Origin of the sequence: Paenibacillus dendritiformis (assembly GCF_945605565.1) — a bacterium.
GTDB classification, from domain to species: Bacteria; Bacillota; Bacilli; order Paenibacillales; family Paenibacillaceae; genus Paenibacillus_B; species Paenibacillus_B dendritiformis_A.
On record NZ_OX216966.1, the window covers coordinates 3,558,038 to 3,615,708 of the forward strand.

60 protein-coding genes and 1 pseudogene are annotated in these 57,671 nt (G+C 47.0%); 52 read left to right on the forward strand and 9 right to left on the reverse strand.

Translation table 11 applies throughout. The annotated features are described in order from the left end of the window. The first annotated feature begins 83 nt into the window (after positions 1-83). From NNL35_RS15655 to NNL35_RS15670, 4 genes are all read left to right on the forward strand, one after another. Positions 84-602: a GNAT family N-acetyltransferase gene (locus NNL35_RS15655; protein ID WP_238535241.1), complete on the forward strand. Its 519-nt coding sequence runs from the start codon at positions 84-86 to the stop codon at positions 600-602. A gap of 226 nt (positions 603-828) precedes the next feature. Further along, on the forward strand, positions 829-1,695 hold the full coding sequence (locus tag NNL35_RS15660) for an alpha/beta hydrolase (RefSeq protein WP_006674650.1): 867 nt from the start codon (positions 829-831) through the stop codon (positions 1,693-1,695). 163 nt (positions 1,696-1,858) lie between these two features. Continuing rightward, complete coding sequence (locus NNL35_RS15665; protein WP_006674649.1) at positions 1,859-2,260, forward strand: hypothetical protein; 402 nt, start codon at positions 1,859-1,861, stop codon at positions 2,258-2,260. 269 nt (positions 2,261-2,529) lie between these two features. Next, positions 2,530-2,847, forward strand: a complete 318-nt coding sequence (locus NNL35_RS15670) for a MazG nucleotide pyrophosphohydrolase domain-containing protein (RefSeq protein WP_006674648.1) — start codon at positions 2,530-2,532, stop codon at positions 2,845-2,847. A gap of 169 nt (positions 2,848-3,016) precedes the next feature. Here NNL35_RS15670 and NNL35_RS15675 read toward each other — a convergent pair. The 3 genes and pseudogenes from NNL35_RS15675 to NNL35_RS15685 form a co-directional block, all read right to left on the reverse strand. Then, a pseudogene (locus tag NNL35_RS15675) lies at positions 3,017-3,178 on the reverse strand (SAM-dependent methyltransferase); the annotation flags it as partial. A 230-nt stretch (positions 3,179-3,408) separates the two neighbouring features. Continuing rightward, the gene (locus NNL35_RS15680) at positions 3,409-4,251 is read right to left on the reverse strand and encodes an aldo/keto reductase (protein WP_006674646.1); all 843 of its coding nucleotides are present in this window, start codon (positions 4,249-4,251) and stop codon (positions 3,409-3,411) included. Positions 4,252-4,279: 28 nt separating this feature from the next. After that, complete coding sequence (locus NNL35_RS15685; protein WP_006674645.1) at positions 4,280-5,530, reverse strand: MFS transporter; 1,251 nt, start codon at positions 5,528-5,530, stop codon at positions 4,280-4,282. 167 nt (positions 5,531-5,697) lie between these two features. On the opposite strand from NNL35_RS15685, the gene NNL35_RS15690 reads away from it, so the two are divergent. The 19 genes from NNL35_RS15690 (at position 5,698) to NNL35_RS15775 (ending at position 19,882) form a co-directional block, all read left to right on the forward strand. Continuing rightward, positions 5,698-6,144 carry a winged helix-turn-helix transcriptional regulator gene (locus NNL35_RS15690; RefSeq protein WP_006674644.1) on the forward strand — a complete coding sequence of 149 codons (447 nt, stop codon included), beginning with the start codon at positions 5,698-5,700 and terminating at the stop codon, positions 6,142-6,144. A 248-nt stretch (positions 6,145-6,392) separates the two neighbouring features. Beyond that, complete coding sequence (locus NNL35_RS15695; protein WP_006674643.1) at positions 6,393-7,124, forward strand: DUF695 domain-containing protein; 732 nt, start codon at positions 6,393-6,395, stop codon at positions 7,122-7,124. Positions 7,125-7,219: 95 nt separating this feature from the next. Beyond that, the gene (locus tag NNL35_RS30660; RefSeq protein WP_420798515.1) at positions 7,220-7,360 is read left to right on the forward strand and encodes a DUF6933 domain-containing protein; all 141 of its coding nucleotides are present in this window, start codon (positions 7,220-7,222) and stop codon (positions 7,358-7,360) included. Between the two features lie 2 nt (positions 7,361-7,362). Next, complete coding sequence (locus NNL35_RS15700; protein ID WP_085982240.1) at positions 7,363-7,680, forward strand: hypothetical protein; 318 nt, start codon at positions 7,363-7,365, stop codon at positions 7,678-7,680. 62 nt (positions 7,681-7,742) lie between these two features. After that, complete coding sequence (locus NNL35_RS15705) at positions 7,743-10,151, forward strand: penicillin acylase family protein (protein ID WP_006674642.1); 2,409 nt, start codon at positions 7,743-7,745, stop codon at positions 10,149-10,151. Positions 10,152-11,080: 929 nt separating this feature from the next. After that, positions 11,081-11,422, forward strand: coding sequence for a helix-turn-helix domain-containing protein (locus NNL35_RS15710; protein WP_006674641.1), 342 nt, complete (start codon positions 11,081-11,083; stop codon positions 11,420-11,422). 266 nt (positions 11,423-11,688) lie between these two features. Beyond that, complete coding sequence (locus tag NNL35_RS15715) at positions 11,689-12,255, forward strand: hypothetical protein (protein ID WP_006674639.1); 567 nt, start codon at positions 11,689-11,691, stop codon at positions 12,253-12,255. A 133-nt stretch (positions 12,256-12,388) separates the two neighbouring features. Then, positions 12,389-12,538: a hypothetical protein gene (locus NNL35_RS15720; RefSeq protein WP_158000414.1), complete on the forward strand. Its 150-nt coding sequence runs from the start codon at positions 12,389-12,391 to the stop codon at positions 12,536-12,538. Positions 12,539-12,656: 118 nt separating this feature from the next. Next, positions 12,657-13,301, forward strand: coding sequence for an HAD family hydrolase (locus NNL35_RS15725; protein ID WP_006674638.1), 645 nt, complete (start codon positions 12,657-12,659; stop codon positions 13,299-13,301). 171 nt (positions 13,302-13,472) lie between these two features. Next, a complete protein-coding gene (locus tag NNL35_RS15730) occupies positions 13,473-14,345 on the forward strand; it encodes an AraC family transcriptional regulator (protein ID WP_006674637.1) in 873 nt (290 codons plus the stop codon). A gap of 344 nt (positions 14,346-14,689) precedes the next feature. Next, entirely contained in the window at positions 14,690-15,043 is a 354-nt protein-coding gene (locus NNL35_RS15735) for a hypothetical protein (RefSeq protein WP_254553587.1), read from the forward strand. 249 nt (positions 15,044-15,292) lie between these two features. Next, the gene (locus tag NNL35_RS15740; RefSeq protein WP_083835461.1) at positions 15,293-15,844 is read left to right on the forward strand and encodes a DL-endopeptidase inhibitor IseA family protein; all 552 of its coding nucleotides are present in this window, start codon (positions 15,293-15,295) and stop codon (positions 15,842-15,844) included. Positions 15,845-16,002: 158 nt separating this feature from the next. Further along, a complete protein-coding gene (locus NNL35_RS15745) occupies positions 16,003-16,410 on the forward strand; it encodes an NUDIX hydrolase (protein WP_006674634.1) in 408 nt (135 codons plus the stop codon). Between the two features lie 270 nt (positions 16,411-16,680). Beyond that, positions 16,681-17,136, forward strand: a complete 456-nt coding sequence (locus tag NNL35_RS15750) for a pyridoxamine 5'-phosphate oxidase family protein (protein ID WP_167539888.1) — start codon at positions 16,681-16,683, stop codon at positions 17,134-17,136. Between the two features lie 137 nt (positions 17,137-17,273). Then, positions 17,274-17,831, forward strand: a complete 558-nt coding sequence (locus tag NNL35_RS15755) for a DUF4240 domain-containing protein (protein WP_006674632.1) — start codon at positions 17,274-17,276, stop codon at positions 17,829-17,831. Between the two features lie 21 nt (positions 17,832-17,852). Continuing rightward, a complete protein-coding gene (locus NNL35_RS15760; protein ID WP_006674631.1) occupies positions 17,853-18,359 on the forward strand; it encodes a DinB family protein in 507 nt (168 codons plus the stop codon). A gap of 40 nt (positions 18,360-18,399) precedes the next feature. Beyond that, positions 18,400-18,882 carry a hypothetical protein gene (locus NNL35_RS15765; protein WP_006674630.1) on the forward strand — a complete coding sequence of 161 codons (483 nt, stop codon included), beginning with the start codon at positions 18,400-18,402 and terminating at the stop codon, positions 18,880-18,882. Positions 18,883-19,030: 148 nt separating this feature from the next. Then, positions 19,031-19,336, forward strand: coding sequence for a phage terminase large subunit family protein (locus NNL35_RS15770; RefSeq protein WP_254553588.1), 306 nt, complete (start codon positions 19,031-19,033; stop codon positions 19,334-19,336). 57 nt (positions 19,337-19,393) lie between these two features. Further along, positions 19,394-19,882, forward strand: a complete 489-nt coding sequence (locus NNL35_RS15775) for a GNAT family N-acetyltransferase (RefSeq protein WP_006674628.1) — start codon at positions 19,394-19,396, stop codon at positions 19,880-19,882. Positions 19,883-19,965: 83 nt separating this feature from the next. Here NNL35_RS15775 and NNL35_RS15780 read toward each other — a convergent pair whose 3' ends face one another. Then, positions 19,966-20,376 carry a winged helix-turn-helix transcriptional regulator gene (locus tag NNL35_RS15780; protein WP_006674627.1) on the reverse strand — a complete coding sequence of 137 codons (411 nt, stop codon included), beginning with the start codon at positions 20,374-20,376 and terminating at the stop codon, positions 19,966-19,968. A gap of 153 nt (positions 20,377-20,529) precedes the next feature. On the opposite strand from NNL35_RS15780, the gene NNL35_RS15785 reads away from it, so the two are divergent. The 9 genes from NNL35_RS15785 (at position 20,530) to NNL35_RS15825 (ending at position 31,038) form a co-directional block, all read left to right on the forward strand. After that, a complete protein-coding gene (locus tag NNL35_RS15785) occupies positions 20,530-21,090 on the forward strand; it encodes a DJ-1/PfpI family protein (protein ID WP_006674626.1) in 561 nt (186 codons plus the stop codon). A gap of 801 nt (positions 21,091-21,891) precedes the next feature. After that, on the forward strand, positions 21,892-22,494 hold the full coding sequence (locus NNL35_RS15790) for a hypothetical protein (RefSeq protein ID WP_006674625.1): 603 nt from the start codon (positions 21,892-21,894) through the stop codon (positions 22,492-22,494). Between the two features lie 1,011 nt (positions 22,495-23,505). Next, complete coding sequence (locus NNL35_RS15795) at positions 23,506-24,189, forward strand: response regulator transcription factor (RefSeq protein ID WP_006674623.1); 684 nt, start codon at positions 23,506-23,508, stop codon at positions 24,187-24,189. Further along, positions 24,190-25,191 carry a sensor histidine kinase gene (locus NNL35_RS15800; protein WP_006674622.1) on the forward strand — a complete coding sequence of 334 codons (1,002 nt, stop codon included), beginning with the start codon at positions 24,190-24,192 and terminating at the stop codon, positions 25,189-25,191. Positions 25,192-25,285: 94 nt separating this feature from the next. Beyond that, entirely contained in the window at positions 25,286-25,969 is a 684-nt protein-coding gene (locus NNL35_RS15805; RefSeq protein WP_006674621.1) for an ABC transporter ATP-binding protein, read from the forward strand. Beyond that, entirely contained in the window at positions 25,966-28,563 is a 2,598-nt protein-coding gene (locus tag NNL35_RS15810; protein WP_254553589.1) for an ABC transporter permease, read from the forward strand. The genes NNL35_RS15805 and NNL35_RS15810 overlap by 4 nt, the downstream gene beginning before the upstream one ends. Before the next feature lie 114 nt (positions 28,564-28,677). Next, positions 28,678-29,130, forward strand: a complete 453-nt coding sequence (locus NNL35_RS15815; RefSeq protein ID WP_006674619.1) for a LytTR family DNA-binding domain-containing protein — start codon at positions 28,678-28,680, stop codon at positions 29,128-29,130. A gap of 12 nt (positions 29,131-29,142) precedes the next feature. Beyond that, the gene (locus tag NNL35_RS15820) at positions 29,143-29,598 is read left to right on the forward strand and encodes a DUF3021 family protein (protein WP_006674618.1); all 456 of its coding nucleotides are present in this window, start codon (positions 29,143-29,145) and stop codon (positions 29,596-29,598) included. 234 nt (positions 29,599-29,832) lie between these two features. Then, on the forward strand, positions 29,833-31,038 hold the full coding sequence (locus NNL35_RS15825) for an alpha/beta hydrolase family protein (protein ID WP_254553590.1): 1,206 nt from the start codon (positions 29,833-29,835) through the stop codon (positions 31,036-31,038). A gap of 73 nt (positions 31,039-31,111) precedes the next feature. Here the strand turns inward: NNL35_RS15825 and NNL35_RS15830 are convergent, their stop codons facing one another. Beyond that, on the reverse strand, positions 31,112-31,381 hold the full coding sequence (locus NNL35_RS15830) for a hypothetical protein (protein WP_006674616.1): 270 nt from the start codon (positions 31,379-31,381) through the stop codon (positions 31,112-31,114). 367 nt (positions 31,382-31,748) lie between these two features. Between NNL35_RS15830 and NNL35_RS15835 the strand changes: the two genes are divergently transcribed. From NNL35_RS15835 to NNL35_RS15850, 4 genes are all read left to right on the forward strand, one after another. Continuing rightward, positions 31,749-32,672: a DUF7638 domain-containing protein gene (locus NNL35_RS15835; RefSeq protein ID WP_006674615.1), complete on the forward strand. Its 924-nt coding sequence runs from the start codon at positions 31,749-31,751 to the stop codon at positions 32,670-32,672. Positions 32,673-33,497: 825 nt separating this feature from the next. After that, on the forward strand, positions 33,498-34,391 hold the full coding sequence (prpB, locus tag NNL35_RS15840; RefSeq protein ID WP_006674614.1) for a methylisocitrate lyase: 894 nt from the start codon (positions 33,498-33,500) through the stop codon (positions 34,389-34,391). Beyond that, positions 34,392-35,516 (forward strand): bifunctional 2-methylcitrate synthase/citrate synthase, encoded by a 1,125-nt coding sequence (gene prpC, locus NNL35_RS15845; RefSeq protein ID WP_006674613.1) that lies wholly within the window; start codon positions 34,392-34,394, stop codon positions 35,514-35,516. 23 nt (positions 35,517-35,539) lie between these two features. Next, the gene (locus NNL35_RS15850) at positions 35,540-36,979 is read left to right on the forward strand and encodes a bifunctional 2-methylcitrate dehydratase/aconitate hydratase (RefSeq protein ID WP_254553591.1); all 1,440 of its coding nucleotides are present in this window, start codon (positions 35,540-35,542) and stop codon (positions 36,977-36,979) included. Positions 36,980-37,175: 196 nt separating this feature from the next. Here the strand turns inward: NNL35_RS15850 and NNL35_RS15855 are convergent, their stop codons facing one another. Continuing rightward, a complete protein-coding gene (locus NNL35_RS15855; protein WP_006674611.1) occupies positions 37,176-38,063 on the reverse strand; it encodes a LysR family transcriptional regulator in 888 nt (295 codons plus the stop codon). Positions 38,064-38,185: 122 nt separating this feature from the next. Here NNL35_RS15855 and NNL35_RS15860 point away from each other — a divergent pair, with 122 nt between their 5' ends. The 4 genes from NNL35_RS15860 (at position 38,186) to NNL35_RS15875 (ending at position 40,568) form a co-directional block, all read left to right on the forward strand. After that, positions 38,186-39,349, forward strand: coding sequence for an MFS transporter (locus NNL35_RS15860; RefSeq protein ID WP_006674610.1), 1,164 nt, complete (start codon positions 38,186-38,188; stop codon positions 39,347-39,349). 137 nt (positions 39,350-39,486) lie between these two features. Further along, positions 39,487-39,975: an NUDIX domain-containing protein gene (locus NNL35_RS15865; RefSeq protein WP_006674609.1), complete on the forward strand. Its 489-nt coding sequence runs from the start codon at positions 39,487-39,489 to the stop codon at positions 39,973-39,975. Continuing rightward, positions 39,965-40,408 carry an NUDIX domain-containing protein gene (locus tag NNL35_RS15870; protein WP_238535240.1) on the forward strand — a complete coding sequence of 148 codons (444 nt, stop codon included), beginning with the start codon at positions 39,965-39,967 and terminating at the stop codon, positions 40,406-40,408. Before NNL35_RS15865 ends, NNL35_RS15870 begins: the two co-directional genes overlap by 11 nt. Before the next feature lie 91 nt (positions 40,409-40,499). Continuing rightward, positions 40,500-40,568, forward strand: a complete 69-nt coding sequence (locus NNL35_RS15875) for a putative holin-like toxin (RefSeq protein WP_238535245.1) — start codon at positions 40,500-40,502, stop codon at positions 40,566-40,568. Positions 40,569-40,786: 218 nt separating this feature from the next. On the opposite strand, the gene NNL35_RS15880 is transcribed toward NNL35_RS15875, so the two are convergent. Both NNL35_RS15880 and NNL35_RS15885 read right to left on the reverse strand, forming a co-directional pair. Beyond that, positions 40,787-42,484, reverse strand: a complete 1,698-nt coding sequence (locus tag NNL35_RS15880; RefSeq protein ID WP_006674607.1) for a sensor histidine kinase — start codon at positions 42,482-42,484, stop codon at positions 40,787-40,789. Beyond that, entirely contained in the window at positions 42,481-44,016 is a 1,536-nt protein-coding gene (locus tag NNL35_RS15885) for a response regulator (protein WP_006674606.1), read from the reverse strand. The genes NNL35_RS15880 and NNL35_RS15885 overlap by 4 nt, the downstream gene beginning before the upstream one ends. 238 nt (positions 44,017-44,254) lie before the next feature. Between NNL35_RS15885 and NNL35_RS15890 the strand changes: the two genes are divergently transcribed. The 12 genes from NNL35_RS15890 to NNL35_RS15945 all read left to right on the forward strand — a co-directional run bounded on the left by NNL35_RS15890 (position 44,255) and on the right by NNL35_RS15945 (position 56,234). After that, the gene (locus NNL35_RS15890) at positions 44,255-45,964 is read left to right on the forward strand and encodes an extracellular solute-binding protein (RefSeq protein WP_006674605.1); all 1,710 of its coding nucleotides are present in this window, start codon (positions 44,255-44,257) and stop codon (positions 45,962-45,964) included. A gap of 20 nt (positions 45,965-45,984) precedes the next feature. Further along, entirely contained in the window at positions 45,985-46,875 is an 891-nt protein-coding gene (locus NNL35_RS15895) for an ABC transporter permease (protein WP_006674604.1), read from the forward strand. Between the two features lie 13 nt (positions 46,876-46,888). Next, positions 46,889-47,767 carry a carbohydrate ABC transporter permease gene (locus NNL35_RS15900; RefSeq protein WP_006674603.1) on the forward strand — a complete coding sequence of 293 codons (879 nt, stop codon included), beginning with the start codon at positions 46,889-46,891 and terminating at the stop codon, positions 47,765-47,767. Positions 47,768-47,948: 181 nt separating this feature from the next. After that, positions 47,949-50,138, forward strand: a complete 2,190-nt coding sequence (locus tag NNL35_RS15905) for an amylo-alpha-1,6-glucosidase (protein WP_254553592.1) — start codon at positions 47,949-47,951, stop codon at positions 50,136-50,138. A gap of 102 nt (positions 50,139-50,240) precedes the next feature. After that, positions 50,241-50,597 (forward strand): cupin domain-containing protein, encoded by a 357-nt coding sequence (locus NNL35_RS15910; RefSeq protein WP_006674601.1) that lies wholly within the window; start codon positions 50,241-50,243, stop codon positions 50,595-50,597. 37 nt (positions 50,598-50,634) lie between these two features. After that, positions 50,635-51,015, forward strand: coding sequence for a VOC family protein (locus NNL35_RS15915; RefSeq protein ID WP_006674600.1), 381 nt, complete (start codon positions 50,635-50,637; stop codon positions 51,013-51,015). Beyond that, positions 51,012-51,167: a hypothetical protein gene (locus tag NNL35_RS15920; RefSeq protein ID WP_254553593.1), complete on the forward strand. Its 156-nt coding sequence runs from the start codon at positions 51,012-51,014 to the stop codon at positions 51,165-51,167. Before NNL35_RS15915 ends, NNL35_RS15920 begins: the two co-directional genes overlap by 4 nt. Before the next feature lie 680 nt (positions 51,168-51,847). Further along, the gene (locus NNL35_RS15925; RefSeq protein ID WP_006674599.1) at positions 51,848-52,924 is read left to right on the forward strand and encodes a FecCD family ABC transporter permease; all 1,077 of its coding nucleotides are present in this window, start codon (positions 51,848-51,850) and stop codon (positions 52,922-52,924) included. After that, on the forward strand, positions 52,921-53,700 hold the full coding sequence (locus NNL35_RS15930; protein ID WP_006674598.1) for an ABC transporter ATP-binding protein: 780 nt from the start codon (positions 52,921-52,923) through the stop codon (positions 53,698-53,700). The genes NNL35_RS15925 and NNL35_RS15930 overlap by 4 nt, the downstream gene beginning before the upstream one ends. A gap of 22 nt (positions 53,701-53,722) precedes the next feature. Beyond that, on the forward strand, positions 53,723-54,796 hold the full coding sequence (locus tag NNL35_RS15935; protein ID WP_006674597.1) for a methyltransferase domain-containing protein: 1,074 nt from the start codon (positions 53,723-53,725) through the stop codon (positions 54,794-54,796). A gap of 28 nt (positions 54,797-54,824) precedes the next feature. Further along, on the forward strand, positions 54,825-55,844 hold the full coding sequence (locus NNL35_RS15940) for an ABC transporter substrate-binding protein (RefSeq protein ID WP_040729441.1): 1,020 nt from the start codon (positions 54,825-54,827) through the stop codon (positions 55,842-55,844). Between the two features lie 27 nt (positions 55,845-55,871). After that, positions 55,872-56,234, forward strand: coding sequence for a (2Fe-2S) ferredoxin domain-containing protein (locus NNL35_RS15945; RefSeq protein WP_006674595.1), 363 nt, complete (start codon positions 55,872-55,874; stop codon positions 56,232-56,234). 492 nt (positions 56,235-56,726) lie between these two features. On the opposite strand, the gene NNL35_RS15950 is transcribed toward NNL35_RS15945, so the two are convergent. Beyond that, positions 56,727-57,590, reverse strand: a complete 864-nt coding sequence (locus NNL35_RS15950; protein ID WP_238535239.1) for an alpha/beta hydrolase — start codon at positions 57,588-57,590, stop codon at positions 56,727-56,729. Between the last annotated feature and the right edge of the window lie 81 nt (positions 57,591-57,671).

The following is a 57,671-nucleotide window of genomic DNA, read 5'->3' on the forward strand; positions in this document are numbered from 1 at the left end:
GACTTGAACAGAGAAAAAGACAGTGTTATTTTTGTAGACGCAAAAGAAAATCCCGGACGCAGGCCGTTTCCGAGAAAACGCAGATGCAAGGAAAAGATAGGGATTCTATATTTTCTTTACCATTTATTAGAGGACTATACTTGCACTTTCTCCCTGATCTAGAACGAATAAAGCCGATGTCACCGCCAGACGATTTTTCATATGAAGTGGTTGAGAAGGATGAGGTTTCCAAGTTGTTGGGGCTTGAAGGATTTGATAATGCAATTATATCTGACATGAATCATCCCTATCATACTGTATTGGTCGTACTTGCCAAGAAAAATGATGAAATCGTTGGCATGGCAGGGGCGTGTAATGTATCTGCAAAGTTGTGGCAAATTGGTATAGAGGTACTTCCTGGATACCGTCATTTGGGATTGGCAGCTTATCTTGTAAATAGCTTAACTTTTGAAGTATTAAATCGGGGTTGTGTACCCATTTATGATGTTATCTCAAGTAATATTGCCTCACAAAGAGTGGCTTACCGGGTAGGATATTATCCGGCGTTTGTGACGGATTGGCGATGTAATTTTAAGGATTTTGAAACTTCATTACATAATTAAGTAACCTGAAATTATTTAAGGAATGATAACGGACAGGTAAAGAGGGTTTTTCTGAACAAGCAAGGGATGTTGCCCAATGTGAGCAGTGGTGTCAGATGTATAATCAAGGAAGAAGCTAAGGCAACAAACGCCCCAGCCTAAGATAAGAGCTATCTAAGGATGGGTCATTTCGTAAATACATAGAACGCTAGCTGAAATACGTTAAAAGTGAAAAGGAGATAAAGCAATGAAAGAAACAAGAATATATAAGCAAGTTAATAATTGTTCAATATACGCAGATATATATTACCAAGGCGCAAATTCGCCAATCATTTTGTATATTCATGGAGGAGCGTTGATTTTCGGCAGCAGAGACTGGTTGCCATCAGAACAAATCGATTTTTTTACGCGGTCTGGGTTTAGTGTGGTTAATATTGATTACCGGCTAGCACCAGAAACGGAATTTGAATGTATTATAGAAGATATTAAAGATGCAATGGATTGGGTTAGAACAAAAGCAACAGAATGGTATGATTTTGACATCGAAAATATGGCTGTCATGGGTAGTTCCGCCGGTGGGTACCTTAGTTTATTAACGGGAACCATGGATATAAAGCCTAAAGCCATTGTCTCATTCTATGGATATGGAGATATTTTAGGCGAGTGGTATGCTCAGCCTAGTGAGTTTTACTGCAAGAAACCGAGGATTAATAGAGGATCAGCTATAAAGCAAATAGGTGATGAAGAAATAACCGCTGGTAATTGGAATAGATTTGAGTTTTATCTTTATTGCCGCCAACAAGGGGTTTGGATTCAAGAAGTAACTGGAATGGATCGGATTCATGATTTAGATAAACTAACCAAATTCAATCCAATAAATAATGTTTCGATAGATTACCCGCCCACATTATTTCTTCATGGAGATCAAGATACGGATGTTCCCTATGAACAATCTGTAATTATGCATGAGCAGCTCAAGGGAAAGGGAGTTTTCTCAAGACTCATTACAATGGAAGGGGCGGATCACGCGTTCGATCGTAATTTTAAAGATCCAACGGTGCAAAGAGCATTTCATGACGTCTTGGAGTTCCTAAAAACTTATTTGTGTAAGTGATTCGAAAAAGTACCAGGGCATTTTGAGGGAGCGGCGGACACCCCTGCGAGGCTAAGTCCGTCGGACCCGGCGCGGAGCGCCTTTAGCCTCTCGGGTTCATAGATACAAAAACGCTATATTAAATATAATAATGGTTAAGATAAATCTAAGAGGTGTTAAAGAGATGGAAAAAATCAAAGCTATAACAACCGAATTAGGTGAAATTTATGGAAGAGACGCGATCTTCCTTGATGATATTCAATTCAATTATCAAAAGAATGAAGTTAAATTAATTGGTCAGATTAATGGACTATTATGTACAGAATCAGATGATGATGAGTTTATTGGATACGAATTGCTATTTAAGAAAGTTTATTATTTTAATATGGTTGAGTTAGATGTAAGTTTACAGATGTTTGATAATCTATACAATGAAAGTAGTAATTTTGGGGAACTATTTAATACAAAAATACTTAGAGATATAAAGAAGGCAAGAGATCTGGAGCTAAAGCAATATGTAATATATACATATGACGACGTTTTCGTTATCGCATGTCAAGAATTCGAATTAAGATTACAGAAATAAGAGCAGTAGGCAACAAATTAGAAGGCTGATTCAGAGAAGCCCAGAACTTCATATAACACGGTATCTACGCTGCTGGCTACGTCCTTGGTTCGCAAGGAAAGGAGTATGAAGCAGAGAAGCAAAATCAGCTAACAACCCTGGGAGGCTAAGTCCTCAGACACGGTCGCTGATGCTACCTTAAGCCGCTTAGTTCGTAGATACATGAACGTTACACCACAGACCGAGGATATATTATACAAAATACATAACATAGAAAAGGACTGAAAAGATTGAAAGAACCACTGACGATAAGAGACTTACAAGAATATATTAAGAAAACGGACTATAACCCAGAGAAGAAAGAACAGTATTTTTATAAGCTAGTGGAAGAAATAGGGGAATTATCAGAAGTAATTCGAAAAAATAAACGACAAGTAAACAATGAAAACCAAACAATAAAAGGATCGATTGAAGAAGAATTATATGATGTATTGTATTATGTTGCAGCCTTAGCCAATGTGTATGAAATAGATTTAGAAAAAAGCTTTAAATTAAAAGAAGAAATAAACAAGACAAAATGGAATAAAGATTGTTATCAGAAGGCATGATGGTTAGTCTTCCAACAAGGAATGAAAGTTCAAGGAAGAAGATAATAGAAGAAGTAGCTCCACAAATTTGAACCATTAATTACCTATACAGAAATACAATTACTTGAAAATAACTAATGGCCATCAGCGGCAAACATCTCCGCTGCATTCTCTCGCTATCTTACAAATCTTATCTGGTGTTCATGTTCTGCTCCTGCAATCGAATTAATACCTTGCCATAACGGCCGCTCTGCCGAATGGTCACTTTGCCGGACGGATACGTCTGGTCCAAATAGTCTGCTACCGTTTTCCGGTTCCGGTCATCTTCAGTCTGACCGTGATTGCGAAGCATTAGAATGATCGGGCAGCTTGGCCAAAGTTATTGAACGGTGCGAGATGGCAGAGCGGATTCGTACGCTGGCAAATGATCTGTTCAACCATTATTCATAAGACGCAATGTTTTTTTGGACAGCAACAAAGCCCCTGAATTGTCTCAAGGACAAATTCAAGGGCTAGTTCATTGTTAAGTTGGTGCGCTCGAGAGGACTCGAACCTCTGTGTGATGCTGACCATCAGACCGGTTTAGAAATCGAAGTTGTCCGGGTCAGGACCAATGCGGCGGTTTTCGTTAAGCCCGTCGATCCGATCCATATCTTCGGGGGACAGTTCAAAGTCAAACAGCGATGCATTTTCGACGATCCGGTGCTCTTTCGTAGATTTGGGAATGGTCACGACGCCATGCTGCAGATCCCACCGGAGAATTACCTGCGTGATGGACTTGCCGTATTTGTCCGCGATCTCTTTCAGCAGCGGATGGTTGAGCAGCTCTCCCTGCATCAATGGAGACCACGCCTCCAACTGAATGCCGTGCTTCTTCGTGAAGTCGCGCAGCTCTTTCTGGTTCAGCAGCGGATGGAACTCCACCTGGTTTACCACCGGTATGATTTCCGCATCTTTCATCAAATCTTCAAGGTGATGAACTTGGAAGTTGCTGACGCCGATGGATTTGACACGGCCGTCTTTATACAGCTTCTCCAGCGCTCTCCAGGCGTCTTTATACTTGCCGGCTACCGGCCAGTGGATCAAATAGAGATCCAGATAGTCGAGGCCCAGCTTCTTAAGGCTTGTCTCGTAGGCGGCGAGTGTCGACTCGTAACCGAGGTCGGCGTTCCACACTTTCGAAGTGACGAAAAGGTCTTCCCTGTTCAGTCCGTTCTCTGCCAGCGCTTCGCGAATTCCCTGACCGACGCTCGTTTCGTTGGCGTATACCGCAGCGGTGTCGATGCTCCGGTAGCCGTACTTAACGGCGGCTTTCACCGCCTCGACGAGCTCGCTTCCTTCCTCCACTTTAAAGACGCCAAGGCCCATCCAAGGCATGTCGATACCATTATTCAATCGGGTTCTGCTTTGTACATTTTGAGTCATAATCAATTGCCTCCTAATTTGGTTAGACTTATTTGTATTCGATACGATAGTTGGAAAGGGCATGGTTACCCCTTGATAAGCTTGCACGAGCTGCGGACGCCATATCCTTACGTTCTAAAGTTCGGCTCCACCAGGTCAGCAGTGCGGCGGCCGCGACCATCAACGAGCCAATCCAGGCGGTATGAATCAGGCCAAGATGACCAGTGACGATCCCGCCCAGATACGCGCCAAGCGCAATGCCGGCGTTGAAGGCGGCAATGTTGACCGACGAAGCGACGTCAACGGCTTGCGGCGCATACCGTTCCGCCAGCATCACGACATACACCTGCAATCCCGGCACGTTCATAAAAGCCAGAAGCCCCATGCAGAAGATCGTGATCAGCCCGGCCACCTTAAACGGTGCCGTGAATGTGAGAAGAAGCAAAATGGCCGCCTGAATCAGGAACATATACAGCAAGGCAGATAATGGCTTGCGGTTGGCCGCTTTGCCTCCGATCACATTGCCGATGGCAATGGCGATGCCGTAGAGCAGCAAAATCAGGGCTACGGTAGATTCTTTAAAACCGGTAATGTCATGTAGCAGCGGCGACAGGTAGGTGAAGACCACAAACGTTCCTCCATATCCGAGCGCAGTTACGAGAAAGGCAAGCAGCAACCTGCCATTAGTAACGATTTTCACCTGGTCGCGGATTGGCGTGCGGACGCCTTTGCGAAGATTGCCTGGGACCAGGATCAAATTGGCAATCAATGCGATAATACCGACGATCACGATTGCAGCAAACGCAGCTCTCCAGCCAAGCTGCTGGCCGATAAACGTCCCCAGCGGCACACCGGTGACGGTCGCCACCGTGAGGCCGGAGAACATAATAGATATGGCACTTGCCCTGCGGTCCTCGGCAACCAAATCCGCCGCAATCGTAGACCCGATGGACATAAACACGCCATGGGACAAAGCAGATATGATGCGTGCCGTCAGCAGCAAGCCGATCCCGGTGGATGCTGCCGCCAGGCTGTTGCCAATAATAAACACTAGCATGATACCGATAAGCAGCATCTTGCGCGGTACGCCCGACGTTAAAGAGGTTAGAATCGGCGCCCCAAAAGTGACGCCCAGTGCATATAACGTAACGGTTAACCCGGCGACGGTCACCGAAATATGCAGGTCATTAGCGATCAGGGGAAGCAGTCCGACACTGATAAATTCAGTGGTACCGATCGCAAACGCGCTGATGGCTAAAGCTAACAAGGCAAAGGTTGCGCGTTTTTTATCTAAAGACATGGTTTATTCCCACTCCTATATTTTGTTTTTATCTAACGATTGAGTTACATGATAGTAGTACCGGCCGGTAAATGTTATTATGTACCCATTGCAGTGTTTTGAACAGTACGTACTTTTTAGTACTATAGGCACCAAAAAGTGCCCATGGATTTTGAGGAGGCGTCATTATGGAGAAAAAGAAATACAACATCTCGGTTGAAGCTACGCTGGAAGTGATCGGAGGCAAATGGAAGTGTGTGATCCTGTGCCATCTGACCCACGGCAAGAAGCGGACAAGCGATTTGCGGCGGCTGATGCCGTCCATTACGCAGAAAATGCTTACGCAGCAGCTCAGGGAGCTGGAGGAGGACGGCATCGTAAACCGAATGATATATCATCAGGTTCCGCCCAAAGTGGAATATGAGCTAACTGAATACGGCTGGAGCTTGAAACCGATTCTCGACTCTCTCTGTATGTGGGGAGAGAATCATATTATTAAAGAGTACGGTGACAAATTTGCCGTATTGGAAGATAATATTCTCAACAACAAGGACATCGGCCTCGCGACCGAAATGGATAAATCGCCGAAGGAAAAGGAAACGAAACAGGGGCAGGGAATGGAACGAACCAATTGAGGGAAGCTTTGAAGGATCTTTCAGCAACCATGATGGATATGATGGTGTAATAAACTTGGATGCAGCCACCCGGCACTAGTGTCTTATGCCGCTTGGACGTCGTGAATGCGGGAACGTTACCTGAAAGGGATGCGAACGCTCGTACGTAGTTGCAAATAAAGGTAAAATATAACTACAATTGAATCTTGGGTAGGCATTCGTAAATACAAGAACGTTAGGCGAAATTTCCTGAGGAGGTAAAGATCTATATGTCTGATCATTGGGATATTTATTTCTGTGATATTGAAGGTAAGTTTTCATCAATTGTACTGGATATGGATATCTGGAAGGAGATTGAGAAATCGGAGTATCCTCATCCCATGGTTATAAGAATACCAATTAAGAACCCTGGAAAAAGCGGTACTCCAATTCATGAAGAAGCTGAATTACTCAACGACCTCGAAGACAAAATCACTAATGAGATTTCAGGTTTTGGATTTATTGTTGGCAGGATAACTACTGATGGGTTACGGGATGTAGTTTATTATTTTTCTAAACCATACGAGCTGGAAAAAGTAGCAGAAAAGTATTTCATTGAACATGGATATGAGATTCAGGTACATGGTATCGAAGAAGAAAATCTTTGGGATTTTTATTTTGAGTATCTTTACCCCAACAAATATCAACTTCAACATATGGGGAATAGAAAAGTTGTCGAACAGTTACGAGAGTCAGGGGATACATTTGAAAATTCGAGAAAGGTTGATCACTGGATCTATTTTCAATCTATTGAAGACAAAGAAAATTTTGATGCCAAGGTTAAACTTTTGGGATTCGAAATCGACTCCGATCCTTCAAGTGACGAAAAAATTTATTCTTATATCTATCGTTCCGATTATGTCGACTTTCATTCGATAAATGAAGTTACGGATATCCTTGTTGATTTAGCAGGAGAATGTAATGGTGAATATGATGGATGGGGAACGACGGTAGTTAAGTAGATTTGAGGAAGATGAAACTTTGCTTAACACCGTATTCACGCTGCGGGGTTTTCGCCCTATGGTTGTCAGATGTATAAGCATGACACATCGTCTTTGTGAATGATTTAACCAGATTATCAGTAATCATTGATGGAATAAGAACAGGGCAGTTAGAGCGTTTGAAAGAGAAATTCTTATTCACTCTTCGAGAATATTTGCTTCGGGAGGGAGTTAAAGAGAATTTGATAGCTACATAACGATGAAGGAAGTCACGTTTTTCATTGAAGATGTTTTTCCGCTTATTTATTTGAAGCTTATTGCCGAAGGACCAGAGCCGATGCAGCTTGTAAAACATCTGAATGGTCGACGAATTCCCTGCAAAAAACAATCCCGGCGACGCAACGCAATCGGTGAACGCCATTTTTGCATGTTAGGCATAAATAACAGTTTTCAAGAGTCAGGCCGTAAGTCTGCCGGTTATCCGATGACTTGCGGCTTTCATGTTATCCGTAAGTGTGAACATAATAAAGTATTCGTTAACATAATAATGAATAGATATTCAGCTTGTTTGTTGTAAGCGCTTAACAATCTATAAGCATTTCGATCCATAAATATCCAAAAGTCTGGAGGGGGCCCCGCATGAAGCTTTTGGCCGCAGTGACCGTTCCGAGCGTCAAACGGCGCAAGAAACGCTGGCCGCGCGTTACCGGAATCATTTTTTTGGTTTTAGTTCTTTTGATTGCCTGCGCAGGGGGATACGTATATTGGTTCGTGAATAAAAGTCTGCCTGTCGTTCAGGGGAAACTCAACATTTCTGGACTGGAAAAGGAGGTGACGGTATGGAGGGATGCTTCCGGCGTTCCGCATATCGAGGCGCAAAACGAACATGATCTCTACATCGCCCAAGGTTACGTAACGGCGCAGGACCGCATGTTCCAGATGGATTTGAGCCGCAGGCAGGCTTCCGGGCAGCTTAGTGAAGTGGTGGGGGCTAAGGCTATCGACCGCGATAAATTTTTCCGTGCGTTCAGTTTGCGGCGGGCGGCAGAGGTTTCTCTTGAAGCTTACTCGAAAGAGTCCAGACAGGTGCTGCAATGGTATGCGGATGGCGTCAACAATTACATCAAACATGCCAAAGCCGCCAGGTCGCTGCCGGTCGAATTTGCGATATTGGGGTATGAACCCGCGGAATGGCAGCCTGTGGACTCCTTGACGATTGGCAAATACATGGCCTATGATCTGGCAGGCAACTGGGAGGGGCAGGCTTTCAGATATGCCATGGCGCAGAAGCTGTCCTCCGAGAAATTTCAGTCGGTTATGCCAACCTATCCGAAGGATGGTGCATTGATCATCCAGGCGCTAACAGAACATCCGGTCGATCTGACAGCACTGGCTGCCACCGCGGTTCCGCGGGATCCGTTTAACGGCAGCAACAACTGGGTCGTATCGGGAGAGAAATCGGCATCCGGCAAGCCGATGCTGGCCAATGACCCGCATCTGGGCCTAAGTACGCCGTCCATCTGGTATGAGACGCATCTCTCGGCGCCAGAGCTGAACGTGAGCGGCGTGATTTTTGCGGGCGTTCCGGGGATCATTCTCGGGCATAACGACATGATAGCCTGGGGGGTGACGAATCTGAGTCCGGACGTGCAGGATCTCTATATTGAAAAAAGAAACCCGGACAATCCGCATCAATTCGAATATATGGGCAAATGGGAGGATGCCAAGGTTTATAAAGAGGAAATTAAGGTAAAAGGCGAGGATCCGGTGCCGTATGAAGTTGTCGTGACCCGGCATGGGCCGATTATCTCTGAATTCGCGCATGACCAGCGGCAGGAAACGGCGCTTGCGATGAAGTGGACCGCCCTGAATGCAACGACAGAGCTCGAAGCGGTTCAGATGTTCGCGAAAGCGCGGAACTGGGAGGATTTCAAGCAGGCGTTGGAACATTTTGAAGCACCTGCTCAAAATTTTGTTTTTGCTTCTACGGACGGCACGATTGCCTACCGTGGGAACGGCCTGATTCCGATCCGCAAAAAAGGCGACGGTTCGGTTCCGGTACCGGGCTGGACCGATGAATTTGAGTGGACGGGATATATCCCATGGGATGAACTGCCCACAACCGTGAACCCAAAGGAAGGGTTTATCGCTACGGCGAACAATAAAGTGATCGGCGACAGTTATCCGTATCATCTGACGGACGTCTGGTCCCAGCCATACCGCGAAGCGCGTATCCAGCAGGTGCTATCTGCCAAGGATAATCTGACCGTAGAGGATATGAAAAAACTTCAATTTGACCGCCATAACCTTCATGCGGAAGAGTTTTTGGATGAGCTGATTGCCAAGATCAAAGACTCGCCGGATTTGCGGCAGATCGACCGGGATACGCTTTCGCTTTTGCAAGACTGGAATAAAGTGAATGATCCGGAACAAGCTGCGCCGCTTGGCTATGAGCTGTGGATGCAGAGTTTTGATGATGTGCTGTTCAAACCCGAAATCAACGCTGACATGATGGAGCTGTTTAACAATAAGTCCGTCGTAAAGGATGAAATGCTCCGCAGGGCGCTTCAGGGTGAGCGGGAGCCATGGATCGACGAAAAAGGCGGAATCGAAAAGGTTGCGCTGCAGGCATTTCAGCTGGCTGCGGATCAGGCTGCTTCTCTGCAGGGCAAACTTCCGGACAAATGGCGATGGGGCAAGTTCCATCAGGTGGATTTTGCCCATCCTCTTAGCGCTGTGAAGCCGTTGGATCTGATATTTAACGCCAAGTCTGTCCCGATGGGCGGCGGCCGTGTCACCGTCGGGGCTGCAGGTTGGAATGCAGAGAGCGGCGAAGTCACCCATGGGGCACCATGGCGAACGGTCATCGATATGTCCGATCCGACCCGCTCGTTGAATGTGGTGGGACCCGGCCAATCCGGACATGTGCTGAGCAAGTGGTACCATGACCAGGTGGACGATTGGACTACCGGACAATACCACATCACGAGTAACGTACCGAATGAATATCGAAAGGCAGGAAATGAGCTGAAATTGGTGCCGGAATGAGAGAAAGCTGTCATATATTTTGTACTTTGAAGCAGCCCTAATGCGGGCTGTTTTTTTACCCTGGAAAACGACAACAGCACATAACACTGTATTGGGAGAAGCTCGTTCAACGAACGTCTCAGCCTAAGATAAGAGTTAGCAAGGAGGGGGCGTTTTGTGCTTTTGATGAATTCCGAACGATAAAGAGCAAACGTAGGAGGTTGTTCCTATGAAGAACCAATTTGACGATTAGTGTGAGGGCATGACGATGACGAAGAAGCTATATTATCAATCTTATGAATCCTACTATATCCGGGAGTGGAAGACACGAATCACTCGAAAAGTGGAGCGGGAGGATGGAACTTTGTTTTTTGGCACCTGCGGTTCAATGCTTCTTAGAAGAGATTCAATTTAACTTTGCATCGGGGCAAAGGCAACGGATGTGATAGATGAGGTATGAATGATCCAAAATGAATGAGTTCCATCAAAAGCTGCACACGAGAATCATCAATAAAATTATGTTTGTACGTCTTTTTCTAAGCATCAGAGACACTTCAATCTGCCGATAAGCAGAGGCGTGTCTCTTTTTCTGTGTAGGATAATTCCAATATTGCACAAGGCCGGTATACTGAAGGGAGAGTGAGCATTGCGGGATAGTGATATGGGGAAGAGAAAAGATCCAGGTTGTAATGAGAACGCTTGTACGCAGATGTGGAAGAAGGTAAAATATAACTACAATTGAATCTTGGGTGGGCATGGTTTCCCTTCGAAAGGAGGTGAAGCCATGGAAGTAAAAGATGCAATAACGATCATGCTCTTCTTTAGAACATTGAAACAAAAATTTATTGGAAAGAAATTTCGAAGATGGCATCCCCATCAGATAACATCGTATCTACGCTGCGGGCCGCCCTAGTGCGCAAGAAGAAGTATGCGGAGAAGCAGAATCGCCGATGTACGAGCGACTTCAAACTGTGAGTTTACGATTAAAGGGCAAGTCTGTACGCGAGATTGCCACGATCATCTGTCGTTCGAAGAGAACCATTCGCCTCTACATCCGCGACTATGAAAAAGAAGGTTTGTCGGGTCTGGCCATGCGTTTCTCCCCCGGGCGATCCCCACGACTAACGAAAGAACAGCTAGACGCATTAAAGCAAGTGATTGTGAATCAGGTACCAGCGGAAGTTGGATTCACTGCCAAATTCAATTGGACGTTGCAACTTATTGCAGACTACATTAAGCGTACGTATGGATGTACCGTCGAAGAAACGTTTCCGACTCTAAAAAGGGGTTGAAAACGGCAAAATTCGTTATCTTTTGTTTGAAGATGAAAGCATGATCCGAGACTATCAGGCCCTCCAACGAACGTGGTTTGAGAAGGGCAAACAACGGGTGATTCGGACAACCGGTAAAGATCGCGGCGTAAACCTGCTCGCCACCGTCGATTATTGCACGGTGTTGAAAGAACCTCAAGCAATCATTGACCGTCTCTGTGTGCGAATGGAGTCTAATAGAGCGGTGGATCTTTTTTGTTCAACTTATACCAAGAGGGAGATTCTATATGCAACCTGATATAAATCAACTATATGAAAAATACCTAACCCTAAATATCCCCAATCCTTTTACATTGGAACAGATCAGTGAAAGATTAATAAAACAATACTCGGCAACACAAGTAGACGTAAATAGATTTGCTGACTTAAAAAAAGACCCATGTGCAGATTTTCATACTGCCGTTGCAGCCTATCTATTCCGTAACAGTGACGGGGTAGAAAAACTTCTTACCCTTGAGTCTCCAGATGAAAAAATAGAATTTTACAAAGATTGTACATACGGAGATGGATGTAACCTTATACTTAATTCAGAAGATCATATATATATGTCGGGTGGAACAATACAAGTAGGAACAAAACTGTTATTAATTGAAATAGATATTTTTACAGGAATCGATAAAAAAGATATGGTTCCAGGCAAGGAAGAATTTAATGACTACTTAAAGGCATTATACTTAGCTGGATATATACATTTTGAAAATGATTCATTCATCGAAAAAGCCCGCCAACGATATAGAGAAGGTTATAGATTGCGGTGGTTTGGGTCTGGAACTTCTGGAGAAACAACATTTTAATATTATTTGGCCCGCAGGCAGTTGGAAAAATGACAGTAGGACAAAGCCTAGCAAACCTTACAAATTTCAAGCTTGTAGCAAAGATGATAAAAGAAGAACTTAATCTTTAGAAAAGCTCTCGAGGAGGAACACGATGAACATCCGATTGGCAACAAATGAAGATGTTGATCAGCTTGTTAGAATGAGATGGGATTTTACTAGTATAGACTCTCCGCATTTTCACCAAACACCATATCTGCTCTGCTGGACTTCGACCCTTGGTCGTGAGAAGTGGCTGGCATAGAAGTATATAATCGAACAAACTTGGTGAGGCTAAGTCCGATGGACCCGGCGCGACGCCTTAAGCCTCTCGGCTTCATCGATACAAGAACGTTATTTGACATGATAAGGAGATGTAAATATTGAAAGCATTTATCTTTGACATGGATGGCGTCATTATAGATAGTGAACCGATCCATTTTGAAATTGATGTTGAAACCATGAATTATTTTGGAGTGACCATTGCTCCTCATGAACTTGAAAGATTTGTAGGAATGACGAATCCAGAAATGTGGAGCATTCTAAAAGAGGAATACAGTCTCCCTCAGTCTGTATCAGAGATTATTGAATACCAACTCAAATCAAAAATTGAATGGATTAGATCAACTGATCTGGCACCTATTGAAGGAATTCAAGAATTAATCTTTGATTTAAAGAAAAACAATATATTAATTGGACTCGCTTCATCATCACCAATCGCTTTCATTAACGAGGTTCTTAGAAAGTATAACTTTTTCGAATATTTTGACAGCATTATTAGCGGTGAAGAAGTGACGAAAGGCAAACCAGCTCCTGACATTTATCTTGAAGTCTCAAATCAATTGAATATTAAGCCAAATGAATGTTGGGTGCTTGAAGATTCTAAAAATGGTGTACAAGCAGCAAAAGCGGCAGGAATGAAATGTATAGGTTTTATTAATCAGAATTCAGGAAATCAAGATTTATCAAGAGCGGATATTATCGTTAATAACATAAGAGATATTAAAGTGATGGATCTCTTGTTGTAATAATCGAAGAGGTCGAATTACGTTAGATAACACCATATTCATGCTTCGATAAAACTTCAAAGCCTCTTTATGGTCTGCTGCAAAGGATTTACCCTGCAGGATGGTGCACGGAATGTCGGGAGGAGAAATACCGTTTCTGCTATGCTTTGGTTACTGAGGGGAGGCGTTATCATGGATATGCTGGCACGACTGAACGAGGCCTTGAGCTATATCGAGGAGAACTTGACGAAGCCTGTGGACTATAAGGAGGCCGCGAGGATTGCCTGCTGTACGGAATATCATTTTACACGCATGTTCTCCTTCCTTGCAGGCATTACTCTGTCGGAATACATCCGCCGCAGACGGCTGACGCTAGCAGCATTAGAGTTAAGTCATCGTGACATCAAGGTCATCGATGTCGCTTTGAAATACGGATATACCTCACCGGATTCATTTACTAGGGCTTTTCAAAGTATGCATGGAATTACTCCCTCGGAAGCCAGGTTCCATGGACAGTCTCTCAAAGCCTTCCCTCGGATGACATTTCAGTTGACCATTAAAGGAGGAAGCGAAATGAACTACCGCATTGAAGACAAAGAGGCTTTTCGAATCGTTGGGATCAAAAAAAGAGTACCCATGATATTCGATGGGGTGAATCCGGAAATTGCCTCGATGGTGGAAGATTTGACACCAGAATTTATTAAAATGATTAAGGGTTTGTCGAATGTTCAGCCTTCGGGACTAATCAGTGCTTCTGCGAATTTTAGTGAAGGACGGATGGAGGAGAAAGGGGAACTCGATCACTATATTGGTGCGGCTACGACGAAAGAGGCTCCGGATGGCTTGGCGTCACTGGAGGTACCGGCCTCCACATGGGCTGTATTCACGGCCGTCGGCTCTTATCCAAATGCACTTCAGGAGGTCTGGGGACGCATCTATTCCGAATGGTTTCCGTCCTCAGACTATGAGCTAAGCAAAGGGCCGGAAATCCTGTGGAACGAGCATAAGGATATAACTTCGCCAAATTTTAAAAGCGAAATATGGATACCTATTAAGAAAAAGTAAGGGGAATGGGGATTTGTACGGAACAAACCCCGGAATCTGTAGAACTTACGATATGGAAGAAGGTCAGTCAACAAACGACCCAGTCTAAGATAAGAGTTATCTAAGGCTGGGTCGCTTCGTCTAATACCATAAGAGGAAGTACTCTTTGCAGAATTGAAAGCAATATACTCTTGTCACTTGGGGGGGGAAGAGTGATTAGAAACAATAAAAACAGTACAAAAGCAATCTTGCTACTCATACTATTATTCGCTGTGTTTTACTTATTCCAGAAGGATTGGAACAATGTCATTAGTGACAAAAGTTTGAATAAAGAGATCTCAGTCGAAGACATTTCCAGTACACAGATGTCTAAAGCGGTTTATACTCGAATTGGAAATGGCGCTACAGTTCACTTTGAAGACGTTGAATTAAATCAGGACGATGTTAGTAATATTACGAGTTGGATTAACTCAACACCCGAATCAGAAATAATAGAACTACATCGAATTCCTTCTAATATCAGTGCAGGCATTCTAATTAGATTAAAGTCAAGAAAAGAGATTCGCATTCAATACGATCTTGAAAATATATTTATAACAAGAACAGATGTAAAGAAAAAGCAAGTAATGTATTCAATTAATCAAGGGAACTTAAAGAACTTTTTTGATAAAAAGCTCAGAGGATTTTACTTTGGAGAAGACAAGGAAATGGATGCTTGAAGGTATTTCAGGATGGCCCCCACATCATATAACACCGTATCTACGCGCGGGCGGCGGGCGCCCTTAGTCTACCCGAAGAGTTAACAAAGGAAGTGGACAGGCAGACAACCCTTCAAGGCTAAGTGGCGAAGCCACCCAATCGCTACGCTCTTTTAAGCATCTTGGATTCAGGAACGCAAGAACGTTAGGTGAAATTATTGCAATATTTATCAGTTACTCACAAAAATTCAACATTTCAGGGGGATAAAATTGAAGATACTACTAATAATCCTAATAAGTTCATTACAAATGTTACTGATTGGGAACAATACGACGATTGCAGTAAATGAATTAACGAAAGAAGAAGCTGTTAGATTAACCATTGAAGGTGAGAATCAATTATCTTCAATCATTGTTTTCAGTCAGTTGGATCCCACTAAAGCGATACATACTCGATGTGGAGGGATTGAGTCACATGATCATTATTACTCTTATATTTGCGATGCAAAAACACTTACTGATATCACAAATAAACTTACACCATACTTCACTCAGAACTACATTGACGAAATTATACAACAATTTAATATACATAATGATAAGGAAGGTGTCCTTATTGAGTTATTTGATGGAGGATACACTTCAAAATCAACTGATTCTATACAAGAAGTTACAATTCAACAGAGTGGAAATAAAGCAAAGGTCAAGCTTCATTATCGTGTAGCTCTTGAAGGTGTCATTAAAGATGGATTTCCAATTCTTGATTTTGAACAGACAAGTCAAGGATGGAGAGTTGCATCAAATGGTTTAATATTCTGGTGAAGAACAACAAAATTAAAGATGGCGATGCATTAAATACTACCGGATTCATGCATCGGGGCTAACGTCCCTCGGTCCTGAAAGTATGAAGCGAGGATGTGATTACCGTTGCGAACCTCAGCGCATTCGCGCTAAGGCTCTCGGTTAAAGGAGTAGATTTTATGACCCGCCCCAAACATTTTGTTTCAGCTGCTGCAATTGTTCTGAATGATAAAAACGAGATATTACTCATTAAAGGTCCTCAAAGAGGCTGGGAAATGCCAGGAGGACAAGTCGAAGAAGGAGAGTCTTTAGCTCAAGCAGCGATCCGAGAGACAAAAGAAGAATCTGGAGTAGACATAGAAATCATTAGATTTTGTGGGATCTACCAAAATGTAGAGGAATCGATTTGCAATACGTTGTTTCTTGCGAGAAAGATTGGTGGAGAACCCATAACCACGAATGAAAGTTTAGAGACTGGATTTTTTCCAATAGAAGAAGCCTTGGAGATGGTAACTTTTATGAACTTTAGACAACGGATAGAAACTTGTTTAAAGCCAGATCAGACTCTAGATTATGTTGAATTTTAAGGATACTAATGAAAGAGAATTCGGGAAAGGCGTAGGCATCATTTTGTCTAAATAGAGATTAGCAGAATAATGATGAAATAGGTTCATATTACGATCATGTCAAGGGTATTCATACTGCGGGGCTTTCGTCCCTAAGTTATCAGATGTATAATCATGGAAGATGACTCAGACAACATACGACCCGGCCTAAGATAGGAGCTATCTAAGGGCCGGGTCACGTCGTCAATAAGGGAAACCAGCCTCTCAATTATTCAAAGGTAGGGAAAAATCATGAGAATAATTAGATTTGGGGGAAGAAGTTTTGATTTAGATACCTTCTTAAAGAAACCGTTATTTGCTCATCTGTCAACCATGTCGGAAGAGGGTCCTCGAGACTCTCCAGTTTGGTTTCATTGGGAAAGAGAACGGATATGGATTATTGGAATTACTTCGACAGATAGTTTTCCAAAGAGATTACAGAAAAATCCAAAATGTGCAATTGGAATTGTTGATTTTGATCTTTATCGTGGACTTGTTTTACATGCAGGATTTAGAGGTCATGCAGAGGTTAAATCATTTGATCATGAGATAGCATATCGATTACTGTCACGATATTTAGGTCCGCATGAAGAACGATGGGATCCAAGATTTCGCAATTTAGATGACAGCAATGTATTGATATGTTTTAGACCGGAAACTGTCGTAATCCGAGATCAATCATACGTTCCAGCAAAAGAAATGGAATAATGAATGGTTCTTCGAATAACTAGGAAACAGCGCAAACCATAAATATCCGTATCCTTTTACAAGACATCGAACGCACTCAAGTATAGTGTAGATTTTCGAAGAAGGCACTGACATACTCTTTAGGGAGGCTATTCTTAATGACGGATAAAGTCTTTTGGGAATTAATAAGTAATTCGAAAAAACAAGGCGGAAAACAAATAGAATGGTTAATCGTTGAGCTGTCAAAGAAGCCAGTAAATGAGATTATTGATTTCGAAATCGAGCTTGCAAATAAGCTGCAACAATCCTATACATCTTCGTTGTGGGGAGCAGCTTTTGTCATCATGGGAGGATGTTCCGATGACGGCTTTGATTACTTCAGAGGTTGGTTAATTGCGCAAGGAGAAGAAGTTTTTACTAAGGCAATAAAGAATCCCGAATTTCTTGCAGACTATTTAACAGACGAATACTTGGAAGAGGATGAGTTTGCTCCTCAGTTAGAAGAGATGCTATCCGTCGCTTCAGATGCGTACATTTATCAAAAAACCGGTGAGTTTGAATATAACGACGAGATTAGTACAGAATTTTGGGATGAACTCGAAGCTCGGGGGCACGAATCTATGTCACCAGAAATTGAAATTGATTGGGAAAAAGACGACCTTGAAGAAAGGTATCCGCGCTTATGGGAGAGATTTAGTGAGAATCCATTAACGTAATAAAAAGAAAGGAAGTTATCCATGGAACTTAACGAAATCAATCAAAAATTAAAAGAAACAAGAGACGAATTACTAGGAATTCTTAATGCATTGAGTGGGGATGAATTAAACAAACGGAAAGAGCCAAACAGTTGGACTATTAGTCAGATATGCCAACACTTAAGTAAGACAGAAGAATTATATGTCATGGCAATAAAGAAAGGATTAAAGTGTACAGAAGATTCGTTTATCGAGAATAAACCACAATGGGAACTTTTAATAAATAGAAGTAATAAGATAGAAGCTCCTGACATTGCTAAACCGGATGATGAAATATTAGAAGTCAAAGAAATAATTGAGAAACTAAATAAATCAAGAGAGAAGTTAAACGAAGTATTAAACAGAGTAGAAGACCCATCATTGCTAAGAAGAAGACATTTTGTACACCCGGTTTTTAAAGAGATGTTATTAATTGAATGGGTTAGATCACTGTACTTGCATGAACAAAGACATATTAAACAAATTATTGAAATTAAAGATGGAATATAAGTAAGGCATCTGCTAAAAACATCCACATCAGGAGGAACCGATGACCCATTATCCGATCGATATTGCCAATTTTCATGATACGATTCTTCAACTTCAAGGAATATCCGCGATCGAAAGCGGCGTCGAGAACCTGGAGCCCATCAATGCGGAGATGCTGCCGCTCTCCGCATGCGCTCATCTGCCTCATGCCGCGCTGTGGCGGACGGGAGGCGGGCTTGAAAACGAGGTTCTTATCCAGTTCGAGTTCGCCATTGACCATACAAGCGAAGGCTTGCAGTCATTGGAATTTCTTGCATGGTTCATCCGGGATTGCGCGCGGGGAGGCACAAAAATTCAATTGCGTCCCTTCGCGCTTCCCCCGGAAACGCCTTACGGCAGGCAATTGGGGACGACGTTGAAATTCCATATCGACCTATTTGTCGATGGAATCGAGGACACGTTAGAGCCCGCATTTGTTGCTATTCGTCAGCTCAATCAATCGCTCAAGCTGGCGGTGGAGATGTACAAAATTCCGGTCAAGTGAGCGCACAGATCATATGTCAGAAACAAAGGCTCAAAGGAAAGCGGGAAATCATATGGGAATAGCTTATCAGTTAAAATGCGGGCATTGCGCGTACCGCAGCAATATGTTTTTAGGGATCGGGTTCAGCCATGTATATGTAAGTTCACTCTTGCCGGCATTGAAGAAAGAAGAGGATCGACAGCGAGCTGCCTCATTTATCGATGACGATAGTGCGGTACATACCGCTTGCGATGTGATTTACGTGTGCCAACAATGCGGCTATCTTCATAATGACTTGTACTTGAAAATTCACGCGGATACCGATCAGTTTGAACTGTGTCATGACTGCCCCCGGTGTGCGGAGCCGCTGACGTTTGAACCGTTGGAAGACCTGGACCCGGAAGCAACGGTGATGGTATGTCCGGAGTGCCGGAAAGAGAAGCTGGAGATTGAGCCTTTCATGGATTGGGATTAGTTTGGAATAAAGAGGGTTATAAAAATTACGAAGTCTATAAGAAAAGGGGGGAAAAACATGAACGCTTTGGAAGCACGGGGACGAATCAGTGTGCGCCCATATCGGGACGCAGACAGGTCGGCTTGCCAGGAGCTATTCGATAGCAATGTTCCTGATTATTTTGCAGCCGTTGAGCGCAAAGATTTTGATGCTTATCTCGATGACCTGAAAGGGCCTTACTTCGTGATGGAAGATGAGACAGGCACCATTGTCGCCTGCGGCGGGTACGCGGCTGAAGAGGAAGATCCCGCGGCTGCCGTGCTCTGCTGGGGAATGGTCCGTCGCGACCTTCACCGATGCGGGTTCGGCCGACAGCTTCTGGCCGAGCGGTTGCGGCGAATTGCGGCGGAGCCGCAATATTCCCTCGTGACGATAGAGACGTCGCAATACAGCCGCGGTTTTTTCGAACGATTCGGGTTCACTGCGGAAAGGGTCGCCCCGGACGGCTTCGCGCCGGGCTTGGATCTTGTAGAGATGGAGCTCGATATTTCCAAGTTAAACGTATGAGAGCATATGTCATGACAAAGTGCTGGGAATGCGATGTTTCGCAGAAAGCTGTCAAGGGGAGGAAGATTTATCTTTTCATGGGGCTATCCCATGTCGCATGATGCGGAGCATTCTTCCGAGCCGGCTTCTCCCATTTCCAACTTGAGTTGAGCGATCCGCTTCTCGCCCCAATCGTACATCATCTGAATGATCGGCAGCAGGGTCATCCCCAGTTCGGTCATCGAGTATTCCACGCGCGGCGGTACTTCCGGGTACACTTCCCGGTGGACGATGCCGTCCTCCATCAGTTCTTTCAGTTGGCTCGTCAGCATTTTGTGCGTAATTTTGGGGAACAGGCGCTGCAGCTCGCTGAAGCGATGCGGCCCTTCCACCCCGAGATGCCACAGGATGACCACCTTCCACTTGCCGCTGAACATGGAGAGGGTCAGTTCCTTAGAACAGGTAAAATCACCGTTTTTGAGCTTTTCCTTGATTTCTTTTCGTATGTCCGTCATCGATACACTACACCTCTTCGTTGTTCTTATCCAATAGTACCTTTTTCGTAACCACCGCACAAAAAAGTGCATTCTTCCCGCACCTCGCGATACGGGATATAATGGCGTTAATCGAACATCATTCTTCTTATATTGTAAAGGAGTGAAACGACAATGTCTAAAAAAGTGCTGATTCTGACCGGCGATGCCGTCGAAGCATTGGAAGCATACTATCCCTATTATCGTTGCTTGGAGGAAGGATTCGAAGCTACCATCGCTTCGCCGACGGATGCGAAAGTGCTGCGTACCGTCGTCCACGATTTTGAAGACTGGCAGACGTTTACGGAAAAGCAGGGCTACCAGTTGGAAGCCCATGCTTCATTTGAGCAGATCGATCCCGAGCAGTATGATGCCCTGATTATCCCGGGCGGACGGGCACCCGAGCATATTCGCCTGCATAAAGATTTCCCGCGGATTGTCCGCCATTTCTTCCAGCAGGATAAACCGGTCATGATCCTATGCCATGCCAGCGTGGCGCTGACCGTGATCGCCGAAGAGATCAAAGGGCGGGAAATGACGGCCTACTTCGCTTGCCGTCCGGAAGTGGAAGCGGCAGGGGCGAAGTATATGGAAACCCGGTTCCACGTGGATCGCAACCTGATTTCAGGCCATGCATGGAACGACTTGCCGCAGCTGATGAGAGAATTCGTGAAGCAGGTCAATGCTTTGGCTTAAATGTAATCAAATAAGAAGAGAAAAGGACAGCATGAAAGTTGCTGTCCTTTGTTGTATTATACGTTTCCACTATTATGAAATGGAGTTATACTTAGGGGAGAGTGGCAAGAGTGTTTGTTAGTGTTGAGTTAGGATGCGCAGATAGCCGATAACGTAATAACTGTTCACAGCATTATACAGAGCTGATGCCGGTTTGTAGCAAGGGAGCAGTTAAATGATGTATCAAAGAAAAATTCCGATCTCGGTTCACATGAATCTGTTCTTCGGACCTTTTGGCGCAAAATTAATAGTGCCCATATTTTGTTTACATGCTCATGTATGTTTCTCTTTTCAATTCCTTAAGAGCGAACCGAACTGATATTTTTCTCGCTATACCTTTTCTCATCATGTACGGTGTTTATTATCTTTTCATCCAAAGAAAATATATGAGAACGATTAAACTGCTTAGGATTGGACTGATTTCGAAAAGTACACATTTCAGTTTAAAGATGTGATTGAGAAGAGGCATTTTTGTACTGAATGGTCAACCACAGACAATGACTTTGAAAGAAGAAAGGAAGCTTTCATCGTATATGCTCCTCATATTCCAAAGAAAGCGACCGCACTTGGATTGCTTTATGGAGGACCCTATGTGATTGAAGATAGAATCATTAGCGGAGGCAAACCTAACATAACAACAGTAGTAAACGGATATCTTGCAGCCGTATTTGTTGTAATAATCTCGTTTCTATTATTTTTGTAGTATAAACGGTTCACAGTATGTTGTAACCATGGAGAATTACGTGTAAAGGGACGAAGAGAATGGATAGGAATTTTGGGGAAGAATTAGTTTATTGGTACTTGAGATTAAATGGTTTTTTTATCATAAACAATTTTGTATTACATCATGATACTGCAAGCAGGACATCGGACGCTGATTTATTGGCAGTTCGCTTTCCATATGTATATGAAGACGTTGGCGGAAGAGAAGAAGACTGGGATGCCACATTATTGAGTCATTTTCCAAAAGGGAGTATCATCGGATTAATTTGTGAAGTAAAAACAGGTTTAAACTTTAATCACGAAAATATCTTCAGTGAACCAAACCTATATAAAGCTTTGGGAAGGTTTGGTTTTATAAGTGACTTGAACAGTTACAGTAGAGAATTGTCCAAGAGTTCTAAGTTAGAAGTCGAAAATTATCAAGTAAGTAAAGTTTTGTTTTCAAGAAAGAAAGTTTCACCGAGAACAGATTGTCTACATATTAAGTTGGTACATGTTAAACAATTTATCAAAAATAGAATGACTAAATATATGGATAGAAAGCAAGCGGACAGAATGTTTTTTCCGTCTTCCTTACTGCAGTATATTATTTGGGAAGAAAATTTAAGAGAAAATAGAAGGCGAGAGCGGGAGGAAAGATGAAAGACGTATTAATCATTATAATATCCGTAATCCTTTTTTACAGTTTTACTTTACTTATTTTTCGACTGGCTGACAACGATAAAAGGAGAGTTATCAAGTGGGCCAGGAAACTAAACGGCTCTTTATGTGTTCTCAGTGTATGTTTTTTTGGATTAGAAACGTATACAGATGGTCTTGAATCGAGTATGGATCTACATAAACCAAATAGTCTTTGGCTCGTGTTTTTCAATTTATTATTTTTCATGTGTATTATCGTAATTAATTGGGGACATTTAAGACTTGAGAGCGGTAAGATCAGAAGTAAGTTTAATAGAGACTATACTGAAAGACAAGGTAATTTTGTACTCATGTTAAGCATGATTGGAGGACCACTAATCACTTACGGTATTATTATCAGCTATTTTAACCTATAGCTATTGTAACTCTAGTGCGTAAATAGAAGAGCGGCCGACAAAATTGTTGGATAGGACCAAAACAAATGACCTCTAGACAAACTAAAATTCATTCGAGTCTTATTAGAGCTCTACGGTTATGAGTGGAATCTGAAGTGGAAGGACGAGATCCCGTTGACTTGCTTTTCTTTGCATGGCGACCCTAGAAATATGAAGCAGGAAAAGGTTAAGCTTAAGGTCTTTTACGATGATCATAGTGTACAGGATTTATATTGCGAGTTGTATATCAATATATTAGTGCAGGACAATGCTCTCGAATTGAAAGAGAAGGAACCGAGTATCGAGAAAATATAGTAAGAGCCTTAGGCAAGTAACGGATGATTGAATTGCCCTCCCTCTAATAACCCCGAAAACCCTTGCCCTATAAGGGTTTTCTCTCCCACCCATCCTACTAACCCCGCAATCCTTCGCGTTTCTCCGCCGGCCGGGTTGCCTTCAACCGCATCCTCTTTATAGTATTATCAAAACGGTATCCGTTTGTTATAATGTCGGAACGAAGTTCAAGAATGAATGTTATCTATGGTTTTCTCAAAGTAAATAGAGTTAGGATGATCGTCAGATGAAAATTTTGTTGGTGGAAGATGATAAAACGATCGCGTCCGGTCTTGAATATTCACTACAGCAGGATCATTTCTCTACTGTGCTTTGCCATGATATTGCATCAGCCAAACAAGTGATCGCAGAAAATCTGGATCAATTCGCGCTATGCTTGTTTGATTTATCCCTTCCTGATGGCAGCGGCTACGAGTTGTGCAAGCTCGTCAAAGAGCGGAGAGATATTCCGGTCATCTTTTTAACGGTGATTGATGATGAGGTCAATGTCGTGATGGGGCTGGATATGGGAGCGGATGACTATATTACGAAGCCTTTTCGCGTTCGCGAGCTTCTGTCGCGAATCAAATCCGTCTTACGGAGATACCATAAGCCGTCTCAGACCAGGTCGATTATCGAGATCGATCAGATTCGCATTAATACGCTCGAAGGAAAGGTGTATAAACACGGCACGGAAATTCCGCTGACGGCTTTAGAGTATCGCTTGCTGCTTATTTTCGGTAACCATGTTGGGCAGGTGCTGTCAAGAACTCAGCTGTTAGAGCAGATTTGGGATGTGGCAGGGGACTTCGTGAATGATAATACATTAACGGTGTATATCAAAAGGCTGCGAGAAAAGCTGGAGGATCAACCGCAGCACCCGACGCTAATCAAAACGGTGCGCGGTCTGGGCTATAAGGTTGGTGATTAGATGCTGCGGAATCGGGAGATTCAAATTCTACTGCTAGCGATGGGCTCCATCAGTTTGGCGGCGACCGTTGCTGCCGCTTGGATATCGCCAGTCGCTGCGGCGCTCGTGTTCACTGCTTCCGCTTTGCTTATGGGGAGCAGCCTCGCATTCACGCGGTGGAGATACCGCGAAATCGAAAAGCTGTCTTCCTATTTGCGCCAAATTAGCAGCGGCAATGATTCGCTTGATGTTCGCGATAATCAAGAAGGCGAGCTTAGCATTTTAAAGAACGATATTTATAAAGTGACACTCATGTTGTCCGAGCACCGCTCTCTTTTGCAGCAAGATAAAATCCAACTGACCGATGCCATTTCTGATATCTCGCATCAGCTCAAAACGCCGCTGACTTCCATGACGGTCATGGCCGATTTGTTGCGCGATCCCGAGCTGCCTCAAGCGAAAAGAACGGAGTTTACGCGCAATATCCGGATTCAGCTGGAACGAATCGATTGGCTGGTCACTTCCTTGCTCAAGCTCTCGAAAATTGAAGCAAAGACGGTTTCCTTTAAAAAAGATCGGGTACCGGTGAACATGCTCGTGCAAAAGGCGTTAGAGCCCGTTCTCATTCCGATGGATATTAAAGATATATCGGTTTCGGTTCAGGGAGAAGATACCGTCACATTTCTTGGCGATCTCCAGTGGATGGCCGAAGCGCTCATCAATATTTTGAAGAACTGTGTCGAGCATACGGAGGAAGGCGGAGCGATCGCCGTTTCTTTTTCGGAAAATGCGTTATTTACGGAAATCATTATCGAAGATAACGGAAAAGGAATCCCGAAGGAAGATTTGCCCTATATTTTTAAACGGTTTTATAAAGGGAAGAATGCGAGCGAGGGCAGCATCGGCATTGGTCTGTCGATGGCCCACAGCATGATTACAAGCCAGAACGGCGTGATTGACGTAGCGAGCGACAAGGACAAGGGGACGCAGTTTCGGATTAAATTTTATAAACAGGTGATTTAAGCCCAGGTGACTAAACTGTCATTTTCCGAGTCACTGCAAAGTCATTTTAGACAGATAAAATGAGTTCCATCAGCAAATCTATGGAGGTTGTACCATGACCATTTTACAAATCGAACATCTGTCTAAAATATACGGGAAGGGCGAATCATCGGTTAAAGCGCTTGATGATGTTTCTTTTTCGGTCCAAAAAGGGGAGTTCGTCGCCATTATCGGCCCATCCGGCTCAGGGAAATCGACGCTGCTGCATCTGTTAGGCGGCGTGGACCGGCCGACCGGCGGCAAAATCCTCGTCGATAATACGGACATGTACAGCTTGAATGAAACGCAGTTAGCGATTTTTCGACGCAGGCAAATCGGTTTGATCTATCAGTTCTACAATCTGATTCCCGTCCTGACGGTCGAAGAAAATATTACGCTGCCGCTCTTGCTTGATAAGCAGAAGGTGGATAAGAAGCAGCTTGACGATCTCGTCAAGACATTGAGCCTGCAGCAGCGTCTGAACCACCTGCCGAATCAGTTATCCGGCGGACAGCAGCAAAGAGTCTCGATTGGCCGAGCGCTCATTGGCAATCCGGCGATTATGCTGGCGGATGAGCCCACCGGCAACCTGGACAGCAAGAATAGCAGCGAGATCATCGACTTACTGAAAATGTGCAACAAAACCTATCAACAGACGCTGATCGTGATTACCCATGATGAACGGATTGCTCTGCAAGCGGATAGGGTCATCTCGATTGAAGACGGACGGATCGCCAAGGATGAGGTGATTCGCCCATGAATATCGTCAATAGACTCACCGTCAGACATATGAAGCACAACAAGAAACGAACGCTGGTCACCATCATTGGCGTCGTGATTTCGGTGGCGATGGTGACGGCTGTGGCCACGCTAGCTTTTTCTTATTTGGATGTCATGAAAAGGCAAACCATCGCGGATGGAGGGGAATGGCATGTCCTCTACAAGGATGTAAACAGGGAACAACTTGAAGCGATTAAAAATGATGATGCAACAAAAACCGTTGTGCTCATAAGAGATCGCGGCTACGCTCCTTTGGCAGGAGGTCAAAATCCAAGCAAGCCATATTTGTTCATCAAGGAGTATAATGCACAAGGTTTAGCGGAATTCCCGATTGAATTGAGCAAGGGGCGTCTTCCGCGCACAGACAAGGAAGTCGTGATTTCCGAAGCCATCGCAACGAACGCAAAGGTCAACTACGAGATCGGCGATCAACTCGCTCTCCAGGTTGGCGAACGGTTCACTGAAGGCACGGATAAGCCGCTGAATCAATGGGAAGCATTGCGAGTGGAAAATGACAATGTGACCGAGACCTTACAAAATGTCACGACAAGGGAGTACACGATTGTCGGCATCATCAAGCGCCCTGCCTGGGAACCGACGTGGGCGCCGGGATATACGGTGATTAGCTATGTGGATGAGAACCTGCTGGGGGCGAATAATCAAGTCAATGCGGCGGTTGTCTTGCAGAAAGTCACTGGTTCCTTGTTCGCTCATGCGGAAAATTTGGCAAAGAACAATAACATCGAATCCGTCCAATATAATCACGAGTTGCTTCACTATTATGGCGTGGCCAAGAGCGAAGCTGCGCAAAACACGTTGGTTTCCTTATCAGCCATTATTATGGCAGTCATTATGATCGGTTCGGTTTCGTTGATCTATAATGCGTTTGCGATTTCCGTCTCGGAGCGTTCCCGTCATTTAGGGATGCTTGCGAGCGTAGGGGCTACGAAAAGGCAGAAGAGAAATTCCGTATTTTTTGAAGGTGTCATCATTGGGTTGATCAGTATTCCCACAGGAATGATATGCGGTCTTGTCGGGATTGGGATGACCTTGTGGTTCATTAACTCCATACTTCAAGGGGCACTGGGGATTACGGAAAAATTAACGATCATCGTCACGCCGCTGTCGCTCTTGATTGCCTGCGCTGTTTCGATGCTGACGATTTTCATTTCAACGTATTTCCCAGCCATAAAAGCGTCTAAGATCTCCGCCATTGATGCGATTCGCCAAACCACCGATGTGAAGCTTGCGGGGAAAGGCGTGAGGACGCCGATGTTCATTCGCCGGCTCTTCGGAATCGAAGCAGAGATAGGGTTGAAAAACTTAAAAAGAAACAAGCGAAGATACAACGCGATTGTATTTTCACTCGCTGTTAGTATCGTTCTTTTTCTTGTCGTCTCCTTTTTCACAGTCAGCTTGAAACAATCCTTGGTACTCTCACAGGATGGCGTCAATTATGATCTTCAAGTGTCGTACGGCAATGAAAAAAGAATAGACGATCGGTTGCTTCAATCCATTGTATCCCTTGATGATGTACAGGAATACAGCGTCATTCACGAGTTATACGGGGAGGCTTGGTTAGAAGAAGCAGTAATCGCTGATCAATTGAAAGAGATGGTAAAGGAGGATCAAAGCAGGCTTAGGGATGGAAAATATCCTTACTTTATTCGGATAAATGCATTAAATGATTTTAACCTGAAGGCTTATGCTAAAGCAGTTGGTGCAGATTACAAACAGCTAACGGACCCAACACATGTAGCGGCGATTGTAATTGATACGATTCACTATAAAGATATGGAAACCGAAAAATACGTCGAGGCGAAGGCCATTTATAAGAAAGTTGGCCAAAGTATCGATGTCATTTCTACAGTTTTTGATAGGGAAGCAGCAAAAGATATACTTGTAAACAAAGTGAAAATAGCTGCACTGACCGATCAATATCCGATGGGGATGGTTACAGAAGGGTTAGGCGGGTTAAATATTATCGTGTCAGAGCAAATCATGGATCAGTTGATGTACGATAAGGGGAAGGATGAAATTCACACCTACCTCTACCTGAAAAGCTCGGATCCAATAAAAACGCAGCAGAAAATTGAAGATATGAAAGAGACGGATTTGAAAATTCACAATAGGTATCAATATCGAAAACAGAACGAACAGAAGATTCTGTTGATGTCCGTATTTTCTTACGGCTTTATCGCATTAATTTCATTAATTTCGATGGCGAATATTTTTAACACGATCTCCACGAGCATCTCTTTGCGCAAGCGGGAATTTGCGATGCTGAAATCGGTTGGAATCACTCCAAAAGGCTTTAACAAAATGATGAACTATGAAAGCATCTTTTATGGAATCAAGTCGCTGTGTTACGGGCTTCCTAGCAGCTTCGTCGTGATGTACTTGATCTACAGAGCGATGACGAACAAATTTAACTATGGATTTGTATTTCCATGGATGAGTGTTATTTATGTTATCGCGGCCGTGTTTGTCATTGTTAGTTCAGCGATGCTCTACTCCAGCGCCAAAGTAAAAAAGGAGAACATTATCGATGCAATAAAGCAGGAGAGTATATAGGTTGGTATAAACAGGCCCTGACGTTGAAATCAGGGCCGTCTTTGTTGCGATTAGCGCTTGACATAACCTAATAGAGAGGGATATGAATGGATAGTCGGAGTACATAAGTAGGCGGTGGAAAAAGAAGCGATGAAAATATCAATCGAAGAAATCAATATTCAAGAGGAAGAAGAAATCATCATACGATGTCATGAGGTCAATGAGGAAATCTTGAGCGTTGTGCGCCGGATCAAAGTGAAAAACAAGGTGCTAATGGGCTTTCATGAAGATGCGATTCACCAAATCAAGCTTAGCGATGTGTACTATTTTGAATCGGTGGATAACAGGGTGTTTATGTATTGCCGGGATAACGTGTTTGAAGCGAAACAGAAGCTATACGAGCTCGAACAGTTATGTGAGGGACGGAAATTTTTCCGCGCATCGAAATCCAGCATCATCAATATCGCCAAAATTTCGTACATCAAACCGTCACTGAGCGGAAGGTTCGAGGCAAGAATGGATAATGGGGAAACGGTTATGGTATCACGTCAATATGTTCCGATTCTCAAAACGATGCTTGGACTATAGGGAGGGATGAAAATGAATTTTTCAGCGATTGTAAAAAGAATGGCAAGAGATTACTTGCTTATTTTTGCAGGCATTGTTATTTGTGTCTCGCTGCTTAATCACCTAAATGCCGTGATGAACGACCTGGATGCTTCGGAGTTTTCGCTCGGTCTCCGTCATATATACGCAATCATGATGTGTGCATTGGTGGGCGTTTTGCCCAGTCTTCTCTTTTATTTTCCCTCCACAAGCAGTGAAAAGGGAATGCGTATGCGAATCCTGATCCATTTTATTATCGTGGAAGCCGTGCTGCTTATTTTCACGAATAGAATGGGCTGGGTTACGGGAGCAGCCGGAGCAACGATACTTGCATTACAAGTTGCCATCATATACATGCTGGTCTGTTTGCTTGGATGGAACAATGACCGCCAAGTCGCTAGGGAAATCAATGAGCAACTAATGAAGCTTAAAAAAACAGATGAACAGTAAGGCGGGGAAGCAGCAGCATACCCCGTTTTTTTTACAGCTTACCTTGCTTATCATGCAGCATACCGCAATGCATATTTACCCTGCGCACGGGGTTGTGTATGCTGATGCTGCACAAGATAAACAAAGGGGGCTGGGATCATGGGGATCCTTCTGTTGGTTATTGCAGCCGTTTTTGAGGCAGCATTTGCTGTATATTGCATTTGGACAAAGTCGAATCAGAACAAAGTCAGAGGCATGATGAGAATCGGCGCGTTTGCCGTATTCGTTATGTTCACGCTGGCTTCGGTCATGGAGTGGAGCTTCCGCTGGGTGGGGATTGGCCTGCTGCTGCTTGTCTGGGCAGTGCTTGGAGTGAGAACGCTGCTACGCAGCAAGGAGGAGCGGCAACAATTCAGATGCGGCCGCATTGTCAGACATGCTGTCGTTATGCTTGTGCTTGTCGCAATGGCTGTAACTCCCGCCCTCGTATTCCCGCAGTATGCATTGCCGCAAGTTACGGGGGAGTATCAAGTCGCAAGCGTATCTTACACCTATATGGACAAAAACCGCATTGAACAGTTTACCGGCACGGGAGAAAACCGAGTCGTCAATGTTGGGTTTTGGTATCCCGACAATGCAGACGGAACCTACCCGCTTGTGGTATTCTCGCATGGAGCCTACGGCATCAATGAAAGCAACGCCTCTACCTATACGGAGCTTGCAAGCCACGGCTATGTGGTGTGTTCGATTGATCATCCTTATCATTCCTTTTATACGGCATCGGTCGACGGAACAGTCGTACTCGTCAATTCGGAATATATGCAGGAAGTCAACAATGCCAACAAGGGCGTGTACACGATTGAGGAAAACTACGGGCTTATTCAAAAATGGATGAAGCTGCGCACGGATGATATGAACTTTGTGATCGATACGATTCTGGAAAAAGCCAAAACTGGCAGTGAGAACGTGTATCAATTGGTGAATACCGAAAAAATAGGTGTATTCGGCCACTCCATGGGCGGTGCAGCGAGTGTGTCGCTCGGCAGGGAGCGGGATGATATAGGCGCCGTTGTAAATATTGACGCCCCGCTGTTCAGCGAGCTTGTCTACAATCGAGAGACAGACGACCTTGCGGCAAGCGGCCAGCCTTACACGACCCCGCTGCTTAATATGTATTCTGATAGTGTCTGGGTACAGCTCAATAGCAATTCGACGTATGCGGCGAATAAAACAATTGATGAGCATGGCACAGAAGTTTATACCGTTTATTTTCAAGGCGCCAAGCATATGAGTCTTACCGATCTGGCACTCTTTTCACCGATGCTTGCCAATATGCTGCAGGGCGGCAGGGCTGAGATTGATGCCTACTACTGTATTGAGACGATGAACCGAATCATACTGGAGTTTTTCGATTGTTATCTCAAGGGGAAGGGCAGCTTCACTTCTGCGGGGACCTATTGACGCTTCAGGATTAACTCCCCCTTGACCTGCTTCCGAACGCAGGCGGGTTCCCGCGCCAATAGGTCCGCCGGAATTACGAGAGCCGCTTCACATCGAGCAGCTCATCCTGTGGCAAAGCCAACGCTTGCTTCGAGAGATCCAGCTTCAGCTTGTCAAAGCGCGCGATATCCTTAACCGTCATTGCTTGCTTGCGGCCTTTGGCCAAGAAGTCGTAGAATTCAAGCGGAAGGAAGTCCTCCTTCAACGCCACTTCCACGGCCGCCCCATCTATCGTCGAGATGACAAAGGCGTAGGATTGATCGCGATGCGGATCGTATTGCGCGACCGGGTATTGGACATCCACCGTGAACGCCCTGCGCGTAACGAATATTGTTGAGGATATGAAAAGAAGAGAAGTTAAAAGGCTAAGGAAGGATATAAAAGTTCCAGAAAGATATTATCAAGTTAATCAGTAAGTAGGCCCCTCATGATAAAAACAGTATCGGGTCGGGTCATCCCGTTATCGCATTCTACTTTTTTATACCAATACTTTAGCTTAACTTGTTTAGATTAGCTATCGCACCAGTTCTTGAAAGTAGAGTTGCTAAAAAAGTTCTCTATTTTTGGCAATTTACGGCCCGTTCAAGGACATTGAAACATATGGAGTGATCCCTGGGAATAGCTCCGTTAAGCCCACTATCAGAATTTTTAACATTGTTTGAGGTGAGAATATGCAAAAAATTCGAAGAACGAAAGTCATTGAAGGCACGGTCGTTCCGGGAATCATTAATAATGGGGGCCACTATTTTTATATTGATGTTGACGTGTATGAAGATGGGATGGTCAATTGCTGGGAGCTTGTTGATTTGAGGGGCCTTAGGGATAAAATCCATTCCAACTGGTTGTCGCCGTCTATTCCCGCTGGAGAACATCTTTCTGTGCATGGGTTGGGCTCATATACGGTGGAAAGCGCCAATTGGTTATTCAATAACGAGACCTATTTCCGACATATTGAGAGCAAAGTCAAAACGCTGAATCCGGAATGGGAAAATATTTATACGATCACCGCTCGCGAGAAGAAACTGTGCGAAGAAAGAAGAATAGCACACTCCCCGACGGCGACGAATTTTTATGTTGCGCAAGAATTGTTTTATGACACCATCGAAGGCAATGGATTTTCCGTTTTTATGAAAGAAGGGGATAAAAACTGCTTAGTCAATCTGGTGATCTACAAGGACGGAGTCGTCGTCAGGTATGACGCATCGCATGAACAGGCGTATCAAGCTGAAGAAGTGAAGGCATTATTTGAGGAGGGAACCTTTTTCACTTCGTTCGAAGCGCCAACGGCTGTTTTGATTCCTGATTTGGGCGAGGTTGTTTTTTCGCGATCTCTGTACTCGACCAAGATTGAAGACAAATATACCGAATTGCTCGATATGCAGAAGAAGCTAAGGGGCGAACAATCCTCTTTAGAAGCCTGCCGGGAGGCTTATTTTATGTACCTGGAGCATCCAAGCGAATTCACTCGCGCCAATCTCAAAGAAAAATATGAGCTCGTGCCAGAGCATGAAAGAATGTTCTTGGGAGATATGGATACGAAGGATTGGGATTATCAACGAATCATCTACCGGCCGAACGAGAAGCGGGAGGTGTAACGCCTTCAAGGGTGAACGTGATGATATAAGGTAAAAGGATTTCTGCCAGTGTTCAACACCGGGAATTACAGAATATAGATGCGCGGGCATAGGACTGTCAATCGTCTGTGAAAATGTCACTTGTGTGATCAGAGGCCGGCCTTACGAGGTGTGGTACGCTTAATTTTAGTTTTAGTTGAATCATACGTGGTTTTCCACGGATGATTCTGGGCGGGTTTGCGTGGCGACGCAGAACTCGCCTTTTTTATTCCAGACGTCTTGTGTACAGCTCGACGATTCGTTCCTTTACTTCAATGGGTAGAGTGTGTTCTGATAAACCAAGCCCCGCTGCTCCCTCCCTGTTCGTTATCCGACCATCAGCATAGACTCCTTCCATCTATATAGAATCAGCAGTTCCTGCACCACGATTCGAAATACACGAAAACCCTTCAATATTCAGTGCCAACCGCCCATATTGTTTCATTCGTCCGCCTGCTCCCTCACACAATTAATCTTCACCATGGCTGGCATCCATCTCCTAATTTTTAGACGAACATGCAAAAAATAAAATTCGCTGTATGGTGATCCGTAGTCCCAGGTATTGAAGCAGCATTTGCATTCGATGACTCGGGTGATTCGTTCCTTGCAGGATGCGTTCCCTGATTTCTATTTTTCTCTGCGTTTGCATATCACTAGAGGGAAGGAGTTTGCCAATGCGCTCGTCGGCAATGAGGAAGGCTGAAGGCGGGCTAATGCTCCGATCTTCATTTTGCTCCGAAAGGGCAGTCCAAGCTTCGTTGAAAGAGGAAAGAAGATAGAAAAGGAAAGGAAAGGGATGTGGCAAGTATGACCCGTTTAGATTCTCCAGGCTTTCGTTTGCGTCAAGCTGCTGAGGAGGAGCGGCCGCTGCAGGTGGCTGGCACGATTAACGCCTATGCCGCTATGCTGGCCAAGTCCGCAGGCTTCCGCGCGATTTATTTGTCCGGGGCCGGTGTGGCCAACGCTTCCTTCGGCTTGCCAGATCTGGGCATTACGACACTGAACGATGTGACGGAGGATGTCCGCCGCATCACTTCGGCGGTCGACCTGCCGCTTCTGGTTGATGCCGACTCGGGATTCGGAAGCGCCTTCAATATTGCCAGAACCATCCGGGAAATGACCAAAGCCGGGGCGGCGGGCGTGCATATCGAAGATCAAGTGATGGCCAAACGATGCGGGCACCGGCCGAACAAAGCGATTGTGAGCAAGGACGAAATGGCCGATCGGATTAAGACGGCTGTCGATGCCAAGACGGATGGCTCCTTCGTCGTTATGGCGCGCACGGACGCTCTGGCTTCCGAAGGGCTCGATGCTGCGCTCGAACGGGCGGCCGCCTATGTGGAAGCCGGGGCGGACATGATTTTTGCCGAGGCGGTTACCGAAGTGTGGCAATATCGGAAATTCGCCGAAGCCGTGAACGTGCCGATTCTTGCGAATATTACGGAATTCGGCCAAACGCCGATGCTGTCGGTGGAGGAGCTTGGAGCCGCCGGCGTCAGCCTCGTGCTCTATCCTCTGTCCGCTTTCCGCGCTATGAATGCCGCGGCTTTACAGGTGTACCAGACGATCCGCCGCGAAGGAACGCAGAAAAGCGTCATCGATATGATGCAAACACGCAACGAGTTGTATGAATTTTTGAAGTATCACGAGTACGAAAAAAAGCTGGATGAATTGTTCGCTGCCGGCAAGGAGGGACAATGAATGACAACGGCGAAAAAACAAGGCGGATTAGCCGGAATTATCGCCGGCCAAACGGCGATTGCTACCGTGGGGAAAGAGGGTAAGGGCCTGAATTATCGGGGGTATTCCATCTACGATCTGGCCGAGCATGCGACCTTCGAGGAAACGGCCTATCTGCTCATTTACGGAACTTTGCCTTCTTCCAGTGAACTGGCCGCTTATCGCTCGAAGCTGCAGCGCCTGCGCGGACTTCCGGCTGGTCTGAAGAGGGTGCTCGAACAGCTGCCCGCCGGATCGCACCCGATGGACGTACTGCGCACGGGGTGCTCGGTTCTCGGCACCATGGAACCTGAGGGTACCGGACGCAGCCAAAGCGATATTGCCGACCGCTTGATGGCCAGCTTCGGCTCGATGCTGCTGTACTGGTATCATTTTGCCCAGACCGGCGCTAGAATCGAGACGGAAACGGACGACAGCAGCGTCGCCGGACATTTTCTGCATTTGCTGCACGGCAAGAAGCCGGAACCGCTGCATGAGCGGGCGATGGACGTTTCTTTGATTCTGTATGCGGAGCATGAATACAACGCTTCGACCTTTGCCTCCCGCACCGCCGCTTCTACTTTGTCGGATATGTATTCGGCGATTACATCAGGCATCGGCACGCTGCGCGGTCCGCTGCACGGCGGCGCGAACGAGGCGGCTATGGAACTGATCCAACAGTTCCACACGCCGGATGAGGCGGAAGCGGGCCTGCGCCGGATGCTGCAGGAGAAAAAACGGATCATGGGCTTCGGGCACCGGGTCTATTCCGTCTCCGATCCGCGCTCCGATGTCATTAAGGTCTGGTCGCGCAAACTGTCGGAGCATGCAGGGAACATGAATCTTTATCGCATCTCCGAACGGATTGAATCGGTGATGCGGGAAGAGAAGAAGCTGTTTCCGAACCTGGACTTCTACAGCGCTTCGGCTTACCACCTGATGGGCATCCCGACGACGATGTTCACGCCCGTGTTCGTGATATCTCGCACGAGCGGGTGGTCTGCTCACATCATCGAGCAAAGAGCGAGCAACAAGTTGATTCGCCCCAACGCGGAATATATCGGTCCAGAACCGCAGCCGTGGCTGCCGATGGAATCGAGAGCATAAGTACTCGTTAGGAGGAATGCATTGTGTCGTCACATGTCAGCAATGTAAGACCTGATCCGGATCAAGTGATTAAGGATATCGCCGCTTATGTAGGCCAGACAATTGATAGCGAGGAAGCGTACCGAACCGCCCGATACTGCTTAATCGATTCGCTCGGCTGTGGCATGCTGGCGCTTCGTTACCCGGAGTGCACGAAGCTGCTCGGACCGATTGTGCCGGGAACGGTCGTGCCGAACGGTGCCAAGGTTCCGGGTACTTCCTGCCAGTTGGATCCCGTTACAGCCGCATTTAACATCGGCGCCATGATTCGTTGGCTGGATTACAACGATACGTGGCTGGCTGCGGAATGGGGGCACCCTTCGGACAATCTGGGCGGCATTCTAGCCGTTGCCGATTATGTAAGCCGGAAGAACGTTGCGGAAGGTAAAGCTCCGCTGTTGATGCGGGACGTTTTGACGGGCATGATTCAAGCGCATGAAATTCAAGGCGTGATCGCACTGGAAAACAGCTTCAACCGCGTAGGACTGGACCATGTCCTGCTCGTCAAAGTGGCTTCGACCGCCGTTGTTACGAAGCTGCTTGGCGGAACCGAGGAGCAGATCATGAATGCGGTGTCCAACGCATGGATCGACGGACAATCCCTTCGCACGTACCGTCATGCGCCTAATACGGGCTCTCGCAAATCGTGGGCTGCAGGCGATGCGACAAGTCGCGCGGTGCGTCTGGCCATGATGTCGCTGAAGGGCGAAATCGGCTATCCCTCCGCCTTAACGGCGAAAACCTGGGGCTTCTACGATGTTCTCTTTAAAGGCAACGAGTTCAAGTTCCAGCGTCCTTACAAATCGTATGTCATGGAGAACGTGCTGTTCAAGATTTCGTTCCCCGCGGAATTTCATGCGCAAACGGCCGTGGAATGCGCGATTCAGCTGCATCCGGACGTCAAGGACCGGCTGGAAGACATCGACCATATTGCAATCACCACACACGAATCGGCGATCCGCATCATCGATAAAAAAGGACCGCTGTACAACCCGGCGGACCGCGATCATTGCCTGCAGTACATGACGGCAATCGGCCTTATTTTCGGTGAGCTGACGGCGGATCATTATGAAGATTCCATAGCAAGAGATCCGCGTATCGATGCCTTGCGGGAGAAGATGACGGTAGTGGAAAATCCGCAATATTCCAAGGATTATCTCGATCCGGAGAAGCGCTCCATTGCCAATGCCGTTCAAGTGATGTTCAAGGACGGCTCCAAGACGGACAACGTGGCCGTTGAATATCCGATCGGCCACCGCCGCAGAAGAGCGGAAGGCATCCCGTTGCTGGAAAAGAAATTTAAAAACAATTTGGAGACGCGTTTCCCCGCAAAGCAAGTGGCGGACATTCTGGAGCTTTGCGAAAATCAAGAGCGCTTGGAAGCTACAGCCGTACAAGTTTTCGTGGACAAGTTTTTGATCTGAAAAGTATGAATCCACCCATAGGTTATGGTTAAGCCCCAATTTTGTAGACATTGAAAAAAGCCCCAAGGCTGCAAGCTGGCGTTGGTACTCCACCGGTGTCAGCTTGTTCAGCTTTCGCTGTCTTCTCGTCATTGTGTACAAAACGCCGTACGTTCTGTCCGCTTGAAGTTCCACTCTTGCTGAAGCGAGTCCGCCCTTACTCAGGCACTTCGTTTTTAAAAAATTCCTCAACCTTTTTCATGAACACCTTCGCAGCCATGCTGATGTATTTGTCGCTGCGATAATATATCTCCAAGTCTCGAACCGGCGATCCCTTAATGGGAATGGAGCGAACCCCCAGGGATTGGAAATGGGAGATTAACCGGCTTGGCTGAATCGACCCTCCGATGCCTTCCTTCACGAGTTGGAACAACGATGCGGTGGAGCCGGTTTCCATAATCGTGTCGATGCTCGTATTTTGCTCCTTGCACCAGTTCTCGATTAACTCGCGTCCGTAGAAGCCTCTAGGGTACATTACTAACGGAATCGAGCTTAATTCCTGAGGAAGGAGCATATCCCGATCAGCCAAGGGATGGCCTTCATGAACATATAGACAGTAGGTCTCGGTATAAATGGGGATGCGATGCAGCCGGCTGTCCGGCTTGATCGCCAGGCCAACCCCGATATCCACTTCGTTATCCAGGACTTGATCCACGATTTGAATCGACGGGATGATTTGAACCTTGGTCAGCGGGAATTGCTTATGGAAATCAATCAGCAATGAAGTTAGCCGGTAATCCAGATCGGAGGGCAATACGGCGATGCGCAAATGCCCGGCGTGCCGCTGGGTAAGATCTGAAATGGCATGTTTCGCATTTTCGAGCTGTTGAAGGGCATGGGAAGCATAATGTTCCAGGATAGCGCCAGCTTCCGTCTTCACTGTTTTTTTCCCGATTCGGTCGAACAGCGGCATGCCAATTTCATCTTCCAAGACGCGAATTTGCTGACTTAATGTTGGCTGCGAGATGCCAAGCTTATAAGCGGCTTCCGAAAAATGAAGCTCATGGCACAGCATGAGAAAATATTGCAATTGTCTTACTTCCACCGGAGTTCTCCCTCCAAATCATAGATACAGACTATTGTATACATAGAAATAATAGTATTGAACTATGTAAAAGGCAAGACTATACTGAATCCATCTTCAATGTGAAGGAAAGAAGGGATTCGATGCCGTTTATTTATCTTGTCGCAGTCATCTTTTTTATCTCCATTAATTTACGGCCATCCATAACTTCTGTTGGGCCGCTGCTCGATGTGATACAGACGGAGCTCGGAATGAATGGAATGATGGCCAGCTTACTAACAACGCTGCCCGTATTTTGCATGGGGCTGTTCGCTCTTTTATCGATTCGGTTAAGCAACCGTCTGGGCAATGAGCTGTCGCTCATGATCGCGATGCTGTTGATCTTCGCGGCTACGTTGGCGCGCATGTTCGCGAGCAACAGTGTTCTTCTGCTCGCTACTGCCTTATTCTCCGGTATCGGAATCGGGATTGCGGGGCCGCTTATGTCAGGATTTATTAAGAAGCATTTTCCTGACAAGCTAGGTGTAACCGGATTGTATTCGGTCTCCATGGTTATCGGAGCGGCGCTTGCTTCCAGCTTCGCAATCCCGCTGTACGACCGCCTGAATCATTCTTGGCAGTATGCATTAGGCGTGTGGAGCAGTACCGCGCTGATCGCCGCTGTATTGCTGCTCCCCCTCGTAACCAAAAGGAAGACAAGATCGGCGGCGGCGGTTACGGCGACGATTTCTTCCAGGCGGCCAACGAATAAGCGGCTCTATTGGTTCATTTTGTTTTTTGGCTGCATGGCGGCGGTTTTCTATTCGGTAACGGCGTGGTTGGCACCTCTTGCTGCAGCAACCGGTCTGACCTCTTCGCAATCCGGAATGGTTCTGATGCTCTTTACCGTGATTCAGGTTCCGGTTAGCTTTTTCATCCCCGTGTTGGCCAGCCGAACAGGGAACAGACGGACGTGGCTCTTGGTTTGCGGTCTATCCGAACTCATCGGAATTGTATTGCTGCTTGCTAACTCCTCGCCATGGATTGCAGCTATTCTGTTAGGAATCGGAGCGGGCGGATTATTTCCATTAGCATTGCTTCTTCCAATCGAAGAGACTGACAGTATGGAAGAAGCCACATCCTGGTCGGCGATGATGCAATGTTGGGGATTTATGTTCGGATCGTTGGGTCCTCTATTCTTCGGGCTCGCCGTCGATGCGTTCCATAACTTTATGCTGGCGCTGATGGTTATTTTGATGATTATAAGTCTATTGCTCATTACGGTACTCAAAATCGGAAACAAAGCGAAAAAGACGGAACAGGCCTGAGACGCTGCGGTCGCTGTAGGGTGCAGCAATTTGAGGACACTTCCATGTTCCTTATAGGGGAATGGAGTGTCTTCTTTTTTTATTCATTTCCAATATTATGAATTCAAGTTATACTGAGGGGAAGAGGTGGCGGACGAATGAAAAAGGACCATCAAGAAGTACCTATCAAATGTACTGGTATTGCAGCGGTCTTACTGAAAAAATGCAATGATGAATGCAAAGTGCTTTTAATGAAGCGTGCCGCTCCGCCCTTGAAGGATGCCTGGTGTTATATTGGGGGGAGTATTGAAGCAGGAGAGGAAGCATGGGAAGCAGCTCTAAGGGAAATTCAAGAGGAAACAGGGATAACAAAAATTAGTTTATATAGCTCCAATCAATTTGATCAATTTTACTCGAAAAGAGGAAATTATATTTACATTGCCCCGGTTTTTGTTGGGTTTGTTGAAGGAGAACAAGATGTAGTATTGAATCAGGAACATACAGCATATCAATGGCTGTCATTTCAAGAAGCAAAAGAAATCGCTTTACCCGGAAATGATGAAGTTCTGGAGTTTATTGAAAAGCATTTTGTAAAAAAGAAGCCTTCTATTTGGTTACATATAGGGGGAGGCACGAATGATGTATAAAAGAGTTGATGTTGCGTGCGCATTAATATTTGATCAAGCCAGCGAGAAAATGCTGATGGTAAAAAATAAAAAAGGCGACTCCTACTATTGGAGCCTTCCAGGCAGAGCAGTTGAAGTAGGGGAAACGCTAGAAGCGGCCGTAATACGTGAGACAAAAGAGGAAGCCGGATTTGAAGTTGAGGTAGGCGGGCTTTATTCGGTGAGAGAAGCTCTCTTTTCGGAGAGAGGTGATCATGCTTTAATCTTCACATTTCTAGCAAAAATTATAGCTGGAGAAATGCAAGTATCGGATCCCGATGAAGAGATACTAGAAGTAAAATGGATAGACATCAACACGGCAAATGAGTTCATGCCTTATCTGACAGATGAATTAAAAATTTCGCCTGATCGCAGCCATAAAATGTCGCCCTACTATTTTCATGGCGAAGTTTAGAAGGTTTTTTTCGAATTGTCGATGCCTTCACTAAATTGGAAATGGAGACTCTGTGTAATGATTATATTAATAAGCGGCAACAACTACAATCATGATTCTTTTCGGCACCTTTGTGCTTGCACTACTAACATACATTTCGGATAACTACAAGAAAAAGTAAGAACCCACCCTCAGGTTAGCGCCCAGGTGGGTTCTTATTCCTTGGTGACTAGAAGGGATAGACCCATCCAAGCCAATTGTTAGCCGAGTGTTTGCCGCACTCGGCTCCTTTAATCGTATGATATCACAATTGGTAAAAGAAGTGAACATCACTAGCGTGCAATTTGGCCTGCAAATGAGCAAACCCCGGAGGCGTCTGCCGGAAACCCCGAGGATTAACTACCAATCCATGGGAATTCTCAGCGTTACTTTAGTTCCAACCTGGACGGTGCTGTCTATCGTTAAGCCATACTCTGAACCGTACATGAGCTTCGCGCGGTCGTTTACGTTTTTGAGGCCATAGCCTTTGGACTGCGTTTGCAGCAGCAGAGGAAGCCGCTCCGGCGGGATGCCTACTCCATTGTCCTGGACTTCGAACACGATGCAGTCCTGTTCCCGTCCTCCCGACACGCCAATTTTCCCGCCTCCCTCTTCTCTGTTCTCAATGCCGTGAAGAATGGCATTTTCAATCAGAGGCTGCAGCATTAAGTTAGGCATGCGACAGGATAGAATCTCATCCTGGATCTGATATTCCACTTCGAAGCTGTTGCTGTGCATGATAAGCTGAATACGCAGGTAGGATTGTACATTGAGAATCTCGTCCGAGACTCGAATCATATTGTCGCCCTTATTCAGGGTGGTTCGATAAAAGGTGGACAGCAGCTGAGCCATCTCGCTAATCTCCGGGGCCCGAAGCCGAATCGCCCTCCAATTGATCATAGAGAGGGAGTTGTACAGAAAATGGGGATTGATCTGCGCCTGGAGCGCCTTCATTTCATATTCTTTGCGCGCGATTTCCTCCACATACACTTTATTAATCAGCGTTTTGGTCTCTTCCACCATATTGCCGAAGCCTCTGATTAAGTCTCCGATTTCATCTTTCGAGTCGCTTGTGACCGTAACCTCAAGCACGCCTTTTCCGACGAGATTCATATTTTGATGCAAATGATCGATGCGGGACATCATTCTTCTGGCAAAAAAAGTGCCGGTCACAGCGACCGCAATGATGCAGGCGATCATGATCAGCACGATGGTCAAAATAATGAGCCAGGCAGAGGCCGTGATCAAATTCGTCGGCTTATATAAAAACACATTCCACTCCGAGAGCGGGATCATGGACTGCAATACGGTGTAGTCCTGTTCATTCCAGCGCAGCTCGTGACCTGCTTGCATGGGAATCTCGGATTTTCCCGTTAGTTTTTCCGATGAATAGACTGCATGTCCGTTAGCATCCGTGACAAGAATCTCGGCTCCATTGGCCTGCAAAGACTCGAAGGATTGGAACAGGGAAGCATAGTCTACTTCGGTATACAAGATATTATCTTTCGGATTTCTTAGTTTCGTGTTAAAAATACGCCCGACGCTGAACATCGTATTTCCATCAAAAAACCAAAGGTTTTCCGTCGTTGTCATGACTTGCGGATACCAATCCGCATGGGTTATCTCCTCGATAGGGATGACGGTACTCCCATGCTTCGGCAGGTTCGTTCCTGTATACAGCGTGATTCGCTTGATATCCGGATTCAAATATTGGGCGGTATAAAAATTTTGGTCAATGACGTTTGTGAGCTGATCATACATCGAATAAGCACTGTCATACGTATGATTGGCCGCATTGATGATCGCTTGATTGAAGCTCAAAAAGGTGATGATTTTATTGTATGTATTCAACTGATTGTTCACCGCTTGCACACTTTGCTCCAGATTCGCCTTCAGATCCGCTTCAGACTGCGCCAACAAAAGCTGCCTGGTCTCAAAAAAACAAAAGCCGCCCAACACAATTACGGGAATCAAGCTGATTAGAAGAAAGGCAAGCTTGATTTTGGTTTGAAATTTGAGGTCGCGAATGAATTGCTTATGCGCTTGCCATCCACTCATGCTCTTTCTCCTGCGGCCACGAATTGCCGGTATTTTTCGGGAGTGCGCCCATAAAAGTCTCTATAGTTCTGGCAAAAATACGACACGTCCCGATATCCCACGGCGCTCGATATATCGGACACTTTGAGATGAGTGCTCGTTAACAATTCCTGCGCCTTCTGCATGCGCACGTTTTTGATGTATTTGTTCAAGCCGCAGCCCATCGTCTTCTTGAACATCGAACTCAGGTAATGGGGCGATAAGTAGACTTGGGCAGCGAGAGAATCCAGACTCAGATCGTCAGCATAGTGTTCTTCGATATACTTGGTGATGCAGGCAATATCCCGGTTGCAAGACGCTTCGGAATCCGTATATTTCTCCTCCAGCCGCAAAACGTACTCATTGATGATGTTTTTGATATCCCGGATATCCTCGGCTCTATATATTTTCTCAATTGCGTGATTCAGGTCCAGTTCGGACACATCCGCCATAAGATGGGTGACGATTTCTTGGCAGAGACTCGAAAACATATATTTCACATACAGCTGCGAAAATTGAACCTGCTTTGCATATTTTTGATAAAGGATTTCGGTGTTGGCCTTCAGGCCGAATATATCCCGGTTCTTAATATTCCCCCGAATCTTATCCAAGATAGCGCTGTCACATTGATCCGTGTCTTCGGAATCATTGAGGGTCTCATCCATTTCTTCAAAAATAAAACGGTCCGGCGAGAAGAAGCGGTATTCCATCAGCTGCTCTAATTGGTTAAGCCCACTAGCCAGATCTTTAATCGCCGTCGGTCGCTCGTTCAAGGCGACATAACAGATGGAATTGAACTTCGTGAGAATGCTCTCATGTATACGCTGTGCCATATAATGATAAGACAAGCCCGAGGAACACTTCGCTTCGGGAAAGAGCAGCAAGCTCTGATAGCCATTCAAATTGATATAATCCGCCGGCGTGTCCAACAGGGACAGGACATAGCTTTCGAATTCGGCTCCCACATGTTCAAAGAAGTTTTTTTCAAATTCCAGCAACAGCATTCTATGGTAAGCCGCTGGCAAATCCAAGGAAGCTCCCTTCAAAGAAGGAGGGGCGCCGACACCGTTGACGAGGGTGAACAGAACATGTTTTTTGACATAGGCTTTTCTCATCTTCGATGCTTCGTCTTCTTGCTTTTGCGTGGTGATGTCTTGGATGACTTTGTGCATCGTATCTTGAAAGGCATCCACATGGATTGGCTTGAGAAGGTAGTCGGACACGCCAAGAGAGATGGCCGTCTTCGCATATTCAAATTCCGCGAAACCACTGAATATGATCACCTTCAATTGCGGTTGGAGCTGCAGTGCCTGCCTGGTAAGCTGCAGCCCATCCATAAGGGGCATCTTCACATCGGTGAACAAAATATCGGCAGGTTGGCGGCGCAAAAATTCGAGCGCCTTTTTGCCGTTTTCTGCAAACTCCACGTTAAGAGGAAATTGAAGCTCTTCGATCAGAAAAGCGATGCCTTCTCGTTCTTCCTGTTGATCATCTGCGATTAAAATGGTTAGCATGTGCATCCTCTTTTCAAGCGTTATCATCATTTATTATAAGCCTTTTCAAAACGAATGAAATAGAAGGAGCGCTCATCAGGAAACTTCGTAAAAAATTCGCGTAAAGCACAATTAATTCATATATACGGCCGTGAAGGAAACGCCTTAGAATTAGAGACGTACAAGACATGTTGGATATCCATGTTGAAGCAAGCCGGCGTTTTGAAATCGTTCACATCAATGTAAAGGAGCTTATGTCATGAACACAAAACGGAGACACGGTCTTTTCTTTGCGGTAGCCTTGCTATTGGTTATTGCCATGGCTGGATGTCAAAAAGCGGACAAGCCTGCAGAGGAATCCGCTGTGGATATGAATGACCCGGCGTGGAAGGAAGCCAAGACGACGCCTTTTGCGCCTTATCCTGACACCGTTACCTATTCGGTGGGCCAGGTAGCAGGGAATTACACTTCACTGAAAGGCACGCCGTATGAGAAGGACAACGCGACGAACAATGTCTGGACAAGATATATCAAGAACAAGCTGAATGTCCAAAATGAGATTGCGTTCGAGGCCAATGACGGTACAGACTATCAGCAAAAAGTATCGATGGCGATCGTAAGCGGCGAGATTCCGGATATTATGGTCGTTCCCGATCATGAGACATTGCAGCAGCTGTACGAGAACGATCTAATCGAGGACCTTACCGCTGCCTATGAAGATACAGCCAGTGAGCGCATCAAGGAAATCTATGACTCCTATGATGGCCGCGTTCTGGACACGGCCAAGTTCGACGGCAAGCTGATGGCGCTCCCAACTACGGAAATCTCGCACGGTCCGGGCGTCCTGTGGCTGCGCAAGGACTGGATGGACCAATTGGGGCTGCAAGAACCGAAAACCATCGAAGATATTGAACATATCATCACCCAGTTCGTAGAAAAAGATCCCGGCGGCAATGGACCTGGAAATACGGTCGGTCTTGTCATCGATAATGAACAGCCTGTCGGCATTTCGGGCGGGCAATATGAAGTGAATAACATATTTGCGTTATATGGAGCCTTCCCGAAGCAATGGATCGATGATGGCACGGGCAAGGCCGTATACGGATCCATCCAGCCTGAGATGAAGCCCGCCCTTGCCAAAGTTGCGGATATGTATAAAAAGGGACTCATCGACCGCCAGTTCGCCGTCCGCACCTCGGATGACCGCAAGGCGCTGCTGACAAGCGGCAAAAGCGGATCGTTCCTGGACAACTGGTGGGGAAGCTGGACCGTGGCTGACTCGCTCAAGCTCAATCCGGATGCCGAGTGGGTGTCTTATGTTGCTCCGCAATCGGAAGACGGTTCGGTCACGATGTTCACCGGCAAGCCGACCAGCAGTTATCTGGTGGTCCGCAAAGGGTTCAGCCATCCGGAAGCCGCCATTAAGATTGCGAGCGTTCAGTTCGATTATCAGCGTTACCAGGAGAAGGACGAAGCCGTGCTCAAGGAATTCGAGGATTACAGCGCACATAATGTAGGCGGATCTCCGCTCGCCGTTAACATTGACTATTATGATGCTTTCTACCGCAATGTCGGCATTATGGAAGAGGCGTTGGAGACAGGCGATGCCAGCAAATTAACGAGCAATCTGGATATTGCGGCTTATAAGTCCTACAAAAAATACTTGGATGATTCAAAAAACGGAAATCAAGTCGATGCCAATGCATGGGCTGGATATACATCGAGCATTACGACAGCGAAGCTGGTCAACAACTCCAACATCAAAGAAGTCAATCCGATCTTCTTCGGCAGCACACGGTCCATGTCTTTGAAATGGCCAACCTTAATGAAAATGGAGCTTGAAATGTATCTGAAGATCATTACAGGCGAGCAGACGCCGGATGACTTCGATAAATTTGTTGAGAATTGGAAGAAAACCGGCGGCGATATCATTACGGACGAAGTGAACGAAGCGATTGCCTCCAATTGAAGTGAAAGAGAGCGTTCTTCATGAAGAATAAAAACGATCAGATCGCGTTCCACTCGATGATGGCCGCAGGCATGATCTTCCTGATTATTTTCTCGTTCATCCCGATGTTCGGGATTGTGATGGCTTTTCAAGATTATGTTCCTGCCAAAGGGATCAGCGGTTCGCGATGGGTAGGGTTGGATAATTTTAAATTCATGCTGCAAATTCCGGACAGCAAGCAGATTTTTATCAACACGATCGTCATCGCGGTATGGAAGATTATTGTGGGGACCTTCGTTTCGATTACGTTTGCTTTGCTCCTGAATGAGATTCGACTGAAAATTGCCAAGCGGTTCATGCAGACGGTTGTGTATTTGCCGAATTTCTTGTCATGGGCCGTACTCGCTACGGTCGTGATGAACATCTTTTCCTATGAAGGTCCGATCAATGCATTTTTAGGTTGGTTTGGCGTGGACCCGATTTTATTTATGGCGAGCAATGAATGGTTCAGACCGATGCTGGTGTTGTCCGACGTGTGGAAAGGGTTCGGATATGGCTCGATCATCTATCTGGCCTCGCTGACCTCGATTGATCCGGGACAATACGAAGCGGCATCGATTGACGGGGCGAACCGCTTCCAGAAGCTGTGGTATGTCACGCTGCCCGGCCTGATGCCTACGATTCTGCTGGTCACGACGTTGAACCTGCCGAATGTGTTGAATGCCGGCTTCGACCAGATTTTTAATCTCTATAATCCATTGGTATACGAGACCGCCGACATCATTGACACCTATGTATACCGGGTAGGTCTGGTCGAAAGACAATATAGTCTCGGAACCGCAGTCGGTCTGTTGCGTTCCATTGTCGGCATTATCTTGATCTTGTCTGCGAATAAATTGACACAGAAGCTGACAGATTATCGCATTTTCTAGGGGGGTGTCTTCCATGATAGCTCAGACGATGAAAAGCCGCGTCGCCGACGTGATTATCTGGATATTGTTATTGGCGCTTACGTTGTCTTGTCTGTTTCCGTTACTCAATATGGTAGCTATTTCACTGAGTGATAATGCAGCCGCTTCCGCTAATTTAGTGGGCCTGTTCCCGGTGAATTTTACATGGAGCTCCTATGAAAAGCTGCTGTCAGACTCGCAATTTTGGCGTTCGTTCATGATCTCGGTCGAAAGGGTCGTATTGGGGCTAGGCGTAAATATGGCGCTGATGATCCTGATGGCCTATCCGTTATCCAAAAGCTCGAAGCAATTCCGGGGACAGAAAGTGTATATGAATATCGTTATTTTCGCGATGCTGTTCTCCGGGGGACTCATTCCGACGTTCATGGTCGTCAAGCAGCTTGGTCTGCTGGATTCCATTTGGGCGTTGATTTTGCCGGGGGCGGTGCCTATCGGCAATGTCATCCTGCTCATGAATGCGTTCCGCGCGGTTCCGAAGTCGCTGGAGGAAGCGGCCAAGATCGATGGAGCCTCGCAGTGGAGAATCTTGTTCTCGGTCTATCTGCCGGTCGTCTTGCCTACGCTGGCGACGGTCATGCTGTTTACGATCGTCGGCCACTGGAATGATTATTTCAGCGCATTGGTGTATATCAACAAGACTTCGAACTATCCGCTGCAGACCTATATTCAGCAGCTCAGCGTGGAAGTGCAGAATATCACGGACCCGGCGAAATTGGCCGAATATGCAAAGATCTCGGACCGGACGCTGAATTCCGCCAAAATCGTTGTGTCTACGCTGCCGTTGCTTTTGATTTATCCGTTCTTACAGAAGTACTTCGTGTCCGGAATCGTGGTCGGTTCCGTCAAGGAATAAGTCATTAGGTTATTCGAAGCAAAATACAATAGGGTGAAAAGAAGCCGGACGATATATCAAGTATGCTGCCTCGCCGCAATGATTCCACAGCGCGGCGAGGTTTCGCATATCGGCGGCCGAACACATGGCGTTCAGGAGGTTAGCAATGACGAATGCAGGTGCAGCATCAATGTTAGATGACATGAAAATATTCGTATCGAAGGAAGCGAACCGCGCGATTTCCTTTACCAATAAGGAGTCCGCGTTTTACTTTACGCAGTCTCACCATACGAATCATCCGGAGCATGCTTATTTTGAAGGATGGAATATTGCGAAACGCCGGATATTTCAGGGCTATCATTTATATGAAGGCGGCCGCAGGCTGGATAATCAGCATTCCCAAGTGTGCGTCTATCCTTATAAAATGGTGCGCGAGCATGGTTCTCTCACAGAGGAGCTGTGGATGCTGGATTATCGAAATGTGCTGGAAATCCGCCTTGCCGGCTCGCAGCAGCCGACCATCGGCATGGAGCTTAGAGGAGAGAACGTGAAGCCGATAGGTCAAGAGGGTCATATCCTGATCTTTGCGGCTGTCGCAGAAGGCTGGGTGATCGCGGTAGGCTCCAGGCGGCTGCAGCCGTTAACGCTGGAAGGACACATCATCTCTGCGGATGCGAAGGAGGAAGGCTTCTGCATCGCTGCCGGCAGAACGGCAGAGGAAGCCGTCGCTCTGCTGCAGGATACGAGGGGGCAGGTCGATCGCCTCAAGATGGACCGTGTCAAGCGCATGGAACGTCTGCTTCTCGAGAATACCTATCTGAAAACCACAGATGATACACTGGAGCTGGCTCTGCGCTGGCTAAGCATCACGATGGATCAGCTCGTCACGAGACAGCAAGGAGACGGGATCTACGCCGGGCTTCCTTGGTTCAATGAATATTGGGGGCGGGACCAGTTCATTTCGCTTCCGGGGGCTGTCTTGGTTAGCGGACAATTCGACACGGCACGCAACATTCTGCTTTCTTTTGCCGAATTTCAGAATACGGATCAGGATTCCAAATTTTACGGCAGAATGCCGAATATCCTTGCCCCTGAAAATATTGATTATCATACAACGGACGGCACGCCGCGATTTGTTATCCAACTGCAGGATTATGTCAAATATTCCGGCGATACGGAAATTATTAAAGAGCTGTATCCAGCCGTTATTCGCAGCATTCAAGGATCCATTGACCACTGGATGGACGAGAAGGGCTACCTCATGCATGCCGACAATGAAACGTGGATGGATGCCCGGGACAGTCAACTGCAATCCTATTCGCCAAGGGATACGCGGGCCAATGACATTCAGGCGCTATGGTACAACCAACTGCTGGCCGGTGTGTACTTCGCCGAGTATATGAAGGATGACGAGCATGCTGAACAGTGGAAGCAGATAGCAGATCAGTTGAAAAAGAATTTTGAGAAGGATTACCGCGATGCCGAGCATTCTTATTTGGCCGACCGGCTGGATAAGGAAGGCAACCCGGAGTTCTCCCTGCGTCCGAATCAGCTCTTTGCTTTTGACATGTTCGATGATCAGGAGTTCGCTTGTCAGGCCATCCGAACGGCTTGGGAAGAGCTTGTATATCCTTGGGGAGTCGCTTCTCTGGACCGGCGCCATCCGTTGTTCCATCCGTTCCACTTGACACCTTATTATCATAAGGATGCCGCTTATCACAACGGCGCCGTATGGCTCTGGCTGAACGGCATCGCGATACAGCGCATGATTGAGGCGGGAGAGGAAGAGACAGCCTATCGATTGTTCAAGAACATGAACGGGATGGCGCTGACCAAGGGGGTCGTTGGCGGACTGTGCGAAAATATGGATGCCTACCCGCATGAAGGCGAGAGCTGGGCCAAGCTGACGGGGGCGTATCTGCAAGCCTGGTCCAATGCCGAGCACTTGCGGGTATGGTACCAATGCTTTTTGGGAGTCCGGCCGGATCTGATTCGGCATACGTTAGTCCTCGCTCCGCGAATACCGGAGGAGATTCCGGATCTGAATTATGCGATCAACGTGGGCAAGGGCCGCATTGCCGCAGAGTACCGCAATGAAGGGGCCAGGGTATATCGCTATCAGTTCCAGGACCTCTCCTTGCGAGCAAGGATTGATATTTCGCCTTTTGAGCCGCTGGAGATAGAGATACGCCCTGATTCGGAGCTAAGGATAACGCAGGCCGACGGGACGCTGACCGTAACCCTGCTCGATCCTAACCATGACATCATCCAGGCGATGGAAGCCTCCGTCTCGCCAGCGCGCGCAGAGCAGCGGGCAAGACACCACCGCATCCTGAAGGATGTCCGCTTCGCCGAGCCGATGGATGTACAGAATCATCCTGTGATGAGATAAAGTTGTCTCAATAAAATAGCGAGTGTCAATCGAGATCCTGCTATCAAAAAATGGCAGGGATCTTTATAATGGAAAGAAAATGGACGCAAAAGGACTGATTTGGTGATAAGAACCATAAGCAAGCATAATCATTCAGAACATTATATCTGGGGCAATAACTGTGACGGGTGGCGATTGGTTGATGAAGAAGCTAGAAGCATCATTCATGAACGGATGCCGCCCGGAACAAGCGAGGTCAGACATTTACATACGAGAGCAGCGCAATTTTTCTTTGTACTCTCCGGAATGATGACCATCGAAGTGAATGGAACCGAACATCAACTCAATCCGCACGAAGGAATCGAAGTGCCGCCAGAAGTGCCGCATCAAGTATGGAATACATCGAACACAGATATCGAATTTCTCGTCATATCTACACCCAGTACAAGGAATGATCGAAAGATAGCAGATGTTGGATGAAACCACGAAGTGAGGAAAATGAAAGGTGTGACAATGAATGAAAAATAAGATTCTTGAAAAATTAGAACATGTGCAAATTCCCGTTAAAAGCTTAGATAAATCGATTCAGTGGTACACTACGAATCTCGGCTTTTCCTTACAAGGCAAGTCAGAGGGACGGCATGCCTTCTTAACTTTGCCTGAGGGACCCATGTTAATGCTGTGGGAAACAAAAGATGACACACAAGCAAACTTTTCCTTCAACGGGGAAACGATGCCCGTATTACTGTATAACACGAAGCAAATTCATAAATTACATGAAGAACTCAAATCGAAAGACGTCGTAATCACGTTCTTTCAAGACGAAGGGTTTGGATGGGTTCTAAAATTTATAGATTTGAACGGCAACATGTGGGGAGTCATTCAATTAAAGGAATGAAATCTGGTAAAGAGAGGAATGTCGTGCAGGATATCATTGCTTACTATGAGCGGTATGACGAAGACGGAAGACGGATACGGGACAATTATCATCGGACCGAATTTCTATTAACTCTAAAGTTTTTGGAGCAAGCCTGGAAGCACGATTTTTGACGCGGGCGCCGAAACAGGACGGTATTCCTTTCATTTTGGAGATCAGGGGCATACGTTAACGGCTCGTAAGACCTGGAACAACGGGCGCGGATCTGGTTGACGCCATTCAGCCGCCTCATGCCGTACATTTGAAGAGTGAAGGGCTGCTGCAGGGAACGATCCAACTCATTGCAGAGAGAGAATGGATGTCCGGTAACTTTATTCCAAAGGGATTGAGGAGCTAATAAATATTTGGAGTGAAGATTTACAACACGGATCAGCTCATCGACGAAAAAGAAAGCGTGCGCAGCCGGAAGCAGAATCGCTGTGCACGCTGACTTTGGCGGGGCAATAGCTGCCGTTCTTGATTGCGCTGTGAGGTCTTGACGAATAGAAAGGTAGCTGATAAACTTCATTAAACGTAATAATTACGATTAAGATCAAAGTAAGGGGTATTCAGCGCAGGAGCGATGTGCTTAACCGTGTAGAAGGGAGTGAAGCGGATCAAAAAAACGATGATATAAGTCACTGAATGGTGAAGTTCGTTCGTTATAGTATGGAGAGGAATGCTCTTAATTTTTAATATTTCGCAGCGATTGGAGCAACTTCTTCTTTTTGTGGGGAATGTATGCAAAAAAATGAGCCAACGTCTCTGTAAATCGTAATAATTACATATAAATAATGATGATGAAGGTTGTGAAATGATGAAAGAACCGGCAGACTTCCGCCGCCGCTCCTTCTTTTTTACGGCCATTCTATTGGCGCTGACGGCGGGGCTCGTCCTATCGATAACGCTCGCGGTGATGCTGGGGCCGGTTCCGATCGCTCCGGCAACGGTCTGGAAAATCGCCTTTTCCCATCTGCCGGGCTTCAATGGATGGATTGAGGAGACATGGGACATGGGACAGGGGCACATTGTGTGGGATATTCGTTTTCCGCGCGTGCTGCTTGGCGTCGTCGTCGGCGCGGGGCTGTCCGTTGCCGGTGCCGCCATTCAAGCGCTGATGCGCAATTCCTTGGCTGACCCTTATATACTAGGCGTGTCGTCGGGGGCGTCTGCGGCGGCCACGCTTGTCATTCTGTTCGGCGCATTCCGCTTCTTCGGCCAATATGCGCTTTCCTTATCCGCTTTTCTCGGTTCGCTTGCTGTAATGGCTATCGTCATGGTTCTAGCTCGCGTGGGAGGCAGGATAGCAACGAGCCGGCTTTTATTGTCAGGCATCGCGGTGTCCATGATGATGTCGGCCATCACCAATTTGATCGTAACGATGGCGCCGCGCGAAGAAGGCATTCGATCGGCGATGTATTGGATGATGGGAAGCCTGACGGGGGCCAAGTGGGAGTATTTGACCCTCCCCGCCTTAATCGTGATTGCCGGTACGATCTTTTTGCTTGTTCAGTACCGGGCGCTGAACGCCTTGCTGATGGGGGAGGAGGCGGCGCTTACCCTCGGCGTCAATCTCCATGCCTTCCGCAAATGGCTGGTCGTTGTGGTCGCCCTGTTGACGGGAACGATTGTGGCTGTGAGCGGCGCGATCGGCTTTGTCGGCTTGATGATCCCCCATATCGTGCGGCTCATGGTCGGTTCGGATCATCGCCGCGTTCTCCCGGTCAGCCTATTGCTGGGGGCCATCTTCATCGTATGGGCCGATGTATTGGCGCGGCTTGTGCTGGCGCCAGAGGAACTGCCAATCGGCATTGTCACCGCTTTATGCGGAGGTCCTTTCTTTATCTGGCTGCTGCGGCGGAACTCATATTCTTTTGGAGGCGGAAAATGAACGTCGAAGTGAAAGACCTGTCGTTCAGCATTCAGGATAAACGATTGATTGAAGCGATATGCCTGGATGTGCGGGAAGGCGAGATGGTCGGCTTGATCGGCCCGAACGGCAGCGGGAAATCGACGCTGCTCAAAAATATATATCGCGTGCTGGAGCCCGATTCGGGCGAAATCCTGCTGAACGGACAACGTGTATCCCGGTTGCCGCAAAAGGAATTGGCCAGACAGTTGGCGGTGGTCGGCCAGGAGGCGTCTGCCGCGTTTGATTTTGCAGTCCGGGATATCGTGATGATGGGACGCAGTCCGCATAAGAAAATGTTCGAAGCGGATTCGATAGAGGATTACGAGATTGTGGAGCAGGCGCTGACGCGAGTCGGCTTGCTGCATGCCGCGGGCAGCAGCTTCTCCGACTTGTCTGGCGGAGAAAAGCAGCGCGTGCTGATTGCGAGGGCGCTGGCGCAGCAGGCGCGCGTTCTCATTCTGGATGAACCGACCAACCATCTGGATATCCGGTATCAGCTGCAGATGATGGATCTGGTGAAGGAACTGAAGCTGACCTGTCTTGCCGCGCTGCATGATTTGAACATCGCGGCTTGCTACTGCGATCGCATCTATGTGATGCAAGATGGCCGGATGGCGGCTTCCGGAAGCCCCGAGCAAGTGATGCGGCCGGATCTGCTGTACGACGTATTCGGGGTTCGGACGGAGATTGCCATCCATCCGTTGACGGGAAAACCGTCGATTACGTTTTTGCCGGACAGAATCGTCAGCTTATGACATAGGAAGGGAGGCGGAGCCGATGGCGATGACCCGATGCAGCTACTGTCAATTCACATATGACGAATGGTATGGCGATACGCGCAACGGTGTCCCTGCTGGCACACCGCTCGAGGACTTGGCCGGTACGCTATGCTCTCGCTGCGGGATGCAGGGCAACCGGCATGAATGGCAGCCGAATCCGAAGTACGCGGGTCAGGAGGCTGAATATTATGACCAGTTTGCCGGAAAAGCGGGGATTGCGTTCTACCGGCACTGGCTGGAGCAAGCGGCGGAACCGCCGAGCGTACTGGAGCTAGGCGTCGGCACCGGACGTCTGGCGGTCGAGCTGGCCGGCCGGGCTGCCCGCTACTGCGGGGTCGATTGGAGTCCGATGATGCTTAAGGCTGCAGATACAAAGCGCAAGCGCATGTTCAAAGAGGAAGCAGAGCAGCGGCTGGAGCTGGCGGAGGAGGACGTTCTCACGTTCCACGATCCCGCCGCCTATACCCATGTGCTGTGCCCGGATGGGTTATTGCAGCATTTTACGCGGATGGAGGAGCATATTGCGCTGCTCCGTAATATCCATCGTGGGCTGCAGGCAGGAGGCTGGATCGCCGTCGATCTGCTCCTGCCTCCAGGCGGCGCCGCTTGGCAGTCGCTGGAGCGGAAGCGCGTACAGCCGCAAAAGCTTGTTCGCCGCCAGATCGAGGGGTCAACCTCACTTTCCCGGCAGATCTTTCATTGCGCCATCGCTTACGAGACATATATCGAAGGTGTCATGGAGTCCCGGTACCTGGTCGAGCGCGAATATGCGCTAATCACCCCTAAAGAAGCCGTACTGCTCCTCGCTTCAGAAGGATTTGAGGTGACGCGGATGATTCAAAATTATGGCTCGTCCACGCCATGGCGAACAGCACTTCCTCCGGGAGTCAATGAAATAGGGATCGATCCGGATGCCGGTGAGACGATAGAGGAAGCGCTCGCGGCCGGGAAAGATGTGCAGCCGTATCGTGAGAGAGCATGGATGAACGGCGGATATCCGCTGCACGGCGCGATGCCGGCTCTATCGCCCGATGCCTCGGCAACGATGACGCTGATTGCCCGGAAGAAATGACAGAACGAATAGACGGAGGAAGGATTGTATGAATCGGAGAACGTTCACGAAGAGGTTGCTACTGCTAGGAATGACCATGATGCTCGTACTGCTGTCGGCATGCGGCAGTCCGGAACAGCCGGACGCGAAGCGCCAGGCGCAAGCAGAGCAGCCGGCGGCGCAGCAAGTGTCCGAGAGCGGAACGGTCGAGCTTGAAAATATGGGAGAGAAGCTGAGCTTCCCGGATGCGCCGAAGCGGGCGGTCACGCTGAACCAGCATGCGACCGAAGTGATGCTGGCACTCGGCCTGGAAGAATCGATGGTCGGAACGGCTTATCTCGACGACAGCATCCTGCCCGAATACAAGGAGAAGTATGACAAAATTCCGGTCCTCGCGGACAAATATCCATCGAAGGAAGTGTTCTTGTCAGTGTCTCCCGATTTCGCCTATGCGGGATGGAAGAGCGCGTTTGGAGAGAAAGCGCTTGGCTCGCGGGAGGATCTTGCCGGGCAGGGCGTGCTGACCTATGTGCAGGAATCCTCGAACAAGGCCGCGCCGACGCTGGAGGATGTGTACCAGGACATCTTGAATATCGGACGAATCTTCCGGGTGGAGAACAGAGCCGAAGCGGTCGTGAACGACATGCGCAAGAAGCTGGAAGATATTCAGGCGCAGATTGGCAGCGTGAGCGAGCCGCTTAACGTATTCGTTTTCGATAGCGGGGAAGACAAAGCGTTCACGGCCGCCAATACGTATTTAACCAGCTTGATTGCCAAGGTGGGCGGTAAAAATATTTTCGACGATATCGATAAAGGATGGGCCGAAGTCAGCTGGGAGGAAGTGGTGAGCCGCGACCCGGATGTCATTGTCATTGTCGATTATGGCGACACGACGGCCGAACAGAAGCAAGAGCTGCTCCTGAACAAAGCGCCGTTGGCTGATGTGAAGGCGATCAAGAACAAGCGATTTATCGTGCTTCCGCTCTCGGCGGCTGCGGAGGGGATTCGTGCGCCGATCGCTTTGCAGACGCTCGCTGCCGGCTTGTATCCGGATAAAGTGCAGCCATAAAAAGCAACAGGGGGAAGGAGAACATTCATGGCAACATGGAATTTGGAGGAAACCCGCCATCATCTGCTGATCTGCAATGGCGGAAGCTGTATGAAGCAGCAGGCCGATGAAGTTACGCAAGCGATCCGGGATGAGATCTCTGCACTCGGAGCGAAAAAACAGATTCATACGACACGCACCCGCTGCAATGGCCGCTGTACGGACGCATGTGTCGTCATCGCCTACCCGGAAGGGGTCTGGTATAAGGAGATGACCCCGGAGCTGGGAAGGGAACTGGTGCGCAAGCAGCTGGCAGGCGAGCGGCTGGAGGAGCATACGGTCTATTCGTATGATCGCCGCTTCATCGCTACCGGCCGCTCTGTAGCTGGCAAAGATAAACCTACGAGCTAGATTTTACCATAGCTATAGCCAAGCCGTGTCCGCCACAGGCAACGTTCTTGACTGATGTCTATATGGAGAAGCATGAATTTTACCGGTCTCTGTTGATAATCCAGTCCTGAACATAAGGGGGCTGTCTCCAAAGCCGATTTTAGGTGCAGCGAGACAGCCCCGCCCTGCTTCTCACGCTGAAAAATACTGTAAAAGTGCAGTTTTCCTTGATGACGTGTACTTCTTTACAGGAATTGCTGCAAAACTGCAACAATTTCAGACTATCTAATAGGTGTAAGACAAAAAGAGATGAAAATAATGTACTTTTGCAGGAATTTTATCAAATAGCGGATCTAATGGCATAAATTACTGCACTGATGCAGGATTTTGCTGACTCACCCTGATCCCCCGCTTTTCCGGCCGCTGCTTTGCCCGCAGCCGTTTTTCCCGCCTCCATAATCAGTTCACCCTTTGCCTCAATCTATTGCCAAAAAGGTTGTCTTCGGCAGCGGTTCAGCCGATCATGCGGTGGATCTCGTTCACGATCAGTTCCGGTTCGCTGAACATGACGAGATGGCCGGACTTCGGAGCCTCGACCCAGCGTCCGTTGGCCAATGCCGCCGCCGCCTGGCGATGGGCGGCGGCGATGGCCGGCCGCACGCTTCGCTCAAGCAGGGACATCTTCGTGCCCGAGATTAAGCTGACTTCCAGATCGCCGAGGTCGAGAGGCTCGTCGCGCAGCTTGGCCAACTCGTCGACGAACGGCGCCAGTTCGGCGATCATCGCGCGGGCTGCCTGTTCCGTGAAGTCCTCATTGCGGTGATCAGCCGCGACATCCGCAGGCTGAATACGGCCGGCCCTGCTGCCGAGCAGACGGTAAATTCCGAGCCGGGCCAGCAGCGGCACGAGAACGCGCATCATCGTTTGCCGCTTGCTTCCGGACGGATCGAAGTACATATCGCAGTGCTCATCGCTCTGATCGACCAGCACGATGCCGCGTATTCGGGAAGGATCAGTGGCTGCCGCGACCCGAACGATAGGACCGCCCCAACTGTGCCCGACCAGGATGAACGGGCCTGGCCCGAGCGCGCGGAGCAGGCTGTCGAGATCGTCAGTGATTCGGCGAAGCGTCCGCGGAGCCGTATCCGGATCGCTTCGCCCTGTGCCTGCGCGGTCGTACACGACAGTACGAGCCCGTTCGGCGACGAGGGGCTGCACGAGACCCCATACGGATCGGGAAAAGCCCATGCCTGATTCGAATACGACCGTCGGGGTGCCGCTCCCGTTAACCATATAATGCAATCGGCGTCCATCCCCAACCGTATGGAAAAAGCTCTGTCCGTATGTATGTGAACGGGTAGAGTTCATCCTTGTCATCTCTTCGCCTCCATCAATTCGATCGACTATAATTGAAAATGCTTCTCATTATCAATTATAAGTGGGAGATGCCATGGCAAC

Bases quoted from the DNA above. Each gene is read 5' to 3' on its own strand.
- NNL35_RS15900 (WP_006674603.1), top strand. From the start codon at position 46,889: ATGATAGCTCAGACGATGAAAAGCCGCGTCGCCGACGTGATTATCTGG.
- NNL35_RS15710 (WP_006674641.1), top strand. From the start codon at position 11,081: ATGTACGAGCGACTTCAAACTGTGAGTTTACGATTAAAGGGCAAGTCT.
- NNL35_RS15690 (WP_006674644.1), top strand. From the start codon at position 5,698: ATGGAGAAAAAGAAATACAACATCTCGGTTGAAGCTACGCTGGAAGTG.
- NNL35_RS15730 (WP_006674637.1), top strand. From the start codon at position 13,473: ATGGATATGCTGGCACGACTGAACGAGGCCTTGAGCTATATCGAGGAG.
- NNL35_RS15935 (WP_006674597.1), top strand. From the start codon at position 53,723: ATGGCGATGACCCGATGCAGCTACTGTCAATTCACATATGACGAATGG.
- NNL35_RS15775 (WP_006674628.1), top strand. From the start codon at position 19,394: ATGAACGCTTTGGAAGCACGGGGACGAATCAGTGTGCGCCCATATCGG.
- NNL35_RS15750 (WP_167539888.1), top strand. From the start codon at position 16,681: ATGAGAATAATTAGATTTGGGGGAAGAAGTTTTGATTTAGATACCTTC.
- NNL35_RS15890 (WP_006674605.1), top strand. From the start codon at position 44,255: ATGAACACAAAACGGAGACACGGTCTTTTCTTTGCGGTAGCCTTGCTA.
- NNL35_RS15695 (WP_006674643.1), top strand. From the start codon at position 6,393: ATGTCTGATCATTGGGATATTTATTTCTGTGATATTGAAGGTAAGTTT.
- NNL35_RS15735 (WP_254553587.1), top strand. From the start codon at position 14,690: ATGTCTAAAGCGGTTTATACTCGAATTGGAAATGGCGCTACAGTTCAC.
- NNL35_RS15805 (WP_006674621.1), top strand. From the start codon at position 25,286: ATGACCATTTTACAAATCGAACATCTGTCTAAAATATACGGGAAGGGC.
- NNL35_RS15915 (WP_006674600.1), top strand. From the start codon at position 50,635: ATGAAAAATAAGATTCTTGAAAAATTAGAACATGTGCAAATTCCCGTT.
- NNL35_RS15745 (WP_006674634.1), top strand. From the start codon at position 16,003: ATGACCCGCCCCAAACATTTTGTTTCAGCTGCTGCAATTGTTCTGAAT.
- NNL35_RS15680 (WP_006674646.1), bottom strand. From the start codon at position 4,251: ATGACTCAAAATGTACAAAGCAGAACCCGATTGAATAATGGTATCGAC.
- NNL35_RS15790 (WP_006674625.1), top strand. From the start codon at position 21,892: ATGGATAGGAATTTTGGGGAAGAATTAGTTTATTGGTACTTGAGATTA.
- NNL35_RS15950 (WP_238535239.1), bottom strand. From the start codon at position 57,590: ATGACAAGGATGAACTCTACCCGTTCACATACATACGGACAGAGCTTT.
- NNL35_RS15905 (WP_254553592.1), top strand. From the start codon at position 47,949: ATGAAAATATTCGTATCGAAGGAAGCGAACCGCGCGATTTCCTTTACC.
- NNL35_RS15885 (WP_006674606.1), bottom strand. From the start codon at position 44,016: ATGCTAACCATTTTAATCGCAGATGATCAACAGGAAGAACGAGAAGGC.
- NNL35_RS15820 (WP_006674618.1), top strand. From the start codon at position 29,143: ATGAATTTTTCAGCGATTGTAAAAAGAATGGCAAGAGATTACTTGCTT.
- NNL35_RS15920 (WP_254553593.1), top strand. From the start codon at position 51,012: ATGAAATCTGGTAAAGAGAGGAATGTCGTGCAGGATATCATTGCTTAC.
- NNL35_RS15880 (WP_006674607.1), bottom strand. From the start codon at position 42,484: ATGAGTGGATGGCAAGCGCATAAGCAATTCATTCGCGACCTCAAATTT.
- NNL35_RS15795 (WP_006674623.1), top strand. From the start codon at position 23,506: ATGAAAATTTTGTTGGTGGAAGATGATAAAACGATCGCGTCCGGTCTT.
- NNL35_RS15810 (WP_254553589.1), top strand. From the start codon at position 25,966: ATGAATATCGTCAATAGACTCACCGTCAGACATATGAAGCACAACAAG.
- NNL35_RS15685 (WP_006674645.1), bottom strand. From the start codon at position 5,530: ATGTCTTTAGATAAAAAACGCGCAACCTTTGCCTTGTTAGCTTTAGCC.
- NNL35_RS15800 (WP_006674622.1), top strand. From the start codon at position 24,190: ATGCTGCGGAATCGGGAGATTCAAATTCTACTGCTAGCGATGGGCTCC.
- NNL35_RS15655 (WP_238535241.1), top strand. From the start codon at position 84: ATGCAAGGAAAAGATAGGGATTCTATATTTTCTTTACCATTTATTAGA.
- NNL35_RS15865 (WP_006674609.1), top strand. From the start codon at position 39,487: ATGAAAAAGGACCATCAAGAAGTACCTATCAAATGTACTGGTATTGCA.
- NNL35_RS15705 (WP_006674642.1), top strand. From the start codon at position 7,743: ATGAAGCTTTTGGCCGCAGTGACCGTTCCGAGCGTCAAACGGCGCAAG.
- NNL35_RS15660 (WP_006674650.1), top strand. From the start codon at position 829: ATGAAAGAAACAAGAATATATAAGCAAGTTAATAATTGTTCAATATAC.
- NNL35_RS15945 (WP_006674595.1), top strand. From the start codon at position 55,872: ATGGCAACATGGAATTTGGAGGAAACCCGCCATCATCTGCTGATCTGC.
- NNL35_RS15665 (WP_006674649.1), top strand. From the start codon at position 1,859: ATGGAAAAAATCAAAGCTATAACAACCGAATTAGGTGAAATTTATGGA.
- NNL35_RS15785 (WP_006674626.1), top strand. From the start codon at position 20,530: ATGTCTAAAAAAGTGCTGATTCTGACCGGCGATGCCGTCGAAGCATTG.
- NNL35_RS15780 (WP_006674627.1), bottom strand. From the start codon at position 20,376: ATGACGGACATACGAAAAGAAATCAAGGAAAAGCTCAAAAACGGTGAT.
- NNL35_RS15755 (WP_006674632.1), top strand. From the start codon at position 17,274: ATGACGGATAAAGTCTTTTGGGAATTAATAAGTAATTCGAAAAAACAA.
- prpC (WP_006674613.1), top strand. From the start codon at position 34,392: ATGACAACGGCGAAAAAACAAGGCGGATTAGCCGGAATTATCGCCGGC.
- NNL35_RS15715 (WP_006674639.1), top strand. From the start codon at position 11,689: ATGCAACCTGATATAAATCAACTATATGAAAAATACCTAACCCTAAAT.
- NNL35_RS15720 (WP_158000414.1), top strand. From the start codon at position 12,389: ATGAACATCCGATTGGCAACAAATGAAGATGTTGATCAGCTTGTTAGA.
- NNL35_RS15870 (WP_238535240.1), top strand. From the start codon at position 39,965: ATGATGTATAAAAGAGTTGATGTTGCGTGCGCATTAATATTTGATCAA.
- NNL35_RS15835 (WP_006674615.1), top strand. From the start codon at position 31,749: ATGCAAAAAATTCGAAGAACGAAAGTCATTGAAGGCACGGTCGTTCCG.
- NNL35_RS15860 (WP_006674610.1), top strand. From the start codon at position 38,186: ATGCCGTTTATTTATCTTGTCGCAGTCATCTTTTTTATCTCCATTAAT.
- NNL35_RS15825 (WP_254553590.1), top strand. From the start codon at position 29,833: ATGATGAGAATCGGCGCGTTTGCCGTATTCGTTATGTTCACGCTGGCT.
- NNL35_RS15925 (WP_006674599.1), top strand. From the start codon at position 51,848: ATGATGAAAGAACCGGCAGACTTCCGCCGCCGCTCCTTCTTTTTTACG.
- NNL35_RS15760 (WP_006674631.1), top strand. From the start codon at position 17,853: ATGGAACTTAACGAAATCAATCAAAAATTAAAAGAAACAAGAGACGAA.
- NNL35_RS15930 (WP_006674598.1), top strand. From the start codon at position 52,921: ATGAACGTCGAAGTGAAAGACCTGTCGTTCAGCATTCAGGATAAACGA.
- NNL35_RS15940 (WP_040729441.1), top strand. From the start codon at position 54,825: ATGAATCGGAGAACGTTCACGAAGAGGTTGCTACTGCTAGGAATGACC.
- NNL35_RS15895 (WP_006674604.1), top strand. From the start codon at position 45,985: ATGAAGAATAAAAACGATCAGATCGCGTTCCACTCGATGATGGCCGCA.
- prpB (WP_006674614.1), top strand. From the start codon at position 33,498: ATGACCCGTTTAGATTCTCCAGGCTTTCGTTTGCGTCAAGCTGCTGAG.
- NNL35_RS15700 (WP_085982240.1), top strand. From the start codon at position 7,363: ATGAAGGAAGTCACGTTTTTCATTGAAGATGTTTTTCCGCTTATTTAT.
- NNL35_RS15765 (WP_006674630.1), top strand. From the start codon at position 18,400: ATGACCCATTATCCGATCGATATTGCCAATTTTCATGATACGATTCTT.